Annotated in this window: 47 protein-coding genes (2 of these 47 running past the window's edge); 15 read left to right on the top strand and 32 right to left on the bottom strand. The window is 61.1% G+C overall.

The features are described 5' to 3' along the window. From ACQK2L_RS07780 to ACQK2L_RS07770, 3 genes are all read left to right on the top strand, one after another. Positions 1-176: the 3' portion of a DUF4350 domain-containing protein gene (locus tag ACQK2L_RS07780; protein WP_425396373.1), read on the top strand. Its footprint begins 1,045 nt before the window's first position; only the last 176 of its 1,221 coding nucleotides appear in the window; its start codon lies off the left edge, out of view; it ends in the stop codon at positions 174-176. Then, on the top strand, positions 173-1,252 hold the full coding sequence (locus tag ACQK2L_RS07775) for an AAA family ATPase (RefSeq protein WP_425396372.1): 1,080 nt from the start codon (positions 173-175) through the stop codon (positions 1,250-1,252). The genes ACQK2L_RS07780 and ACQK2L_RS07775 overlap by 4 nt, the downstream gene beginning before the upstream one ends. Positions 1,253-1,350: 98 nt before the next feature. Beyond that, positions 1,351-2,802, top strand: coding sequence for a DUF58 domain-containing protein (locus ACQK2L_RS07770; RefSeq protein WP_425396371.1), 1,452 nt, complete (start codon positions 1,351-1,353; stop codon positions 2,800-2,802). A gap of 97 nt (positions 2,803-2,899) precedes the next feature. On the opposite strand, the gene ACQK2L_RS07765 is transcribed toward ACQK2L_RS07770, so the two are convergent. After that, positions 2,900-3,481 (bottom strand): NfeD family protein, encoded by a 582-nt coding sequence (locus ACQK2L_RS07765; protein WP_425396370.1) that lies wholly within the window; start codon positions 3,479-3,481, stop codon positions 2,900-2,902. 248 nt (positions 3,482-3,729) lie between these two features. On the opposite strand from ACQK2L_RS07765, the gene ACQK2L_RS07760 reads away from it, so the two are divergent. After that, the gene (locus tag ACQK2L_RS07760; RefSeq protein ID WP_425396369.1) at positions 3,730-4,779 is read left to right on the top strand and encodes a DUF4419 domain-containing protein; all 1,050 of its coding nucleotides are present in this window, start codon (positions 3,730-3,732) and stop codon (positions 4,777-4,779) included. A gap of 24 nt (positions 4,780-4,803) precedes the next feature. On the opposite strand, the gene ACQK2L_RS07755 is transcribed toward ACQK2L_RS07760, so the two are convergent. Next, positions 4,804-6,981, bottom strand: a complete 2,178-nt coding sequence (locus tag ACQK2L_RS07755; RefSeq protein ID WP_425396368.1) for an NfeD family protein — start codon at positions 6,979-6,981, stop codon at positions 4,804-4,806. Positions 6,982-7,335: 354 nt separating this feature from the next. Between ACQK2L_RS07755 and ACQK2L_RS07750 the strand changes: the two genes are divergently transcribed. Continuing rightward, positions 7,336-8,973, top strand: a complete 1,638-nt coding sequence (locus ACQK2L_RS07750; protein WP_425396367.1) for a prenyltransferase/squalene oxidase repeat-containing protein — start codon at positions 7,336-7,338, stop codon at positions 8,971-8,973. A gap of 27 nt (positions 8,974-9,000) precedes the next feature. Here the strand turns inward: ACQK2L_RS07750 and ACQK2L_RS07745 are convergent, their stop codons facing one another. Together ACQK2L_RS07745 and ACQK2L_RS07740 are read right to left on the bottom strand one after the other, a co-directional pair. Then, a complete protein-coding gene (locus ACQK2L_RS07745; protein WP_425396366.1) occupies positions 9,001-9,885 on the bottom strand; it encodes a hypothetical protein in 885 nt (294 codons plus the stop codon). 78 nt (positions 9,886-9,963) lie between these two features. After that, positions 9,964-10,857, bottom strand: coding sequence for a hypothetical protein (locus tag ACQK2L_RS07740; RefSeq protein WP_425396365.1), 894 nt, complete (start codon positions 10,855-10,857; stop codon positions 9,964-9,966). 142 nt (positions 10,858-10,999) lie between these two features. Here ACQK2L_RS07740 and ACQK2L_RS07735 point away from each other — a divergent pair, with 142 nt between their 5' ends. Together ACQK2L_RS07735 and ACQK2L_RS07730 are read left to right on the top strand one after the other, a co-directional pair. Further along, a complete protein-coding gene (locus ACQK2L_RS07735; protein WP_425396364.1) occupies positions 11,000-11,980 on the top strand; it encodes a hypothetical protein in 981 nt (326 codons plus the stop codon). Between the two features lie 57 nt (positions 11,981-12,037). Beyond that, positions 12,038-12,628, top strand: a complete 591-nt coding sequence (locus ACQK2L_RS07730) for a hypothetical protein (protein WP_425396363.1) — start codon at positions 12,038-12,040, stop codon at positions 12,626-12,628. 16 nt (positions 12,629-12,644) lie between these two features. Here the strand turns inward: ACQK2L_RS07730 and ACQK2L_RS07725 are convergent, their stop codons facing one another. Then, entirely contained in the window at positions 12,645-13,964 is a 1,320-nt protein-coding gene (locus ACQK2L_RS07725) for a GAF domain-containing protein (protein WP_425396362.1), read from the bottom strand. Between the two features lie 257 nt (positions 13,965-14,221). Between ACQK2L_RS07725 and ACQK2L_RS07720 the strand changes: the two genes are divergently transcribed. Next, positions 14,222-15,625, top strand: coding sequence for a dicarboxylate/amino acid:cation symporter (locus ACQK2L_RS07720; protein WP_425396361.1), 1,404 nt, complete (start codon positions 14,222-14,224; stop codon positions 15,623-15,625). Positions 15,626-15,628: 3 nt separating this feature from the next. On the opposite strand, the gene ACQK2L_RS07715 is transcribed toward ACQK2L_RS07720, so the two are convergent. The 14 genes from ACQK2L_RS07715 to ACQK2L_RS07650 form a co-directional block, all read right to left on the bottom strand. After that, entirely contained in the window at positions 15,629-16,381 is a 753-nt protein-coding gene (locus ACQK2L_RS07715) for a hypothetical protein (RefSeq protein ID WP_425396360.1), read from the bottom strand. Continuing rightward, entirely contained in the window at positions 16,381-16,923 is a 543-nt protein-coding gene (locus tag ACQK2L_RS07710) for a hypothetical protein (protein ID WP_425396359.1), read from the bottom strand. The genes ACQK2L_RS07715 and ACQK2L_RS07710 overlap by 1 nt, the downstream gene beginning before the upstream one ends. 217 nt (positions 16,924-17,140) lie before the next feature. Further along, complete coding sequence (accD, locus tag ACQK2L_RS07705) at positions 17,141-18,028, bottom strand: acetyl-CoA carboxylase, carboxyltransferase subunit beta (protein WP_425396358.1); 888 nt, start codon at positions 18,026-18,028, stop codon at positions 17,141-17,143. 88 nt (positions 18,029-18,116) lie between these two features. Then, positions 18,117-18,710 carry a histidine phosphatase family protein gene (locus ACQK2L_RS07700; RefSeq protein WP_425396357.1) on the bottom strand — a complete coding sequence of 198 codons (594 nt, stop codon included), beginning with the start codon at positions 18,708-18,710 and terminating at the stop codon, positions 18,117-18,119. Between the two features lie 60 nt (positions 18,711-18,770). Further along, positions 18,771-19,475, bottom strand: a complete 705-nt coding sequence (gene rpe / locus ACQK2L_RS07695; RefSeq protein ID WP_425396356.1) for a ribulose-phosphate 3-epimerase — start codon at positions 19,473-19,475, stop codon at positions 18,771-18,773. Positions 19,476-19,749: 274 nt separating this feature from the next. Further along, positions 19,750-20,397, bottom strand: coding sequence for an SMC-Scp complex subunit ScpB (gene scpB, locus ACQK2L_RS07690; protein ID WP_425396355.1), 648 nt, complete (start codon positions 20,395-20,397; stop codon positions 19,750-19,752). Positions 20,398-20,463: 66 nt separating this feature from the next. Then, entirely contained in the window at positions 20,464-21,729 is a 1,266-nt protein-coding gene (locus ACQK2L_RS07685) for a DUF1559 domain-containing protein (RefSeq protein WP_425396354.1), read from the bottom strand. A gap of 59 nt (positions 21,730-21,788) precedes the next feature. Next, complete coding sequence (locus ACQK2L_RS07680) at positions 21,789-22,172, bottom strand: hypothetical protein (RefSeq protein WP_425396353.1); 384 nt, start codon at positions 22,170-22,172, stop codon at positions 21,789-21,791. Next, positions 22,165-22,641, bottom strand: coding sequence for a prepilin-type N-terminal cleavage/methylation domain-containing protein (locus tag ACQK2L_RS07675; protein ID WP_425396352.1), 477 nt, complete (start codon positions 22,639-22,641; stop codon positions 22,165-22,167). Before ACQK2L_RS07675 ends, ACQK2L_RS07680 begins: the two co-directional genes overlap by 8 nt. Next, positions 22,638-23,057, bottom strand: a complete 420-nt coding sequence (locus tag ACQK2L_RS07670; RefSeq protein WP_425396351.1) for a type II secretion system protein — start codon at positions 23,055-23,057, stop codon at positions 22,638-22,640. Before ACQK2L_RS07670 ends, ACQK2L_RS07675 begins: the two co-directional genes overlap by 4 nt. After that, complete coding sequence (locus ACQK2L_RS07665) at positions 23,057-24,274, bottom strand: type II secretion system F family protein (protein WP_425396350.1); 1,218 nt, start codon at positions 24,272-24,274, stop codon at positions 23,057-23,059. Before ACQK2L_RS07665 ends, ACQK2L_RS07670 begins: the two co-directional genes overlap by 1 nt. A 77-nt stretch (positions 24,275-24,351) precedes the next feature. Continuing rightward, positions 24,352-25,371 carry a type II secretion system F family protein gene (locus ACQK2L_RS07660; protein WP_425396349.1) on the bottom strand — a complete coding sequence of 340 codons (1,020 nt, stop codon included), beginning with the start codon at positions 25,369-25,371 and terminating at the stop codon, positions 24,352-24,354. Positions 25,372-25,375: 4 nt separating this feature from the next. After that, complete coding sequence (locus ACQK2L_RS07655) at positions 25,376-26,452, bottom strand: type II secretion system F family protein (protein ID WP_425396348.1); 1,077 nt, start codon at positions 26,450-26,452, stop codon at positions 25,376-25,378. A gap of 110 nt (positions 26,453-26,562) precedes the next feature. Then, positions 26,563-27,747, bottom strand: coding sequence for a GspE/PulE family protein (locus tag ACQK2L_RS07650; protein WP_425396347.1), 1,185 nt, complete (start codon positions 27,745-27,747; stop codon positions 26,563-26,565). 183 nt (positions 27,748-27,930) lie between these two features. Here ACQK2L_RS07650 and ACQK2L_RS07645 point away from each other — a divergent pair, with 183 nt between their 5' ends. Continuing rightward, positions 27,931-30,174 carry a penicillin acylase family protein gene (locus ACQK2L_RS07645; protein ID WP_425396346.1) on the top strand — a complete coding sequence of 748 codons (2,244 nt, stop codon included), beginning with the start codon at positions 27,931-27,933 and terminating at the stop codon, positions 30,172-30,174. Between the two features lie 16 nt (positions 30,175-30,190). On the opposite strand, the gene ACQK2L_RS07640 is transcribed toward ACQK2L_RS07645, so the two are convergent. The 9 genes from ACQK2L_RS07640 to ACQK2L_RS07600 form a co-directional block, all read right to left on the bottom strand. Next, a complete protein-coding gene (locus tag ACQK2L_RS07640) occupies positions 30,191-30,442 on the bottom strand; it encodes a hypothetical protein (RefSeq protein ID WP_425396345.1) in 252 nt (83 codons plus the stop codon). 394 nt (positions 30,443-30,836) lie between these two features. Continuing rightward, positions 30,837-31,394 (bottom strand): DUF1579 domain-containing protein, encoded by a 558-nt coding sequence (locus tag ACQK2L_RS07635; RefSeq protein ID WP_425396344.1) that lies wholly within the window; start codon positions 31,392-31,394, stop codon positions 30,837-30,839. 372 nt (positions 31,395-31,766) lie between these two features. Beyond that, positions 31,767-32,723, bottom strand: coding sequence for a mannonate dehydratase (locus ACQK2L_RS07630; RefSeq protein WP_425396343.1), 957 nt, complete (start codon positions 32,721-32,723; stop codon positions 31,767-31,769). Positions 32,724-32,975: 252 nt separating this feature from the next. Continuing rightward, positions 32,976-34,544, bottom strand: coding sequence for an aldehyde dehydrogenase (NADP(+)) (locus ACQK2L_RS07625; protein WP_425396342.1), 1,569 nt, complete (start codon positions 34,542-34,544; stop codon positions 32,976-32,978). A gap of 7 nt (positions 34,545-34,551) precedes the next feature. After that, positions 34,552-35,376, bottom strand: coding sequence for a fumarylacetoacetate hydrolase family protein (locus ACQK2L_RS07620; RefSeq protein WP_425396341.1), 825 nt, complete (start codon positions 35,374-35,376; stop codon positions 34,552-34,554). Positions 35,377-35,468: 92 nt separating this feature from the next. Next, complete coding sequence (locus tag ACQK2L_RS07615) at positions 35,469-37,211, bottom strand: sodium:solute symporter family protein (protein ID WP_425396340.1); 1,743 nt, start codon at positions 37,209-37,211, stop codon at positions 35,469-35,471. Positions 37,212-37,253: 42 nt separating this feature from the next. Continuing rightward, positions 37,254-37,979, bottom strand: a complete 726-nt coding sequence (locus ACQK2L_RS07610) for an SDR family oxidoreductase (RefSeq protein WP_425396339.1) — start codon at positions 37,977-37,979, stop codon at positions 37,254-37,256. A 159-nt stretch (positions 37,980-38,138) separates the two neighbouring features. Further along, entirely contained in the window at positions 38,139-38,837 is a 699-nt protein-coding gene (locus ACQK2L_RS07605; protein ID WP_425396338.1) for a pirin family protein, read from the bottom strand. Between the two features lie 71 nt (positions 38,838-38,908). After that, positions 38,909-39,382, bottom strand: coding sequence for a MarR family winged helix-turn-helix transcriptional regulator (locus ACQK2L_RS07600; protein ID WP_425396337.1), 474 nt, complete (start codon positions 39,380-39,382; stop codon positions 38,909-38,911). 205 nt (positions 39,383-39,587) lie between these two features. Between ACQK2L_RS07600 and ACQK2L_RS07595 the strand changes: the two genes are divergently transcribed. Next, entirely contained in the window at positions 39,588-40,349 is a 762-nt protein-coding gene (locus ACQK2L_RS07595; protein WP_425396336.1) for a hypothetical protein, read from the top strand. A 31-nt stretch (positions 40,350-40,380) separates the two neighbouring features. Here the strand turns inward: ACQK2L_RS07595 and ACQK2L_RS07590 are convergent, their stop codons facing one another. The 3 genes from ACQK2L_RS07590 to ACQK2L_RS07580 all read right to left on the bottom strand — a co-directional run bounded on the left by ACQK2L_RS07590 (position 40,381) and on the right by ACQK2L_RS07580 (position 44,615). Continuing rightward, the gene (locus ACQK2L_RS07590) at positions 40,381-40,923 is read right to left on the bottom strand and encodes a hypothetical protein (RefSeq protein ID WP_425396335.1); all 543 of its coding nucleotides are present in this window, start codon (positions 40,921-40,923) and stop codon (positions 40,381-40,383) included. 895 nt (positions 40,924-41,818) lie between these two features. After that, positions 41,819-43,207: a sigma-54-dependent transcriptional regulator gene (locus tag ACQK2L_RS07585; protein ID WP_425396334.1), complete on the bottom strand. Its 1,389-nt coding sequence runs from the start codon at positions 43,205-43,207 to the stop codon at positions 41,819-41,821. After that, entirely contained in the window at positions 43,200-44,615 is a 1,416-nt protein-coding gene (locus tag ACQK2L_RS07580) for an ATP-binding protein (RefSeq protein WP_425396333.1), read from the bottom strand. Before ACQK2L_RS07580 ends, ACQK2L_RS07585 begins: the two co-directional genes overlap by 8 nt. A 141-nt stretch (positions 44,616-44,756) precedes the next feature. On the opposite strand from ACQK2L_RS07580, the gene ACQK2L_RS07575 reads away from it, so the two are divergent. Continuing rightward, entirely contained in the window at positions 44,757-46,466 is a 1,710-nt protein-coding gene (locus ACQK2L_RS07575) for a hypothetical protein (protein ID WP_425396332.1), read from the top strand. A 26-nt stretch (positions 46,467-46,492) separates the two neighbouring features. Here the strand turns inward: ACQK2L_RS07575 and ACQK2L_RS07570 are convergent, their stop codons facing one another. Beyond that, positions 46,493-48,199 (bottom strand): L-lactate permease, encoded by a 1,707-nt coding sequence (locus ACQK2L_RS07570; protein WP_425396331.1) that lies wholly within the window; start codon positions 48,197-48,199, stop codon positions 46,493-46,495. A gap of 477 nt (positions 48,200-48,676) precedes the next feature. Here ACQK2L_RS07570 and ACQK2L_RS07565 point away from each other — a divergent pair, with 477 nt between their 5' ends. From ACQK2L_RS07565 to ACQK2L_RS07550, 4 genes are all read left to right on the top strand, one after another. Then, positions 48,677-49,873 carry an HDOD domain-containing protein gene (locus ACQK2L_RS07565; protein WP_425396330.1) on the top strand — a complete coding sequence of 399 codons (1,197 nt, stop codon included), beginning with the start codon at positions 48,677-48,679 and terminating at the stop codon, positions 49,871-49,873. Between the two features lie 116 nt (positions 49,874-49,989). Then, positions 49,990-50,484 carry a DUF6790 family protein gene (locus tag ACQK2L_RS07560; RefSeq protein ID WP_425396329.1) on the top strand — a complete coding sequence of 165 codons (495 nt, stop codon included), beginning with the start codon at positions 49,990-49,992 and terminating at the stop codon, positions 50,482-50,484. A gap of 639 nt (positions 50,485-51,123) precedes the next feature. After that, entirely contained in the window at positions 51,124-55,134 is a 4,011-nt protein-coding gene (locus ACQK2L_RS07555; RefSeq protein ID WP_425396328.1) for an NACHT domain-containing protein, read from the top strand. Between the two features lie 378 nt (positions 55,135-55,512). Then, positions 55,513-57,671, top strand: partial view of a fibronectin type III domain-containing protein gene (locus ACQK2L_RS07550; RefSeq protein WP_425396327.1) — the 5' portion only. Its footprint extends 736 nt past the window's final position; only the first 2,159 of its 2,895 coding nucleotides appear in the window; its start codon is at positions 55,513-55,515; the stop codon falls past the right edge of the window.

Here is a 57,671-nt window from a genome sequence, read left to right as displayed (position 1 = left end):
GCAGCCACGTCGCCGCGGTCGGTCGCATGTTGGCCAACGCCCGCAACCGCGCACACGCCATTGGCCTGTTAATGTTGTATCGTCAATCGCTCCGCCATGAATCGGGCGGAACCGAAATCAGTCAACCTTCAACACCTCTCCCACCCCCCGAACCCCCAGCCAGCGACTCGGAATGAATCAGCCTCACCATTTCAATCAGCCCAATTTTGGGTCCCCCGAACCGACACCACCGCTGAACGAGCCAGAGGTCGCGGGCGACGTCCATCAGCCCCAGCCCACGCCCATGCAGCCGGCGCGAACGGCTGGAGTGCAGTCGTTGTACCAGCGGCTCTCTGCTGAAGTCGGCAAGGTGTACGTCGGGCAGGACGAACTGGTCCTCTCCACGCTGGTCGCCCTGTTTTCCGGCGGGCACGTGTTGATCGAAAGCGTGCCGGGCCTCGGCAAGACGCTGTTCGTTCGCACCTTGGCCAAGGCATTGGGCGCCAAGTTCGGACGCATCCAGTTCACCGCCGACCTGATGCCCTCGGACATCACTGGCGCGCCGATCTTCAACATGAAGACGCAAGAGTTCGTCTTCCGCCCGGGTCCGGTGTTCACGCAGTTGCTGCTGGCCGACGAAATCAACCGCTCGCCCGCCAAGACCCACGCCGCGCTGCTGGAGATCATGCAGGAACGCCACGTGACCGTCGAACGGACCACGCACCCGCTGGAACCGCCGTTCCTGGTCATGGCCACGCAGAACCCCATCGAGAGCGAAGGCACCTACAACCTACCTGAAGCACAACTCGATCGCTTCATGTTCAAGGTGCTGGTCGACTATCCCACCGCGGGCGAAGAAGCTCGCGTGCTGAAGGAGCACAGCCGCCAGGTGGCGGTGGAGAAGCGATTGGAAGAGGAAGTGGCCACGGTCACTGGGCCCGAGCAGATCGTCCAGGCCACCAAACTGTGTGGCGAAGTGCTGGTGGCCGACGAGTTGATCAACTACATCAACAACATCGTCCGCCAAACCCGCGCGTGGCCACAGTTCCACCTCGGCGCATCGCCGCGGGCGGGTATCGCCCTGGTGCAGGGCGCGCGAACACTGGCCGCGTTCAACGGCCGCGACTTCGCCATCCCCGACGACGTAAACGAAATCGCCCTGCCCGCCCTCCGCCACCGCGTGGTGCTCACCGCCGAAGCCGAAGTGGAAGGCCACCAGGTCGACCAGGCCTTGCGCGAAATGATCCGCACCGTCGAAGTACCAAGGATGTAACCCACAAGTCCCCTCCCCCGGGCGATTTGGCGCGGGGGCAAGACTCACCAGCCAACGCCCTGCACCGCAACTCCAAGAACCACACGCAACCCAACTCCATGCAACTCGTCTTCTGGTCACTTGTCGCATTGCTTGTCGCGCTGGTCGCCCTGGCGCGGTGGGGCGGGGTGTATCCGCATCGGCCGCTCGTGTTGCTGATGATCGTGCCATCGTTCATGGCCATTTGGATCGCATTCCTGCCTTCGGTGTGGCCCATGGTCGCGGTGGTGGATCTGTTGGTGCTGCTCGTAGCGGTGGTGGACCTCGAGAGCCTGAGAGGAGCGGGGCGCATCCAGATCGAACGCCAAGTGGCCCTGATCGCTTCGCTCGGCCAACTGCACAAGGTAACGCTCACCGCCACCAACCGCGGTAAAAAAGAGTGGCCCGTCTGGATTCGCGACGGCGTGCCCGAACACCTGGAGGCCGAGCCGGAGGATTTCAACGTGGTGCTGCCGGCCGAACGGCGTGCGACGCTGGAATACCATCTCCGCCCCAAGCGACGCGGCGGGTTCGACTTCGAGCATGCTTACGTGCGCGTGCGAAGCCGCTGGGGTTTGTGGAACCGCTATGTGCAGCTCGATTGCCACTCGCGCATCAACGTTTATCCCGACATGAAGCAGCTGGGCGAGTACGCCCTGTTGGCGCGGACCAACCGACTGAGCCTGATGGGGCTGCGGAAGACGCGCCGCGTGGGCCAGGACAATGAATTCGAGCGGCTCCGCGACTACACCATCGACGACAACTACCGCCACATCGAATGGCGGAGCACCGCGCGACGGAACAAGCTGACCGTCAAGGACTTTCAAGCCAACCAAAGCCAACGCGTGGTATTCATGGTGGACTGCGGCCGCATGATGACCGGCACCAGCGGCGGCGTGAGCCTGTTGGACCACGCTCTGAACGCGATGCTGATGCTCAGCTACGTGGCGCTCGCGCGCAAAGACCAAGTGGGCCTGCTGTGCTTTTCGAACGAGGTGCACACGTTCGTCCCGCCCAAGGGAGGCAGCAAGCAGATGAACCACCTGCTGCACGCTGCTTACGACCGCTTCCCGGAGATGGTCGAGTCGCGGTACGACGACGCCTTCCTGCACCTGGCGTCGCACATTCGCAAGCGGGCGCTGGTGGTGCTGATCACCAACGTGATCGACGACGTGAACGCGCACCAGATCGAAAAGCACCTCACCGCGTTTGGCGGCCGCCACCTGCCGATGGCCGTCCTGTTGCGCGATCACGAGTTGTACAACGCCGTGGATGCGGTGGAGGACGAGATGCACGTGGCCGAGCGGCTGCAAACCGTCGACGGCAGCTACCAGGACACCACCGCCTTCGACGACGTGCCCGACGACAAGCTATTCCAAGCAGCCGGCGCCGCCGACATCCTCACCTGGCGACGCCACGTGCTGGCCGACCTCGAGATGAAGGGCGTGCTGATGGTCGACACGTTCCCCGAGAACCTCACCGGGCAACTAGTGAACCGCTACCTGGAAGTCAAAGCGCGGCACTTGCTGTAGGTACGTGGCTACTGGCTGTCGGCTTTCAGCTTTTAGCAAGAAGGGAGAAGCCTAAGCAACACGTCCGATAGGAGCTTACAGCCAATAGCCTATAGCCCTAAGCCAACGGATCATCCAGCGAATCGATGCCCAGCTCTTCGATGCTGCGGTTCAACAGGTCGCCTGCATTCGATGTGCCGGGGTGCATCCCGTCGGGGGCGAGGCGGACCACCACGCGGTTGCCGCGGACTTCGATTACTTGGACATTCTGACCAGGCTCGATGGCCTGGCCTTTCGACACTGCGTCGAGCATCTGGCCGTCGATCTCCACCGAACCGCTCGGCAACATCTTGCTCCGCGCTACGCCCACCTTGCCGATGAGCTGGCGTCGTGGATCGGTCGGCGCTACGTCCTCGTCCTTCGGAGGTTCGCCCAACAGCGCGCGGCCGATCGGCGTGTAGGGAAGATATCGAAACGCCGCGGTAAGGATGGCCGGCGCAAGGACCATCACGATGGTAACGAAGGTGAAACCGGTCGTGGGTCCACCAACGCGGAATGCGATGACGATGCTGGCCACCAGGGCCGATCCCGCCAGGATGCTCAAGATACCGCCCGAAGGGAGCAGCACTTCCAGCACTAGTAGCGCAAACCCAGCCACGACCAGTAGCGCACACCAGACTAAGGGATCGATGGTTTCCATGGCTCGGCATCTCCAACCTACGAACACCTATTCGCCCGTATGCTTCAATTATAGCGAATTTTCCAGAAAACGACCCGTGAAATGCCACAGGAGGTTCGGCGAAAAATGCCGCAGGTATTGCCGTCGCGGGAAATGCCGCAATTGCAGCTAGCAGGCGACCCCCTTGGGTGGCCTTACGAAACGCTTCTAGAATGAGGCTTGCTGGCCAGTTGGATTGTCTACCCCAAAACTCATTCCGGAGCAGAGCCATGCCCACCGCAACCACCAGCACAACCTTTGAAGTCTCGTCGGTGACGCCAAACACCGAACAGCTGGCCAAGGTCGACTACCATCAGGCTGTTCGTGAGTTTCTTGGCAGTCCGATTGAGGCTTGTTCGCGATACCACGGACAACTCCTCCAATCTCCCAACATGCATCCACTTGTGGCGGCAGTCCACTGCTCCTTTTGCCACCACTACCCTTTGGTGCTGTCTCCCGACATCGTATGGCTGACGATCGTACAGGGCTTCGCGGTCCACGTGAACGAAAATCCCGAAGAGCTGCGGCACAAGTTCGTTTCTCACGAGGGTAAGGACGAAATCACCGTGCGGCGCGACGACTTTGTCAAAGGATCGCCCGAGAACCCTTGGCCCGAATTGTTTTCGGAGTTCTCGGCGCAGATCAAGCCGCTCATCTCCGATGCTTACGATTTGGTCGTCGGCGACTTCTCCACTACCGGCCCAGTGGAGAAGGCGGCTTACGAGGTGGCACTGCTAGACACGATGCAATCCTACTTCAATTACTCATTCATCACTCTTTGTGGGATTCCTACGATCACCCTGGAGGGAACCTCCGACGACTGGCAAGCAGTGGCCTCGCGCGCGGAGTCGCTCCGACATTATGATCTGAATTGGTGGATCGATCCGCTTGGCGAAGTGCTGCAGCAGTTTGTCGAAGCCTCACAGGGCAAAGTCGATCGGTCGTTCTGGGACTCCATCTACAAGTTTCATGGTCCCAAAGGTAGCGGGACTCCTTTCATCTCCGGGTGGTTACGAAAACTGTTTCCGTACATCAGGCGCCATAAAAAAGCCATGCACAATGACTATCTGGAGCGTGACGACGAGAGAAGCGGACCCGATCCGATAGACATCCCTAGAGGTCCCTCCAGGGCCCCCTTCGTCTGGAACTACCTTACCGACGAGTACGCGATGGAGTTGTTCGGTGGCCTGATCGGCGTTGCGCAAGATCCCGATACGCTGGCGTTGCGACCAGAAATTGGCTGGGCGGTGCGCGAAGCGCCGACGCAGGCAGAAGAGTAGCCAGAGTCCTTATGGTGGCTGAGTTTACGCTTTGACTTCGCGGACCTCGACGCGGCTGCCGCGGGCGCTGACGACTTCGACCGTGGCGCCGCGGTCGATCAGGCCGTCGGCGATCACGTCAACCAGTTCGCCATCGATCTCGGCCCTACCCGACGGCATGAGCGGCGTGGTTGTCACGCCTTGCTTGCCGACCAGGTGCGAGTACTCGGCCAGGCTCTCGCGGTAGTTCAGCTCGGCCAGTTCTTCCCCTTCGGGTCCCGCCAGCATCATGTCGTTGAGAATCGGTATCGACGGTAAGTACCGGCGCAGCAGTAGCGCCGCTACCACCATTAACGCCCCGGCAGTCGCCACCACGGCCAGCGATGTCTGCAGTTCGGCGAACTCCGCAGGGCTGCGCGGGATGAGCCGATGTTGACCGGCCAAAACCAGCGAGGCCACCACCATCAGCGCGCCGCCGAGACCGAAGATGCCCACGCCTGGCAGCACGAAGATCTCCATCAGGATGGCGACCACACCGCCGACGAACAGTAGCACCTCGAGCCAGTCGGCCGTGCCGTTGAGGGCTTTGCTCCAGAAGAACAGCAACAGCGCCACCGCAGCCACGAACCCGCCGATGCCCAGCCCGGGCGTGTGCAACTCGAAATAGATGCCGGCAAACGCAATCACCAGCAGCAGCACGGTCACGCCCGGCGAGGCGAGTGCTTCGGCCAGTTCGAGCGACCAGGTGGTTTGCACTTCACGCGGCGTTGATTCGAAACCGTAAATCTGGTTCAGCTCTTCCACGTTGTCCACCACGTGCGTGGCGACGCCCAGCGACATGGCCTCGTCGCCGTCGAGCCGCAGCACTTCGCCCGGAATGGTCACCTGGTCGCCTTGCCGCCAGTCGTCGGCGTCGGCTTGCTCGGCGGCTTCGTCTTCGCAGAACAACTGCTCGGCGCCGGTCTGGGTGTTCGTGTAGCGATAGACTTCCAGGTTGGGGTCGACCATCGCCATTAACAATGACCAGGTGTGGGGCGTGTTGGGAGCGAGCGACTCGCGAATCGAATCGCGCAGCGAGAGCATCATGCCTTCGTCGAGTTGCTCCGGCTCGCCGCCGCCCAGCGTGGCGCCGTGGCCCATCACCAATTGGTCGGCCGACAGAGCCACCAGGGCTGAAACGCCGCTGGCTTCTTCCGACACGTAGGACACGCTGCGCCGCTGGTCGTTGCCCAAGCTGGCGACGTACGAAGCCAAGTCGACAGCGTAGGTGCTGCTGCCGCCGCTGCTTTTGATTCGCAGGCCGATCCAGTTTGCGCCTTGGTCGTCGATAGCCCCATCCACGAGCCTTCGCACGCGGCCGGGCGTCTTGGCAGTGATGGGTCCTTCGATGGTGTAGAACATGGGTCGCCAGTCGGCCACCAGCCCGGCGTCTTCGGCCAGGGCGTCGGAGTCGAGTCGCAGCAGGTTCGCCAACGACTCGCGATCCTCCACCACGTACTTCACCGCGCCGAACATGCGGCCCTCGCGGGCGGTGAAGATGCCCATCGAGCCGCTGGCAAACAGCGGCGTGGTGCGAATCACCGTTTCGTCGCGTTCGATCTTCTCCAAGTCCTTCCGCTCGACGTACTCGATGTCCGCTTCGGTCTCCACCTCCAGCACTTCGGTGCTGCGATCCACCAGGCCGATGGCCACTGCTTCGGGCGCGGTGCGTCGCGCGCGGGCGATCTGGCGGTAGGCCTCGATCACCGCAGGCTCGATGGGTCGAGTTGGGTCCTCGTCGATGCCCGCCTCGCCCAGTTCGGCGGTCGGCGCCATGGCGATTTCTTCGCACGCCAAAGCGACCAGCACCCCGTGCCCTTTGATGGTGCGGGGGATGAACGCCACGGTCTTGATGCCCGATAGCTGGTCGCTGGTCAAATAACGCGCCAGCGAAAACGCCCGCTCGAAGTCGGTTCCTTGACCAAACCCGTCGCCATCGGCCAGCGGCGCAAACTCAATGACAATCACCGGGCGGTCCTCGCCATCGTAGTCGGCCAACAGGCGGGACTTGGTGCGCTGCACGATGCTACGGAACGACGCGTCGGCGCTGCCGGTGATTGGCAGCCGCAAGCGGAGCAGCCGCCCTGGGCGGCGGGCCTCATCGGCCTGGTCGGCCGGAGCGTCGGCGGCCTCTTCCTGAGCCTGTAGCGTCGCTGGGGCCAGCACCACGGATGCGGCCAGCATGGCGACTACCGCCAACCGTAGCTGGCGAACGGCGACTGGGCTGGGGACCCGTAAAGCTTGGCTAATCGGAACCATCCGAGCGAATCCTGCAAGGTCGGAGTAGTGTGGGGCGGCCGAATTATAGTTTTCCACCCGCCAGTAGGCAAAGTATCGCGCCTGAAACGGTTGGCAGGGCGACCTAGGGGTATTCGCCGTGGGAACGGTTTTCTCCGGGAATAATGGGCAATTTCTCCACCGTCTAGTAGTGGTCCCGTACCCCGGTATTTGTTACGATAACAGAAGGGACGATATGCATCGTCCTGTCCTCGGATTCCTTCTGCGCCGAGCCACCCACGAACAGAGAGCGACCGGTCTATGGCTAAGTCACACTCTTCTTCCGACCTCCCTTCCGACGCCCCCAACGTGGCGGTGGCGGACCCCCCTGCCGAGGCGAAGGACCCGGCGGGCAAGTCGGCGCGCCGACAGGTGAAAGAGAAGGAGAAGCAAGCCCAGTCCGAAGAGGAGTATCTGGATGACGACGACCAGGGCTTCTTTGGCCGCATGATGAGCAACAGCGCCAGCTGGATGATCAGTGTCGTGGTGCACATGATCGCCATCATCATCCTGGCGCTGTGTGTCATCGATGTTCCGAGCCAACTCGACTCCTTGTTGTCCGCCACCACTGCCGAAGAGATTTCGGACGAAGTGGTCGATGTTCCCGAAGTCGACTTCAACGACGTCGACGTCGAAATCGAACCCGAAGATCTCGACTTCCAACCCGACACCGAAGTGATCGAAGAGGTTGTGAGCGAATCCCCGTTCATGGACGAATTGGAAGCCGCAGCACCAGTGGATATTTCGGACTTCGGTCTAACCAGTGCCCCCGAAGCGATAACGGCTAACGCCAACGCATTCGCCGGTAACGCTCTGGAAGGTCGAGGACACGAGTCGCGGGCCGCGCTGGTTCGCGCCAAAGGTGGTAGCGCCGAGAGCGAAGAGGCGGTTGAGGCCGCTTTGAAGTGGCTCGCGTCGCACCAGAATCGCGACGGCACCTGGCACCTTGACCATCGCGGCGGTGGCGACTGCAATGGTCAATGTGGCGACCCCGGCGAAATCGAAAACTCATTGAAGAGCGGCACCGCCCTGGCGCTGCTGCCGTTCCTGGGTGCGGGACAAACCCGCTACGAGGGCAAGTACAAAGCGGTGGTCGGCCGCGGACTCGACGCCTTGGTGCGTCTGGGAGAGAAGCCTCGCAAGGGAGCCGGCGTCGCCTGGACCGACGGCGGCACCATGTACGCCCATGGCCTGAGCGCCATCGCCATGACCGAAGCCTACGGCATGACCGGCGAAAGCCAGCTCGCGCTGCCTGCGCAGGCGGCCATCGACTACATCGTCTCGTCCCAGAACCCCAACGACGGCGGCTGGCGGTACAGCTTCCAGCAGCCGGGCGACACTTCAGTGGTGGGCTGGCAGATCATGGCCCTCAAAAGTGCCCACCTCGCGCACCTGAACGTGCCGCACTCCACGGTGGAAGGCTCGTCGCGATTCCTCGACTTCGTGCAGGTCGACGACTACGGCACCGGCTATTCCTACACCCCCGAGGCGAAGAACTACCGCCCCAGCACCAGCGCCGTAGGCCTATTGTGCCGCATGTACTTGGGCTGGAAACGTGATCACCAGGCGATCATCGAAGGCACCGAGAAAATCGCCAAGATCGGCCCGTCGCGAAACGACTTCTACTACAACTACTACGCTGCTCAGCTCGTGTTCCAATACACCAACGGCACCGGACCGATGTGGCGTGAATGGAACACCAAGCTACGCGACTTCCTGGTCAATTCGCAGGAAAAAGAGGGACACCTCAAAGGCAGTTGGCACGTGAACCACGGTCACGACACCCAAAAAGGCGGCCGGCTGTACTGCACCGCCCTGGCGTGCATGACGCTGGAAGTCTACTACCGCCACATGCCCATCTACCAGACCGACGCGGTCGAGTCCGAGTTCCCCGAGTGAGCCGCCAATAGCTGGAACGCGGGCTGCTCATTTGTCGCGGTAGCTGGCGGTCATTTCCATCTTCAGATTGCCACTCACGAACGTGGTCTTCTGCGAGCTGTAGCTACCCACGGTGGTCGCCATTCCCAGCGGGCCACTGAACGCAAGCTTCCGCGTGCGGCAGGTGTCGGTCTCGACCTGCAGCGTGCCGTTCACCATGAGCCGCATCTGCGTGGTCTCCGCGCCTTCGGATTGAAGCTCGATGTCGAAACTGGCGACCTTGGTTGCCGGATCGACACTCTTGAGCACCAGCTGAAACTTCGACACGCGGCCCAAAGCACCATCGCCCGATAGCAGCGCGCTTCCCAACTCCTTTGGCACCTCCAAAGCCTCTCCGGTGCGAATCGTTTTGCCGTCCAGGTAATCGGCCAGCGGATTGGAGCGTCCCAACGCGTGCATGCTTTCACTCACCAGGGCGAACTCGTCGGGCGTGGGCAAGCTGCCATCGGCGCGGTTCACCACCAGCGTGTCGTCGTCTTTTCGCTCGCAAAGGTAAGTCTGCCCGACGATCGGCGGCTCGTGCGTCTGGCCATCGGCAGTGCGCTGGCACTCGCCGAACCGCACGGTCGCGGCGACGGTCTTTCCATCGACCACGCGTTCGACGAGGAGCGTTCGTTGCTGCTTGCGAGCAATGCTGCTGGAGGACTTTTGAATCTCTTGGTTGGGCTGGCGGGTAGTCGATTGCATGCTAAGCGAGACCGCCAACTGCTGATCCACCCGGTCGCCCCGCTGGGTGACCTGCTTGGCAAACGTGACGCTCGCGCCGCGATTGGGAACACTCAACGTTTCGTAAGCCGCCAACCGAGGACCATTGTCCTGGGCCAGAGTCAGCGAGCTACACAACATAGCGGCGATAGCCAAGTGAAATCGCATTACTATCATCCAAGAGAGGAACGGAGCGGTTCGCGGCGGATGATGGTAGGTTCCACGCTACGGGTCAAGGTCGGCTGACTACCGTGCGAGCATCGCCTCGAGCGCCGCGGCGGCCGCAGGCCAGGTGATGTCGCTCGCCAGGTACGTGCCCCACCACTGCGTAAGGACATCCGCCAGCTGGTCGGCTTCCGCCGGAGTGCTAGCGACCCGCCACAAGCCGAGCGCGTGGCTCAAGCTGGCCGGCGTGTACTCTGCCAGTTCGACCGACTCGGCGGCCGAGAGCGCTGGCGGCAGCATGGCGAGTACCGCGATCCGCGGCGCACCGCCGGGCGAGAGTTGCTCGGCCACTGCCGGCAGATCGAACTGCAACTGCCCGGCGAGCCACGCCAGGCGGACGACTTCGGGCAGTTGGGGATCGGTGTTCGCCAGCAGCGCTTCGATGGTCACGATGTTCGTCGGCAGATGCGCCGTGCCACCGCCTCCGACCACCGGCAGCACCATCACCACGTCGGCCCGCTCGGCCACCAAACACGGCTCGGTGAGCCGCCCGATCTGCCGCATCATGCCGGGCCCACGGGCGTCCCAGTGATCGCGAAGCGGCGCGGTGCGAGTGGCGATTTCGTCGACCAATTGCCGATCGGTTTGCCAGCGATGCCAACCAAAAAACGCCTGTTCGACGCTGCTTACCCAGGCGGCGAGCGCCGAGACATCCGCATCGCCCACGTTGCCACGCCCCCACCGCTTGTCGAGTGTTTGCCGGGCCAGTTCGCGATTCTCGAAGCCAGCGGCCGCGTACTGCAACAGCCCAGCGGTGAGCCCCGCCAGGTCGCCGCGAGCGGCCGTGGGTGGCTCGCTAACCAACGGCTCGAGCACTTCGGTAAGTCCCGGCGGCAACAGCGTAAGACCACGCGCTTGTGCATGCACTGCATGCAGGGCGCTGGCCGACTCCGAGGCCTTCCATGTGAGATTCATCCGCACCGCCCATGGCCTATGTTTTCGCTGCAAACTCACCTCTGCCAATCGCTCTAGGTGGCCTGGGGATTGCTTGCTACACTCCCGGCCCCCCAATTGTTCCCCCCAGCCTACGCCACCTCGCGTCGGAGAGAAACGGTCCATGCCTCGCACACTCTTCCTCGTTGCCATCGGTTGCCTCGCGGCAGCGTCCACCGCCCCCGCACAGCAACCAGCCGCCACGGCCCCGCCGGCCGCCCAGCCAAATCAGCCCACGCAGCCAGCGGTGCACCCGCAGGTGCCGACCGTCGCGCAGCATGACCCGTTTAACTTGTCTCCGAAGGAACAAGCCTACATCAACCAAGTGCTGGATACCTGGGAGAAGAAGAGCGACGAGATCAACAACATCTACGTGGAGTTCTCGCGGGAACGTCACACAATCATCGGCCCCGCGGGAATCAACGGCCCCCCGGCCGTAAAGGAAAAGGGCAAGCTGGCCTACCACCAACCCGACCGCGGTAGTTTCCAAATCACCGAGGCGCACGAGTGGAAAGCCGCCGCGCAGCCGCTCCCTCAGCCAAACCAGCTCCCCCAGCAGCCTCAACAAGCGCCAGCTGCTCAGGGCAAGTACGAACTGAGCGAAGAGCCCGGCGAGCACTGGGTCTGCAGTGGCGACAAGATCTTCCAGTTCCGCCACCTCAAGAAGCAACTGGTAGTAACGCCCATTCCCAAAGAGATGCAGGGCAAGGAGATCGTCAACGGTCCGCTGCCTTTCCTGTTCGGTGCTGAAGCCGACAAGCTGAAAAAGCGGTTCTTCATGAAGCTGGACAAGGATACCACGCGTGGCACCTTGATCGGTATTCATGCCAAGCCAAAGTTCATGGCTGACGCCTCTGAATACTCCGACATCTACGTGGTGCTGCAAAACGCGGCGGGCAAGCCGTTCATGCCGATTGGCATCCGTGTGGTGCACCCCAACCGCAGTTGGGACGAATACGTGTTCAATCTCGAAGACGCCCAGGTAAACCCCACCATCGCCGGTTGGTTCTCTGCCATGTTCCAGGAACCTCGCGCGCCGTTTGGTTGGAAAAAGGTGATTGAACCGTTGCGTCAAGCGCAGCAGCCGCAGACCGCCCCCAAGTAGCATTTTGACGCCAGTTGTGACTTCCCCGCCACGAGCATGATGGCGCCGAGAGTAGCAATGCTGCAGATTCGCCTCCAAACGCCCATACTGCTGGTGACCGCAGTTGCCGGCGTCGCCTGCTGCTTCCGGCCCATGCCCATTGTGGCCGAGTACAACTGCATCGTGCCGTTTGATCTTCCCCAGAAGGTCCTCGTGTCAGATGGCCCGGGTGGTGAGCCCGTCGAAAAGGATGCGGAAAAACTCTACCGGGCGTGGCATCGCGCAGGCTGGCAGGAATACGCGCGCCGATTCTTGTGGACCCCCGACGCTCTGCGGGCGCACCTGGACGTCGATCTCGCCAGCGACAACGATCTGCCAACCTGGAAGTACTGGCTCGCGGACTTTGAAGCCGAGGCCGAACGAGACGGCTTCTACGCCTGCCGCGATACGCTGCGACGACTGGTTCTCTCGCACGGCGTCGAGCACACTCGCGAGAGACTGGAGGTTCGATGGCCCATCGAGGACGATGCGCTCTGGGCCGAGTTTGCCTGGGAGATGGGCTTCACCGACCAACCGCCCTTCACAGGCGAGGTAGTCACGCTCGATACACTGCTTCCGAACGAAACATACGGCCCCTTCGTTTCGCTCCGCTACAGCGGCGAGCTGTGATCCAGCCGTGCTACTCTTAGCGCCGACGCACTAGCGCCAGCCCTGCAGGTCGCTTGCCGACACTATGAGCGGCCTCGGCGAACAGTCGCAAAGCGCGCTTGCCCGGCATCGCCCGCAGTTCGTCGGGCGAGTTGTGGCGAAGGCGGCTCGACAGGCGGCTGGCCTCGCGCTTTTCGCTGATCGGCGTGACCGCGGATGTAAGCACGAGTCGCTCGCGAACCATCAGTTCCACGCGACTCTGCGAGTAGACGGCTCGCTCCGACCAACCCAGCGGTGGGCAACTGGTGCTGCTCCAATCGCATGACGAGGCTCGCCAGCGGGCGAACCCGGCCGCGCCGGCCATGGCCACCGAAGCGTGCGTGCCGTCGACATCGAGCATGGCGACAGACACCGCCAGCCCTTCGCCGCCGGGCGAAGCGAGCCACAACGTATGGTTCGCGCTGGTGAGCAACTCACCTGCGTCGGTCGCGTCACCGGCATGGGCTCGCAAAGCGATCCGCGCCGCCTGCAACCAACCTTCGGCCATGGGGTCCGCACAGTCGATCGAACCGGTAACCACCAGCGTGCGACCGTCGGGCAGCGTTTGCCAATCGTAGAACGCCTGCGGCGCGAGGCCATCAGTTGTCCACCCGGCAAGCTCCCACTCGTCGACCAACGGATTCGACGCGGGTCGGGCGATGCGCGCTGTGGTAGTGGGACTGGCTGCCGGGCGGGAGGACGGGGCTTCGTCGGTGGCGGGCTGCGGGGCGGGCGCCGGATCGTTACCCCCATTACCCGCGGCACGCCACGCGTTTAGTTCAAGTTCGACGGCCAATCGACCGGCCACCACTTCGGCCAGCTCGATTTCGGCGTCGGCGAACGACCGCGGCTGACTGCTGTAGAGCCACAGCGTTCCGTGAATTGTCTCGTCGCTGGCCACCGGCAGGCAAATCGCCGCGCCGCACCACACCGGCACCGGCCAACCAGCCACCTGCACATCGTCTTCCAGCACGATGGCGCTGCCCGACATGGCAGCGATGTCCGCACGAGCGTCGGCCAACTTCCGCCGCGCCGCACCCGGCTCACCCTCTTCGGCGTGATAGTGCGACCGCAGCGCCAGCTCGTTGCTGGCCGCGTTGAGCGTATAAAAGTCGGCCGCGTCGCAGGCGAAACCGGAAACCAGGCCCCGCAGCACCGCCGTGAGGCGTTGATCGAGTTTCTCTTGCCGCGCCACGCCCGCAGCCTGGCCGGCGGCCGCTGACGGGCTGGTGACGACCTGAGGCTCGCGAACTTTCGGCACCACGACACCCAGGAGTTCGCCCGGCAACGCGGCGTGCTGGTTGATTCCTGATTGCATGGCGACTCGGCTCCTACTTCGCGGCAAATCCTGCTAGCAAGGGCCGCTTTTGGCCCATTGCATATTCACTGTCTTACGCAAATTAACATCGGATGGATAAAACAGGATGTTTGAGTTATTTTTGTCGCTTACGGAATTTGTGCGGCGAGTTGCCCGCCCATCCACACCAAAAGCTGCCAAAGCTTGGCTGCCCGCGAGCCTGGCGATGCGTTACGTTAGGGACTTTCTGTCACCCCCGAACCTGGAAAAGAGCCCCGATGAAGAAGCTCGCGCTGCATTGGAAGATCATCATTGGCATGGTTTTGGGGATTGTCGTGGGCCTGGTGGCGGTGTGGCTTGGCAACGACAAGCTGGACGAACTCGGCAATGTGATCGTGGACAAGCAAGGCAACCCCATTAACACGGGAGCTGAGTTTGTCATCGATTGGATCAAGCCGTTCGGTTCGATCTTCATCAACGCTCTGAAGTTGATCGCGGTGCCGCTGATCATCGCATCGCTACTCAAGGGCGTTTCCGACCTGCAAGATTTGACGCGACTTTCGTCGCTCGGCGGACGAACGATCGTGCTCTACCTGATCACCACCGCCGTGGCGGTGACGCTGGGCCTGACAATTGCCACGATGGCTGGACCGGGCAGAGGTATCAACAAGCAGGACCGCGATCAGTTGATCGAGGCGTTTGCCGACGACGCGGCCTCGAAGATAGCCGAGGCCGAGAAACAAAAGGAAAAGGGGCCGCTGCAACCGCTGGAAGACTTGGTTGCCGATAATCTATTCGCCGCTTCAAGCAACAACAAAGCAATGTTGCAGGTCATTGTGTTCGTGTTGTTCTTCGGCGTCGGCATGCTGCTGGTGCCACCGGACAAGTCGAAGCCTGTTAAGGACTTCTTCGATGGCCTCAACGAAGTGATTCTCAAGCTGATCGATTTGATTATGCTGGCTGCGCCGATCGGCGTGTTTGCCCTAATGGCATCGCTAATTGCCCAGACACCTTCGTGGGACATCTTCTGGGCGCTCATCAAGTACTGCGGCTGCGTCGTGGGCGGACTCGCGGCAATGACCTTTCTGTTCTACCCACTGCTGGTCGTCACTTTTACTGGGCGAGGTTATACGTGGTTCTTCCGCGGACTCTCACCCGCTCAGTTCTTGGCCTTTAGCACAAGCAGCAGCGCGGCAACGCTGCCCGTGACGATGGAGCGGGTAGAAGAACACCTGGGTGTCGACGAAGAGGTGGCGAGCTTCGTCCTACCGATCGGCGCCACGGTGAACATGGACGGCACCAGTTTGTATCAGGCGGTGGCCGCGGTGTTCATCTGCCAGGCGTTCGACCACACACTTACATTCGTGCAACTGGCCGGCATCGCATTCACGTGCATCCTGGCCTCCATCGGCACCGCCGCAGTGCCGAGCGCCGGGGTGGTAATGCTGGTGGTGGTGCTGGGCCAAATCGAGGCGGCAGTCGACCTCGTCCCGGCCATTGCCCTGATCCTTGGCGTCGACCGCATCCTCGACATGCTCCGCACAGTCGCGAACGTCACCAGCGATGCGACGGTCTCGATGCTGGTGGCCAAGAGTGTCGGCAAGCTGGGCGAACCGCACGAGAAGACCTGGGACGAGTACTATCATCACAAAGACGAAAGTAACGAGGGGGGAGAGAGCTAAGCCTCACCGCCGGTCATCGACTTTTCGCACGCGCATCACAAGGATCGTGAGCAGATAGCCCAGCATCGAGGTGACGAAACACACCACGAGGACAAACAAGAGGCCGCGGACGGTCGTGAATAGGTGATAGAGAGAGTAGCCCAACGTGTTGGACTGCACGATCGCGAAGTCGTCGAGACGCACCGTGGTGGTCGAGCCATTGTCCCAAATCACCTTTGCGTGTTGCCAGTTCGCGTCGAGCTGGTAGTCTTCCATGTATCGCCCAGGACTGTTGGCAATCGTGTTCAAAGCGAACGGCACGTAACCTATCATGTCGAGATCTGTGAGAGTTCGCTTCGGTGTTGGGCCATCGCAAACGCTGATACTAAAGAAGTAGTTGAAACTAGACGAGAACAGCATTCTGCCATTGGGACTTGGAATCCCACCGTATATGCGTCCACCGGTCGTCCACAGAGGTGTGGTGGATCCATCGTTGCGATACATACCAGAGCATGGATAAGTATCGTAAAGCCGTTGTACTTCGTCGACTTCGTCCTCAACGATTAAGTAAGGCGGATCATTGCCGCAGCTACGAATGCGAGCGACTTGCTCATCGATGGGATTCGGATGCAAGCTAACGAAGACGTACTCACCATTCTCGGAAGTCGAGGATGCCGACCACTCGTACCAACCGCCGCCAGATAGACCAGCGTGAGTCGGGAACGCGGGACAAGCCAACAAGGCAAGTACGATCCCCCAACGAACTCGGTGGTACATCACCCCTCCAACCACTTCCGCGCATCGCCCCATGCGTCGACAACATCAAGCCTGGCCACCCACTGTTCGAGATACTCCCGGTCGATTATTTCGCCACTCGCGGCGAAGATTCCGCGGATGTCTCGCAGGTGCTTCTCAGATTGGCCATCGCGGTAGTAGAGCAGTTTACCCAGGACGACGTCTTCTGGTGCAGCGACGTATCCTTCAACGCCTTCGATCAACTCTACCAGCCGGCGCCTCCATAGCTGGCTTTGCGACCATGGCGAGTCGGCGATTGTCATCACATCGATCTTTTGGCTCGACAAGTTGTCGATAACATTGAACTGGCTCCCGCGACGAACAGCCTCCTCGGCAGCGGGAACACTGACGTAGAACTGATCGTCGGGAAACAGCTCGCAGAACCTGTCGACGTTGTTTCCAAAGCGCGCAACGACGTCGATGTCGAGTGTCATGCGTGGCTCGCCCCATACACCACTGGCCATCGAACCGACGATGGCGTAGGGAACTTTCAGAAGTTCGAATGCATCAATCGTGTGACGCATCAACTCGCATTGCTGCACGCAAGAACCTCCTACCGACTTCGGCCTCGATTTGCTCGTGGGACCAGTTCGGGTGGAGGTGTCGAATTCCAGCCGCGGACAACTGACGAGCTGTTTCGTTCGCTTCGAACATGGTGGCGAGCTTTTGCAGCGGTGTCATTCGCCGCCAGCAGGCAACAACGCGCGGATCCAGAGGTTCGTCCACCATGACGCGCCCCCCTCACTTCCCGCAGTAGTCAATCGCTCGGGCGATCTCGCTCTTCATGTCCGCGCGTTTGACGATGCGGTCGATGTAGCCGTGTTCGAGCAGGAATTCGCTCGTTTGGAATCCCTCGGGCAGTTCCAGGCGGATCGTGGCTTTGATGGTGCGGGGGCCGGCGAAGCCGATTAGGGCTTTGGGTTCGGCGAACACCAGGTCGCCCAGCGAGGCGAAGCTGGCTGCCACGCCGCCCATGGTGGGATTGGTCAGCACCGAGATGAACAGTCCGCCCGCTTCGTCGTATCGAGCGAGGGCTGCAGAGACTTTGGCCATCTGCATCAGCGACAGGATGCCTTCGTGCATGCGTGCCCCGCCGCCCGAGCCGCTCACGATCACTAGCGGCAGGTTCTGCTCGGTGGCTCGCTCGATGAGTCGCGCCAGGCGTTCGCCCACCACCGAGCCCATGCTGCCCATGATGAACGCCGAGTCGGTCACGCCTACGGCCACGCGTCGAGCGCGGATCATGCCGGTGCCCGTGATCGCTGCATCGCGCAGGCCGGTTCGTTTCTGTTCGGCCACCACGCGCTCGGCGTAGGCTTTCTTGTCGAAGAACTCCAGCGGGTCGGCCGGAATTAGGTTGCCGTCCCACTCTTCGAACGTTCCCTCGTCCAGCAGGTAATGGATGCGATCGGCCGCGCTCAGGTACATGTGGTACCCGCACACGGGGCAGACGCTCATGTTTTCGGCGACTGTCTTGCGGAAAACCGTCTCGCCGCAATCGTCGCAACGCAGCCACAATCCGCTCGGCACGCCGCGTTTGGCGCGGTGCTTCTTCGGCTCGTCGCCCACCAAGGGGTCGTCCGAGTTGTCAGGCTGATCGCGGTTTTCCTTCAATTCGCCGGTGGCCATGCGAGAGCTAGGGGGAATAGTGGTTCCGTGGGGCAGTCAATGATACCAGTTTGCCGGAATGGATGGGAGACGGATGCGTGCCGCCTGGCTAGCTATTTACCTCGGCAATCACTTCGGCAGGCTTGTCGAGTTCGAACTTCTCCCACCGGCCCGCGTGGTTGCCCGCATGCCACAGGTCGCCCAGGTCGGCGCCGGAGAGCACTTGGCGGATGATGCACGCCAGCGGGTACGGCGCCACCAGCACCAGTGTGGTGTCGGCCTTCTGCTTTTTGCCCAATTTGGTGAGCACCTCGGCGGCTCGTTCGCGGGCGTGGGCGATGGTCTCGCCTTCGGGCGGGCAAACCGACTCAGGGTGCTCGATCCACTTGCGGAAAACCTTAGGTTGCTTGGTCTTTACGTCGTCGACCAACATGCCCTGCCACAGGCCCTGGTCGACATTGCTCAGCTTGTCGAGGACCCGCCGCTTGAGCGACAGTCGCCCGGCCAGTACCTCGGCTGTCTGCTGCGACGCTTGTCCCGGCGCCGAGTAAAGGGCAGATGGATTGAGCGCACTCAGCTCCTCGGCAATGTCGGCCGCTTGCTGCTTGCCGTCCTCGCTCAGGGGAACATCCAACGTGCCTTGAATACGGCCTTGCTTGTCGTATTCGGTGGTGCCAGTGTGTACAAGAACCAGATGTCTCATGATTGTCGTTCCAGATTCGACAGTATTTCGTGTGTGGACGAGTCGCAGTGCCTGTTTGGGTTACTTAATGAGCCTCTCGAGCTCGACAAATCGCTGGCGATAGTCGTCGCTGGCTGAAATGGCCGAACCAATCACCAGCAGATTCGCGCCAGCGGCGGTGCAATCGGCAATGGTCTCGAGATTCACGCCGCCATCGACTTCCAGGAAGGCGTCGACGTCCGGGCGGTCCCGCAGCACGGCGAGCTTCTCCAAGGCCACCGGATCAAGCTCCTGCCCGCCGAAGCCTGGCATCACGCTCATGCACAGGATCAGGTCGCAGTTGGCAGCCACCTGGTCGATTTTCTCAAGCGGCGTCGGTGGATTGATAGCAATGCCAGCTAGCGCATCCAACTCGCGAATCTCCGCCACCAAGTCGGCAAGCTCCGATTGGTCGCGGCAAACTTCCTCGTGCACCGTGATCACGTCGGCGCCCGCTTCGCGGAACTGGCGGATGTAGCGTCCAGGGTTCTCCATCATCAGGTGCACGTCCAGCGGCAACTCAGTGCACCGCCGAGCGGCCTCGACGATGGTCATGCCGAAGGTGAAGTTCGGCACGAAGTGGCCGTCCATCACGTCCAGGTGCAGCACCTTGGCACCGGCCTGCTCCATGTCGGCAATCTCCCGCCCCAGGTGCGCGTAGTCGCAACCCAGGATAGACGGATTGATCGCCGGCGTGGCGGAGGCCAGCCGGGCGCGGATTTGGTCGCGATGGGTATGCGCAGTCACCAACAAGTGCTTCTCTTCGCGATGGACAGGGGGAACCAAGTGACGCAGGAGGGAGGATTTCGCGCGATCGTGCGGGGGTCCTTGGTTTTGTGGCACGCCGCCACGCTGGCGGGCTGCCTGGCACAAACGTGCAGTTTTGGCAAAAGCAGGATTTTACTCCTCGGGTGGGCGGGCCCGCTACCGCTAATCGGCGGGTTTTCGGTCCTCCGTTAACTCCCGGATTCGCCTGCATTTGCAACACAAACCAAAGCCACCAAAGCACTTACAGCACTCGTCACGCCGCCTCGAACTCAGCCGATTGTGGTAATTGCTCGATACTCGAGAGCCCAAATACCTGAAGGAATCGCCCCGTAGTGGCGTACTGCACCTTCCGTGGGCTCTTCTCCGGCCGGCGGATCTCCACCAAACCGCGGCGCACCAGACTGCTGGCCAGCGACTGACTCTTCTGCGCGCGCATCGCGTCGATGGTCTTCAGGTCGACCGGTTGGCGGTAGGCGACGATGCTCAGCACCTCCATGGCCGCCGGCGTGAGCGTGGCCTGCTGCACCTTGCCATAGAACTTGTCGCGCACGCGGGAAAGGTCTTCCCGCAGGGTCAGCCGGTACCCGGCCGCCGATTCGACGATCGTCATCGCCGAGTCGTCTTCGGCGTACTCGGCGTTGAGCTGCTCGACGACCGCTGACACCTCGTCGGGTGTAATGTCGCGCATCGTGGCGGCGATCGATTCGGCCGATAGCGGTTGGTTGTCGGGCCGGCCCACGAACAACAGCGCCTCGGTGATACTCCGTGTGTCGACCGCCGCCTCGCGTGGCGCGGCCTCTTCGGCAGCGGTCGACTTGCGACCGAGCATCGCTGCAAACGCATTGGTGAGCCGCTTGATCGACAGGGGCGACTCGTCGGTTTTGTCTTCACCATCAGCCATGTGGCGGATGGTAGGACGAACCGCTGGCTGTAAGCAAGGTCAACGCACGGGTGCTAGCACCGCAGGTTACCATATGTCGTTGGGAATCTCGCCATCGTGACGGTTAGTCATTTGGCGAAACGTTCTCACGTCGACATCCTCGGAGATGCTCCGCACCGAGCCGTCTCCGAAACCAAAGGTAACGATGCCGGAGTGACTGCCCTGGAATCCACCTACACGCAGTGGCGAACTCCAGTTTCCGCCCAGCAGACCCCGCAGGTAGAACCCAGGTCGCACTTCGTCTTCGTAGCCAGTGTCGTCTCCGACCTCGAAATCCTCGGGCTCGGCGGTAAGCACATCGTTATTGAACCGCTTGTTCAGGTCCATAATGTACTTGGTACCGACGTCGTAGATGCTCATATCCTCTGGCTTCTTGTCGTCCTTTGGTTTCTCCTCGGTTGGTTCGCCCTCGGTGGCTTCTTTCACGTCCTCAGCGGCAGCCTCCGGCTTGGGTGCTGCTGACTCGGGCGATTTCACCTCTCCTTCTAGTTCCTCCAAGTCGGCGAATGGCTCGTCCACTTCCCCATCCATGCCGAAGTCCTGCGACTCCAATACGGCGTCGTCCCATTGCTCGGCGTCGGGATCTTCCTCGAATCCCCAGGGATCGTCGCTCGAGCCGGTTCCGGTCCATGGAAAATCGCCGCCCATTCCACCACCTCCACCGGCGGTGATGGCAAAGCCGCCGTTGCGGAGCGTGCTGGGCGTGCCGCTGAGCCAGCCAAGGTCGCCGTACTCCGGGAACTTCTCGCCGATGAAGATCGTGTAGCTCGCTCCGTCGCTAATGTCGTCGAGCGTGATCCGCTTATTGAGGACGAACGCACCGTTGTTGTCGACGTCGATCGGTGCTTCGCGGTCGTGATGGCAGGCGGCATACGTAGTGATCGGCCCCTCATCGCCGCCGTAGCTCGGGCACATCAGCAGATCAAAGTACGTTTGCCGCACCTGATCGTTCGCTTTGTGGTACGCGCTCTTCGTCAGATCGAGTTGGTTGGCGCGATTTTGCTCGCCAATGTAAGGCAGGGTCCTGGCGAGCCAGCTAATGTGGTGACCGTTGGGCACGTTGCGTATCGGACCTGTCTTGTTGGTCGTGCCGACCGGCAGGTATCCATACGCGAGTTCGTAGTTGTGGATGCCCAGCGTTGTCTGCCGAACGTTGTTCAGGCACGAACTACGCCGCGCGGCCTCGCGCGCGGCTTGCACCGCGGGCAGCAGCAGCGCCACCAGGATGCCGATAATGGCAATCACCACCAAGAGTTCGACGAGTGTAAAGGCTCTGCGATGCTTAACGTTCATGATATAGGTCCTTGTGAAAAGGCTGTTAGTGTATTCTCTCACGCAGAACTAGCGTGGCGTCATTCGTCTTCCATAGCGCGGTTTTGCGTGTGCGTGATTCGACTCTGGCCGGTGGCCGGGTAGTTGGTCGTGGCGGTGATCTGCGTACCGCTGTCGCTGGGTTTCACTTCAATCACCACCACTGCATCTTTCGCAAGGCCAGTCTCGCTGGCGGCGAGTTGCCAGCGCTCGCCGGTGTAGTCGGCATCGGCGGCCAACTGCGCTTCGGCGCGATCAACGCCCGACTCGCTCAGCAGTCGGCACTGGCGGTGCTCGTGGCGCAGGCGCCCCTGGCGGTGATGATCGACGATCGACCCCATGGCGTACGCCAGCAGCAGGCCGCTAGCGCCGATCACGGCCAGCACAATCAGCATTGTCACGCCGCGGCGGGTGTGCTTATTCATCACTCGCTCCTTCCCGTTCGCGGAGCGGCTCGACCACGCGCAATGGCATTCCTCGCTCGCCGGCTTCTATGTCGAGCACCACGATGGCCAGTCCCTCTTCGGTGGCGACTTGCCAATCGCTGTGGGGGCCGATGTCGAACCGCTCGTGGCGTGGCGAGTCGTCGCCGGCGGTCCACTTCACCTGGCAAGCGTCCTTGGCGAGTTGCCACTGACTCGTGCCGTGGTAGGTCGCAATCGCGAGTGTCGCGCCGGTCGCCTGCAGGTCGGTCGCTTGTTGCAACTCGCGACGGAGTGCTTGCTCCATCCGGTCGGCGGCGGCCGCCTGCGTGGCCGAGTCTTGGACCGAGCGGCCCCAAGCGCCTAGGTGGTGCAATAGCGCAATGGCCGCGGCGGCAATCACGGACGTGCAGAACACAACGACCATCAACTCGACCAGTGAAAATGCGCGACGGCGGCGGAGATTCCTCATGGTTGCTCCTCCTGCTCGCCCGGCACCCAGCGGGTAAGCACCAGCGGCTGGCCACGATTGGAAAGCTGCAGTTTCATCGTCACTCGCTTGGCGATGGGATCTTGCAGGTCGGCCACCGTGGTGGTGAGTCGAGAGCCCGGCAGTTGCTGGACGACTTCCGCGGGCAGTTGCCACTGATCGGCTGCTTCTTGGGTAATGTCGCTCGGCGGCTGGTTGATGAACTGCTTGAGACTGTTCTCCATTTCGCGACTGGCGTAGTCCACTTGGCCGCTGGCCTGGTGTGCGCGGTCGAGTCCCACCGTGGCTTGCACCACGCTGGTGGCCACGATGGCCAGCGCGGCGGCCGACAGCGTGACTTCCAGTAGGGTCATGCCGCGCCGGTGGAGACGGACCGAGTTGGGTGCGTGATGGCTCATTACGAAAGCCCCTCCACCAGTTTGACCAGCGGTATGAATAGCGAAACGACAATGAATGCTACGAGAAAAGCGATCGAAAGCACAACGAACGGATAGGCGATGCGAATCACTACATTCATGCGAGTAGCAAGCAAACTCTCGCGGCGAAAAGCGAGCTGCCGCAGCGCCCATGGCACGTTACCCACCCGTTCGGCCGTTTCGATCAAACCTAGCTCGTTGGTACTTAGCAACCGGTTGGTCTGCAGCACATTGGGCAGCGACTGCCCTGCATCGGCGGCGACGTAGGCCGCGGATAGTCGATTGCGCAGCGCGCGGACCGGGTAGGTGACCGACAGGGCGTAGAGCAGCCGAGGGAGTTCGACGCGATGCTCGACGCCGAGCGCTATCATGCGCTGCACCGTGGCGATATGTGATCGACGAAACAAGAAGTCGGTGGCGACGTGCAGAATCCGCACGTCGATCAAGTAGAGAAACGCCACGAAACCCAATGCCAACAAGGTAGCTACCGCGAAAACCGCAATCACAGCCCCTACAGGGTAGCTGGTGATGAATAGCTGAGTCATCACGGGGAGCGGCAATCCGAACTCGTAAAAGATCTCGCTAAACTGAGGAATAATAAACATTCCGTAGAACGCGAGGAGCAATCCCATCGTCAGCACCATCGCCACGAGATAGGCGACGTAGTCGCACCAACTCCTGGAAGCCGACGCAAGCGCCGGATCGACCGGCTGACTTAACTCGTCGAGCGCCTGGGGTTCTGCGCCGGCCAAAGAGCCGATGGCCGCGTAAGCTGGAGCGGTACGGGGGAGTGCGCGAGGGTGAATCCGTACCGATTCGTACAGCGGCGTGCCCGCTTGCAGGTCGTACCCCAGCGCCCTGGCGGGTCGGCCGACAAATGCCCCCTGCTGCAATCCCTCAAATAGCTCGCTGGTCTCTTTCAATTTCCCCTCGCGCTGCGCGATGGAGAGCAACTTGGCGTTGGTGCGGCGGTGGGAATCGCGCGAGGTGGTGACCCCATCCACCAGCGCGAAGACTGCCATGATCCACAACAGCACACAAATCACGAGCGAACCAACCGAACCAGCCAGCGGCAACAAGCACCAGGCGAAGATGCCCAACACGATGAAGGCCCAACTCACCCCTCGAAGCAGCCAGAAGAGGATATCGTCGGGTTCCGGTCCTCGCACACCATAGACCATCCCCAGCGCCATCCGCATGGCGAGTCCAACGAGGAGCACAATGAGTGGAGCGAGAAATATCACAGCACACTACAACAGGGAAACTAAGGAACAAGTCATCCGGTGAGACTTCCCATCAACTTTACCAACGGCATCATCAATGCAGCGGCCGCAGCGGCAATGCCGCTGGCCACAGCCACTAGCGCTATGGGCGGAACCAGTCGGCGGATGAGCACCAATCGCTGTTGGCGGCGGTTGGCGAACATGTCGGCGGCCAGCGCCAGACCGCTCGCCAATTGCGAACGGCGCTCGCCCCAGCCGGCGATGGTGGTGAGCGAGCGGTCGAACGCCCGCGACCCGGCCATCGCTTCCTCCAGCGAGATCCCACGCTCCACCTGTTCGGCAACACGATGGGTGGCCCGCCCCAGGCTGCGATCGTCGAGCAGGTCCCCCGTGTACTCCAGGGCCGCGGCGAGCGGTATCCGCAGCCCGACAAAGCTGGACAGCGTTGCGGCAAGTTGCTGCTGCGAAATGCTGCTGAACATCCGCCCCAACAGCGGCAGCGAGTTTCTCATCGAGTAGCCCACCCCAAAGATGCCCGGCGCGAGAATCACCGCTAGCCACGCGGCCATCGCGACGATCATCGCCCACGGCATCACCGGTAGCCCGTTTAGAATACTCTCTGTAGCAGCCGGCAGCGGCAGATCGAATTCGGTGTACATCTCCTCGAAGTGCGGCAACAGCACATACGACAGCAACAACGAAACCGCCGTGAGCACAATCAGCATCACGAGTGGGTAGACCAGCAGGCTCCGCAAGGTTCTCCACGCACGTTCGGACGAATCGCGCAGTTGCGCGAACGAGTTACACACGGCCGAGAGTTGTTCGGACGTGGTGGCCGCGCGCAGCATGCCCACCAGGTATCGCGGCGCGAATCCTTGGATGCTCTCAAGCGCCGCATCGAGCGACTTACCCTTTGCCAGTTCCTGCTTGAGTCGATCGACCGCTTCGCGCAACTGTCGATCGTCCAGGTCCTCGGCCAAAGCCTCCAGCACGACTTCGATCGACATCCGCTCGTCGCTGGCAATCGCAGCGGCCGATGGTATCGCGTTCGATTTTTCTTGCTGGTGGTCCACGCGTCTATTGCCACAGGGAATCGGCCAAGGTGTGAAGCATCTCGGTGTAAGGCCACATCATACCAATACAGTAGGCCGCCACCACGGTGCCAGCGACGCCAACGGTGAGCACCGCCGGCACGAGATCGTTGAGCGACGTCTGCAGCAGGTCGGCCCGCGCTTGATACGATCGTCGCGCGCGATCGAGCGACGCGGTCATCAGCGGGCGGCGACCACTATAACGCAGTGCCACTTGCACCAAAGGCGGCAGGCGGTCCAAAGGCGAGCGCCCGGGGTGATCGTCGCTGTCGCCGGGCACGCCGCCAGCGGCGACCTGATCGGCTAGTTCCAACGCCGCTTTGCGATAACCGCGATGTCCTACCGCACCGGCGGCGATGCGGAGCGACCGATCGAGCGGAACTCCGGCCGCGGTGGTCATTCGCAACACTTCGGCCATCGTGCCGGACGCACTAAGCCGATGTAGCGCCCGCGCACCGGGAATCCATCCCAGCAGCGACCACCTTGGTGCAGCGAGGCTCGTCGCGCGGCGGCTGCGCCACCACCACACCAGCGGAATCACAATCGCCAGCACCGGCACCACGATGGTGAGTGTCTTGATGAGCCACGGATTGTCGGCAAACTTTGCGTAGGGAGTGAGCGTCTCCGGCGCGATCCAGGCGATGTTGCTGAACACACCTGTTAGCAAGAGCGCCAGGAGCAGGCTGGCCAGGATGATCACCGTGATCGGCACCAGCAGGGCCGCGCTGGTAGTCCGCTGTAGATTGGAAAGCCGGCGGGTGCTGCGAGCCATCTCCTCCAGCGCGCCCGCGGGGTCACCGCTGGCGATACCGGCCTCGACCACCGCTCGATACACCTCTGGCAGCTGGTCGCCTTCGGCGTCGAGCGCATCAATCAGCGAACTGCCCCGCTCGATGCGATTGGCCAGCCGAGTGGCCAGCGATCCAGCGCCCGGCGAGAGCTGCCTGGCCAAACGCCGTAGTTCCGGCTCGAGCGGCATCCGCGCTTTGGCTAGCGCCGCCAGCTCGGCGTTGAGCGCGGCCAAATCGTCGAGCGTCGTCGGTCGGGGGTCAGGTTCGGACATCAACGGTGCAACTCACGGGACGGGAGCAATCGCTGCGCAGCGCGGCTCGCCGGACCACAGAAACGTGCTCCGGCAGATCCTCTGCTCACGGTAGTTCCTACGTTCATCAACTAATCGCCTGCCGCGGGCCGCCAGCCCAGGGCGCGGACCAATTCGCCGGGACTCGTCACGCCGGAGTCGATCAGCTCCCGCGCCGCATCGGCGAATGGTATTTGCGTGTTCGTTTGGTGCGGGGTGATATTGGTCGATACTTCCGCCATCAGTACGCGGCCCCGATAGCCGGTGCCCGCGCAGCTCGCGCAGCCAGCCGGGCCCATGCACCGCGCGACGTCGAATCCCAGCGGCGCCGCATCGTGAGTGGGCTCGCCTTCGAGCGCGCAGTCGCACAGCTTGCGCACCAACCGCTGCGCGACCACCAGTCGCACCGCGTGCTGCACCGCGTCGGGCGGGATGCCCATATCGACCAACCGATCGACTGCCTCGTGCGTGCTGCCCGCGTGGAAGGTGGTAATCACCAAGCTGCCGGTGAGCGCCGCTTCGAGCGTGGTGGCGGCCGTCGCGCGGTCGCGTATCTCGCCCAGCATCAATACTTCGGGGTCTTGCCGCACCAGCGACTTGAGCGCCTCGGCCATGGTAAAGCCGGAGGAATGACTGACCTGCGACTGGGCAACGCCCGGCACGACGACTTCCACGGGGTCTTCGAGCGAGTGAATCGCGCGGCCGCCGCCCGACTGCTCGACCACTTCGCGCACCGCCGCATAGGCCGTGGTGGTTTTGCCACTACCGGCCGGGCCCACAATGACCACCGCGCCGGTGGTAGCGGCCAGTGCGTCGCGCATGGTGTTCAATACGCTTTGCCCAACGCCTAACTGTTCGAGCGTTTCGAGTCCCGAGTTGCTGGTGCCCAACGAGCGGAGCACCGCCCGTTCGCCGAACAGTGTGGGGAACGTGCTGACGCGAAACTCGCCGCCGGTTGCTTCGCTCACGAGTCGTCCTTCTTGCGGCAGCGCGGTCTCGTAAGTGAGCAGACCCGCGAGCACTTTGAGCCGCCCCACCACGCTGGTGGCCATCACCCGCGGCACGGTGCCTAGAGGGGCCAGCACTCCGTCGAGTCGCCAGCGGAGCATCAGATCGCCTTCGGTGGGATCGATGTGCACGTCGCTGGCCCGCGACTGGCTAACCAGCAGCAGGAGCCGATCGACCAAATCGACCGCCGAACCTGGCTCGGCGGTGAGCGACGCCAGGTATTCCTGCCAGGCGGCCAGGGTTTCGTCGGTCGAAGCGGGGGAGTTCATGCACGTGCCGATAAGGTATCGAAAAGGCGCAGCAAATACGGTCGTCCTCATCATAACCCGAGACCTGCTGCCAGCGAAACACTCAATGAATTCCGTTCGCTCGAAACCGGGCAAAGTATTGCAGGCGGAGTGCGTTTAGCGCTAACCTTGGAGCATTTCTCGCGGTACTCTAAACTGAGCTAGATGGAATCGATCAATATCCGAAAGGCGAGGTACCCCTTCACGGCCGTGCGCGACGACGCGGGGGTGCCGCACGTCAAGGCGGCGGACTGGCAGGCGGCGGTCTACGCCATGGGCTACCTGCATGCACTCGACCGGCCAACACAGATTTACTTCGCCCGCTCCATCGCCGCGGGCCGCGCGGCCGAACGCATTGCCGCCAAGCCCGAGTTGGTGGAGATGGACACCTTCCTCCGCCGCGCCAACCTCGCGGAGCGCATCGACGAAGAAGTCGAGTCGCTCGAGCCGCACATCCTCGAGCAACTGCTCTGGTACTGCGAAGGCGTGAACGACGGGTTGGCCGACAGTCGCCGGTCGCTGCCGATGTGGGTGGTCGGTTTCGAGCCGGGGCCATGGGATCCTTCGGCCGTGTTGCTGCTGGGCAACCTGTTGTCGTTCGCCGGACTGGCGGTGGGAGAGCAGGAGGCAGAGCTCACGCTGCTGGAACTCATCCAACTGGGTGTGGAAGACGATCGCATCCGCGAGCTGTTCGCGCCGTACCTGGATGGAATCGACTTCGCGCCGCTGCGCAACATTCACATCACCAAGCGGCTGAGCGACGAAGCGCTGGAACTGCTTGCCGACTTACCACGACTGGCCGGCAGCAACGCCTGGGCGGTGAGCCCCGCGCGTAGCGCCACGGGCAGCGCGCTACTCGCCAGCGATCCGCACCTGGAAGTCAACCGCTTGCCGGCCATCTGGTACGAAGTGGTGCTCGACTGGTCCAACGGATCCGGCGAGAAGCAATACGCCATGGGCGCGACGCTGCCGGGCTGTCCGTTGATGGCCGTGGGACGGACGCCGAAACTCTCGTGGGGCGTCACTTACCTGGCAGCCGACACCAGCGATTACTTCATCGAAGACTGCCGCCCCGGCGGCGCAACCGGTTGGCAGTATCGCCGCGACGAATCGTGGCACGACTTTCAGTTGCGCAAAGAGCAGATCAAGCGCAAGGGACAGTCGCCGCTCGAGTTGGAAGTGTTGGAGAACGACCTCGGCACACTCACCCGCACGCCCGACGACGCTGGCACCTACATGAGTGTCGCCTGGATCGGCTCGCACCGTGGAAGCGGACGGGCGATTGGCACGTGGCTCGAACTACTGGCCGCCGGGAACACTCGCGAAGCGATGGACACAGTGCGCGACTCGCCGCACCCGTCGCTGGTGTGGGTGTTCGCCGATAGCGAGGGGCACATCGGCATGCAGGCCAGCGGCTGGCTGCCACAACGGCCGCCGCACGCGTCGGGCATTACGCCGCTGCCGGCGTGGAACATGGCCAACCACTGGCGCGGCGTGGTGCCGTCGGAACTGTTGCCGCACGTGTACGATCCGCCCATCGGCTTTGTGGCCACAGCCAACGAAGAGCAATACCGCACCGACGGGCCACCGCTGCACGCCAGCCACCTGGCCGACTATCGATTGCGGCGGATTGTCGAGCGTTTGACCGAAATGCCGAAAGCGACCATCGAGGACATGCAGGCTTTGCAGTACGACGTACTGAGCACGCACGCACGCGACCTGCTGCCAGTGCTCCTGTCGCACTTGGAAGACTGCCCGCTGAAGCGCCGACTCACCGCATGGGACTGCCGCTACAACCCCGAGAGCATCGACGCCTCGCTGTTTCACAGTTTCTATCGCCATGTGCTCTTGGAGATATTCGGGCACGAGGCGGGCATTGGCTGGCGGCGGATGTTGTACCTCTCCACGCGGATGGGCTACTCGAAGTTCTTGCTCACCGCGTGCGACCGTGCGCTGCGCAAAGTGACTAGCAGTTGGTGGCGCGAACGTGACAAAGGCGCGATGATCCGCCTCGCCGCCGAGCGTGCGCAAGCCGAGCCCGATAAGCCGTGGTCGCAGGTGAATGAATTCCACTTCGTGAATCGCTTCATCAACCTGGGACGCGTGGGGCGGCTGTTGGGCCTCAAGTCGCCGCCGATCGCCATGCCCGGCTGTCATGCCACCCCGTTTCAGGGGCATTTGCTGACAACCAAGACCCGCGAGAGCACCTTCGCGCCCAGCTATCACTTCGTCACCGACATGGGCAGCGACCAGGCGTGGACCAACCTGCCGGGCGGGCCGAGCGAAAGCGCGTTCAGCTGGTGGTACCAGTCGGACCTCGAACGGTGGAAGACCGGCGAATACAAATGCCTGTCGATCGACGACGAGTGCGAGCCGGAACAGAGCGTGGACGCCGACTTGTTAGGCTAAGCTCTGTCTAACCCTGCTACCGCGCGTCGCGAACCATGTTCGGGTAGAAGGTCTTCAGATAGCGATACCGCGCGGGGCTCACGTGCATCGGTATGGGCGAAGCACCGCGAACCACGTAGCCGCCTCGGCGCGGTGTGGAGCGATACGTCTTGGATGGCGACGAATACGAACTCCGAGTGCGCCGCCCAAACAACCGCGCGTCGGCTGAGTCCATAGTCACTGCCATCGTGCCCGCCAACAGTCCCAGACAAACTATCCATCGCAACATATCGGTAGCCTTTCTCAAAGAACACAACTTGGAGCACCCCCTATTTTGTAGGGCGGTCGCCGCGCTAAGCAAAGCAAGTTGCGACGTTTTCCAGGCAACCGGCGGCCCCGCCACCGGGACACTTTGCTGGCATTCTCCGCGAGGCTTGTCGCTCTACCCGATAATGGGGTGGTGGGAGCATTGCCCGCGCCGATGGTCGCATCGATTGGATATTACACCAACTTATGGCGCCGGTTTGTTTGAGTCCGTTTGCTCATAATGCAAGTGATAGCCTCGTGAAAGCGGGGCGTCTTGTTTTATCTGTGGCGTGACGCACCACCTGGAGTTCGAGCGGCTGGAGCAAGCGGAGAAGTGGCGCACATCGGCAGACTGACCGCTCGCCTACTTCCAGCGTTCAATCTTTCTCTTTCACGCGTTGCATATCGCCGCGCATCATTTCGACCCATTTGCCGTCGTCGCTCATGATCTCCGCCCGAACGATGATGTGGTCGGGGCCGTCGAACTCGTACGAGTCGCGGAACTTGGCCGTCTTGCCGGCGTCCATCGGGTTGGGTCCCTCGGCTTCGAGCAGTAGCTTGTTGCCGCTCTCGTCGACCTTGCCCTTGTACTGCCACAGGTGATTCCACATCGAGTCGACCCAGGTTCCGACGTAGACCTTCGACTTGGGGTCGTAGCCAATGGTCTGGACTGCTTGAAACTGACTGCCCGCCACGTCGCCCGTGACATCGCAAACCACCCACAAGTCTCCGATCTTGCGATAGTTGGCGGTGCCGGTGCACTCGATCGCTTCGCCGTCGGGTCCAGCCGGCGCGGAGCTTTTGCTCTCCCAGTTTCCGACAAACTTCTCGAGCCACTTGTGCTCGGGCGTTGCAGCCGGCGGTTCCTGGCTGTGCGCCAAGCCGCTAGTGCACAACAGAACGACTGGTACGAAGGTTGCTAACACGAACTTCATGGGGACCTCCAAGCAATGTGGCCACGGGAATCGACAGCCGTTGATGATACACCAAAACGACCTGGGCCAGATGCTCCGAGGCAATGTCGGCAAAAAAGCGACCGACCGACAGGGACCCAGGATTCGTCAGGCCTGCCCGGGCCCCCGTCAGTCGGCATGGGAACGATTGGAAGCTCGGACCACCCATCGTTCGTAGAGGTCGCACGATCGGTGTGGGATCGAGCGAAGTCACGACACTTATGAAAATCTTGTGCCGAACGGCGCGAATACTAGAACTCCGTAGATTGCGCGCATTCTCGCGCATAGCTCCTGCATGCCGTGTCGCGCCGCTCGACACTTGTGTCGCGCTGCGCGACAAGCGGGTGATAAGCGCTACGCGTTGCGATACCCCGCAGCCGCCTGCATCAGCCCCTTCATGTAGCCGGCGGCGTACAAGCGGCCCATGATTTCGTACCCTGGCGTCTCATTGGTTTCGCCGGCGAGCGACGGAGCGTGGTCGGGCCGAATGGCGCCGGTGTAGCCGATGTCGTGATACGCCTGCATCGCGGCGACCATGTCGATGTCGCCGTTGTCGTGGAACGATTCGCGGAATCGCTCGCCCTGCCCCACCGTGTTGCGGAAATGGGCAAAGAAGATGTGCGGGCCGAGTTGCTTGATGCCCTCCACCGGATCCAAGCCGGCGGGAGCGAACGAGCCCTGGCAATAGCAAACACCGTTCATGGGGCTCGGCACGAGGTCCACGACCTTCTGCATGGCATCGTGGTTAATGATGATCCGCGGTTGGCCGCGGAGCACCGGCAGCGGTGGATCGTCCGGGTGGATCGCCAGGCGGATGTTGGCGTCCTCGGCCGTTGGTAGCACTTGTTCGAGAAAGTACTTCAGGTGGTCCCACAAGGCGTCGGCCGGCGTGGGATCGTGCTCGGCGGGCGTGGCGTCGGTAACATTGCTGTTGATCTGGTCGATGTCGAATGCGGTGACCTTCGCGCCGGCCCGCTCCGGCGCGGCGCCGGTGGTCCGCTGCCAGTCCTCGTCCGGCATCCAGTTGTAGCAGAGCACCTCCATCTCGGCCTCGGCCATGTTGCGAATGAGCGTCTTAAAGTCCTCGATCTGCTCGTCCCGCCCTGGCAGGTTGTGCACGAACTTCAAGTGCGGAATCTTCCGCTCGACGTGCGTCAATCGCATGCCGAACGACTCGACGCGCGACTTGAGTTCCAGCAGCGGCTTAAGCTCCAAGCCGGGATAGATGGCCACGATGTCGGTCACACCCACCTGCGCGGCAAGTTGCAGATTGCGGTCCGACTCGGGAGTAACGAGCATCGCCAGTCGCATGGAAGGTAGGCCTTTGTTGGTTGGATGTTTATTAAGGTTGCCGTGATGTGTTGCGATGGCAGGGATAGCCACGAAAAGGATGAAAAGGCACGAAAAGGTTTCGTTGTTCGGTTGAACGTGCTTTCCTCTTCGTGGCTTTTTGTCCTCTTTGTGGCGAACCTCGGCTTGGTTGCGTCAACGCACCAACCCGGCGTAAACGCCGGGCCTAGTATTCTCTATTCGCGACCATTTGCGTGGATTCGTGGGCCGTCATCACTCAGGCTTGCCATCGACCAATCGGCGGATGCCAAGTGGATTGCTGGCTTGTAGTTCCGGTGGCAGCGCGGCGTCGGGGACGTTTTGGTAACACACGGGGCGGGCGAAGCGATAAATGGCCGTGGCGCCGACCGACGTGGTGCGGCTGTCGGTCGTAGCTGGGTAGGGGCCGCCGTGTACCATGGCGTGATTCACTTCGACGCCGGTGGGAAACTGGTTGTAACACAAACGCCCGAGGCGCATTTCAACCGTCGCGGCAAGCTTCGCGGCCAGTTCCGCGTCGGCGTCGTCGCAGTGGATCGATGCGGTGAGTTGCCCTTCGAGCGCGGCGGCGACCTGCATCAACTCCTCTTCGCTGCCGTAGTTCACGAGCACGGTCGTTGGTCCGAAGCACTCCTCTAGCAGCGCCGGATTGGCGAGCACCGCGGCGGCCGTGGTTTCGAACAGCGTCGCGGTAACCGCTTCGCCGCTATGTTGCTGCGGCGCGACAAGCACCTCGACCGACGAGTCGCCCGCCAGTCGATTGGCACCCTCGGTGTATGCTCCGGCGATGCCGGGATTGAGCATGCACGTTGGCGGCGAGTCGCCGAGCAGTGCGGCCAGCTTGTCGCGGAACGCGGTGTCGCCATTGGTAAGCACGATGCCTGGCTTGGTGCAGAACTGGCCCCAACCGAGCGTGACTGAACCATGCAGCGCGGTGGCGATCTCTTCTCCCCGCGCGGCCAAAGCCGCGGGCAGCATGAACTGTGGATTGACGCTGCCCATTTCGGCGTAAACGGGAATCGGCTGCTGGCGCGCGGCAGCCAAATCGAACAACGCCCGACCGCCCTTCAGCGAACCGGTGAACCCCACTGCCTGGATGCTCGGGTGTTGGACGAGCGCCTGGCCGACGTCGCGGGCGGAGTCGAGCAGCAACGAAAACACGCCGGGCGGCATGTCGGTTTCTTTTGCGGCGGCGGCGACCGCCTGGCCGACGAGTTGGCTCGTACCGGGGTGTGCGGGATGGGCCTTGACCACCACGGGACAACCAGCCGCCAGGGCCGAAGCGGTGTCGCCGCCGGCCACGGAGAACGCCAATGGAAAATTGCTCGCGCCGAACACGGCTACCGGGCCGAGCGGGCGGAGCATCGAACGCACGTCGGCGCGCGGCAGCGGCTGGCGGTCGGGCATCGCCGGATCGATTCGCGCGTCGACCCACGAGCCTTCGTCGATGAGATCGGCGAACATGCGTAGCTGCCCGACTGTACGACCGGTTTCGCCCCGCACGCGGCCTTCGGGTAGCGCGGTTTCGAGGCCGATGCGCTCGACCAGTTGGTCGACGATGCCCTCGATCTGCGTGGCGATCGCGCGGAGGAACTCGGCCCGCCGCGCGCCGTTGAGGCTGCGATACACGGTGAACGCTTCGGTGGCGGCGGCCACCGCTGCGTTCAAGTCGTCGGGTGTGGCGTTGTGGAACGCGGGCTCGAGGTCTTCGCCGGTCGAAGCGTTCACGCCGTGGAACGTGCCGCCGGCGCCCGGGCTCGCCAGTTCGCCGGCGATGATCGATGTGTTGGGGATTTGCGTCATGACTGCTTTACTGCATGGTGTTGACCAAGGTTCCCGCAGGCTCAATCGTAATGGCGACTTCGTCGCCCGCCTGCAGGGTGAATTCGTCGGGCGGCACCAGCCCGGTGCCAGTCATCAGGAAGGTGCCGGTGGGGAACGAGCACTCGCGGAACAAATGCTCCACCAGATTCGGCAATGTCTGCTTCATCTGCGAAAGTTCCATCTGGCCGCCGAACACTTCACTGCCGCCACGCTTGATGGAAAGGGCGATCGTGGTGTCGGGCGAAGGCCATTCGCTGGTGAGCCAGATCGCCGGGCCGAGTCCCGCACAGCGGTCGAACACCTTGGCCTGCGGCAGATAGAGTGGGTTCTCGCCTTCGATGTCGCGGCTCGAGAGGTCGTTGCCGACGGTGAATCCCAATAGCGAACCGTCCGACTTCAGCGCCAGCGTGACTTCCGGCTCGGGCACCATCCAGGTCGAGTCCTTGCGAAGTTGCAAGTTGCCGCCGGATCCGATCACGCGATGCGGCGTGGCTTTGAAGAACAACTCGGGGCGATGGGCGTTGTACACTTTGTCGTAAAAGTCGCTCGCGCCCGCCTTGGCCGACTCTTCCATCCGCGCGGTGCGGCTGCGTTGGTAGGTGACGCCGGCCGCCCACACTTCCTGCGTGCCAATCGGCGGCAAGAGCTCACCGGCGGGGAGCGAATTGAGCGGCTCGCCACCCTCAGCAAGCTCATTCGGAGCCAACTCGCCGGTAAACAACTGATCGATCGTAGCGCCCGAGAACAGTCGCAGCGGCCCACCGGACTGCTCGGCGACCGCAAGGCCCTCGGAGACTCTGTAAACAAGCATCACCCGCTCCCCTGTTATTGAAAAACGTCACCGCACGAAAGGATAACCGATCACCATCCGCACCAACAGTATCGCGTCCTGCGAGGTACTACTCACGTCCACACAAACAACAATCGCGTCGCCAGCCAGGTCAGCACCACCAACAACACACAGCCCGCAGTGACCGCGACGAATCCGCGGGCGTACCACGGCAAGCGTTCGCGTCGCACTTCGATCACGCTCTCGGGGCCAAACATCTTTTGTTGCGCGTCGGCTTCGTAAAGCTCGTCGAGAACCTGCTGGTTGATGTGCTCGGCGCCGGGCTCCGCGAGTCCTGCATCGACCAGCGCCGGCAGATTGATACCGGCGTCGACGAGTCGCTGCTCCTGCCCGATCGGCGTGTTCATGATCACAAAGAACCGGCGAAGCTTGCGCTCGTCGGTCTCGGGCCAGACGAGGCTGCCAATCCACATTCCCACGACGGCCAGCGCCGTGGGAATGAACACTTTGGCAATGAACCGCGTGTCGTCGTCGGCGAACCATTGGTCCTCGCCCACCGGCATGAAGTGCAGCGTGGCATAAACGCTAATCGCCAGCAGGAACGACAGCCACGTGGCCTTCTCGCTCGCCTTGCGCCACACGACGCCGAAGTAAATGGGAATGCCGAGGAACGACAGCAGCGACAGCGACAGTTTGACGTACCCCTCGATGGACGAAATGAAAATCGTCGACAATGCAGCGACAACGATCGACGCGGCGGCCCACACGCGCGCGATCGTCAGGTAGCGGCCCAGCGGCAACCCGGGACACGCCACGCGGCGGAAGAAGTAGTCGACGTACATGGCCGACGACGTTGCCGCGTAAGTGTCGGCCGACGACATGGCCGCGGCGAAGAAGCTCGCGATCATTAGTCCCACGACGCCAAAGCCCACTGGCAGCACTTCCTTCATCACCGTGCCCCAGGCGAGTTCGGAGTCTTCCAACCCTGGCTGCAGCACGGCGAAGAAGATGCCATAGAGCGCGAAAATGAGCGTTACCAGACGCTTCCAAAGGTGGCCCCACGCGCACTGCGTGGCCGCCTTTTCGTCGGCGGAGATAGACATCCAGTTATAGATCCAAGGCGCCGCGATTCCTCCGGCGAGCGCCGAGAGGTTAAGCGCGACGACCTTCCACAGCGACATTCCCTTGGCAGTGAAGTCCCAGGTCTCGATGGGCAACTCGCGAAGTGCCTCAAACCCGCCAGCATGGCTCCACAGGAACGGCAGCATGATGAACGCCAGGATCACCAGGCACATCACGCCCTGTAGCAGGTCGGTCAACAGTGCGGACATCATTCCGCCCGAACAAACGTAGGCTGCCACGATCAGCGTGATGCCTCCGATGCACCACTCGAGTGGCACGTCGGCGAAGCCGGATAGAATCTTGCCAATCGCCAACACAAACATGCCGATGAACAACAGGCAAATCAGCCCCGCCACCAGCGAGTAGAACGCCGCGACGCCGCGGCCGAAACGCATCTCCAAAAACTCCGCCAGGTTGTACACCCGGGCGCGACGGTAGTAGGTGGCGAACAGAAAGTACACCGGCGTGGCGAACAGAAAACTCCACCAGTACCACACGCCGCTCAGGCCGCCGTGGTAAGCCTCGCCGCTCACCACTACCGCTTCGTTGCCGGCGATGGCCGAGGCGAACACAAAGATGAACGACACCAGCGGTCCCCATTTGCCGCCGGCCACGAAGAAGTCGCCCAGCGTCTTGGTCTTGCTCGCCCCGAGGAACACCCCCAGGTACAAGACCAGGCCGAAATAGACCACCAGCACCAGCAAGTCGAGAACGTGGATGCCTAGTACCGTCACACCAACCGCCTGATGGTTAGGGAAGCGAAAAAGCGAGCGCGCCTACATGGCCTGTTCGCCGGGCAGGATCATCATCACTGGAATGCGAACGTGCGCCGGTTGCTCGAGAACGAAGCGAACACAGCGAGCGATGTCCGCCGGCACGAGCGGCTGCGTAATGCCCAGTACATCGCGCGGGTGGACGGGAAAATGATCCTGCAGCTCCGTCTGCACCACCCCTGGCTCGATCACGCTCACGCGAATGTTGGTCTTGGCGACTTCCATTCGCAGCGATTCGCTGAGCGCCTCGATGGCGTGCTTGGTGCCCGCGTACACTCCGGTGCCCGGTCGGACCTTGGTGCCGAGGATGCTGGAGACGTTCACCAGGTGCCCGCCGCCCGCTTGCTTGAAGTGCGCGAGCGCCATGTAAGCCATCCGCGTGGCCGCTTCGACATTCACCCGCACCATCCGGCACATCTGGTCGACGTCCACTTCATCGTAAGGCCCCGCGTGCATGATGCCCGCGCTGTTGAACACCACGTCGCAGCGTCCGAAACTCTCGATGGCCGTATCGATCAACCGCTGCGGCATCGATTCATCGGCAATGTCGCCCGCCACCACCGTGCACTCGCCAAGCCGTTCGGCCAGCTCGTTCAAACGATCCTCGCGACGAGCGGTAAGCACTAGTCGCATGCCCGCGGTGCGGAGTTCCTCCGCCAGTCCCACCCCGAGCCCGCTGGAGGCTCCGGTGATGATGGCAACTTGATCGGTCAGGTCGGTATTTGACATGATGCTGTGGCTTGAGTGTAGAAACACCAAAACCATGCATCATACCGCCTCGATGACCGGATCGAAATCTGCGGATGGGGTCCACGAACTCCAAAAACGCGCAGCCTGATTCGTGAAAACGCGCGTAGTTGCAGCACGGCCGATGGGGCCATTCGTGCTTCAGGCCAGGTCGAACAGCATGACTTCCGCGTCGGAGGTTGCCTGCACGGTGAGATGGGGCTCGTCGCTGACCGCGAGCCCGTCGCCGGCATCGAACGTCTGGTCAGCAGCGGTGACCGATCCGCGGAGCACCTGTAGCCAGGCGTGGCGGCCGCTGGGGATCTCGTGTTTCACCTGCGCGTCGGCGTCGAGCTTCGCCAGGTAGATCTGCGCATCCTGGTGAATAGCCAAAGCTCCGCCGACGCCGGCGGGCGAGGCAACCAGTTTTAGTTGGTTGCGCATCGCCTGATCGTCGAATCGCTTCTGCTCGTAGCTCGGCTCCAAGTCGCGGGCCTCGGGCAACAGCCAGATCTGATAGAGGTGCGTCGCTTCGGTGGCCGACGGATTGAACTCGCTGTGCGTGATACCTGTGCCGGCCGTGATGCGTTGAAACTCACCCGGGCGCAGCACTTCGCCGTAACCCATGGAGTCCTTATGTTCGAGCGCACCTTCGAGCACGTAAGTGACGATCTCCATGTTGTCGTGCGGATGGGTGCCGAACCCCTTGCCGGGAGCAACCCAGTCCTCGTTCATCACGCGCAGCGATCGGAAACCCATGTGCTCCGGATCGTAGTAGCTGGAGAACGAGAAGGTGTGATACGTATCGAGCCATCCATGATTGGCGTGCCCGCGATCGCTCGCTTTTCTTACCCTTAACATGACTTGCCTCCACTTTTTACACTTCGCGACAATAGTTTACATATCAACTAAATGACGAAAAAAACACCTTGCTATTCCCCCTCAGTATCGCGCGCCTTCTCCAGCAGCGAACTAAGCTGCTTTAGATCGCTTCGGGAAAGATGCCCCAACAACTGCTTGTGCATTTTTTCCAGTGGCTTGTCGATCCGCGCCAGCAGCTTCTTTGCCGGCGAGGTGATCTCCACGTACACGACTCGTCGATCCTGCTCGCAACGTCGGCGTTCGACCAGCCCCAGCTTCTCAAGTCGATCAATCAAACCGGTAATGGCCGGCACGACCTGGATCATCCGCTCGGCAATCTCCAGCGACGGCATCGGCTGACCCTCGCCACGCAGGATTCGAAGCACGTTGTACTGCGAGGCGGTCAATCCGTACTCGCGGAAGAAACGCCCCATCCGATTGTGCAGCAAGTCGCTGGTCCGCATCAGGTTGAGGTACGCTTCTTGCTCCGCACTGCGAAACGGCGTGCGTTTTTTGATTTCGTGTTGCAGTTTGCTGGACGCCATGTGCTGATTACCGTCTCCCTGTAATTACCTTACGTGTAAACTATCTTTGCGTCAATAGTTGTCGGCGTTTTTTTCTCAAAGCTGCAGAAGTTTCGTCCCAGCGGGTGAAAAAGAGGTCGATTTCCAGAGCAAACTCCAGGCCTTCCGTGAGCTATCCTTCCTAGACACCCTGTACTCCCTCCCGTCCGTCCCAGGAAACCTGGACATGCTCCGCAAACTGATCCTTCGATTCTTTCTGGCCTGTTTCGCCATGGTTGGGCTGGTTATCACCACCGTGGTGGTCGCCGGGTATTTCGCGCTGCAGCAACCGAGCTACTACGCCCAGCTGCGGGCGGTGGCGTACTCGCCGGCCGAGCAGTCAGCGGCGGAACTTTCGATGCGACAGACCGAGGCCAATGTCAAGCGGTGGCTGCAGAGTTCCATCGCGCGGCAACAAGCCGCATCCGCCGACGAGCCCTCCGTCATGCAACTGCTGGCTGGCGCCGGGGCGCCCTACGACCCGACGACCGACACCCACGAGGTTCATCTCACCCAGGCGCAGTTCAACGCGCACCTGGCATCGAACAAAGCATCCCGCTCGGGCGACTGGCGCAACCCGCGCATTCGTTTTGGCGAGGATCGTATCGACCTGGCGTTCGAGGTAGCAAGCGACGAGTTCTCGTGCGTCCCTTCGATCTCCCTCGAACCCTCGCTCACCGACGATGGCAAGCTGCGGCTGGGAATCGTGTCGGCCCACATCGGCCAGCTTCCCTTGCCGATGAAAACCATTCTAACGAACCTGCCAAGCGAAATGACCCGCCCCGCCGCGTCCGGCGACGTAGAGCTCGACCTCTCCGCCGAGACGCCCTGCGTGATCGTCAACCTGCCAACCGCCGATAGCAAATCGCCCACAGTGAGCGCGCTCACCTGCCGCGAGGGCGAGCTGGTAGTGGAGCTGCTTCCGCCGGTGGTGGGTGAGAGTTTGTAGCCGGGGGCGAAATTGGCTACCCGCCCCCACACTACTTTGGCTTTGAAGCTTCTTCCTCGTCTCTCAGATCCATCCGAATCCAGACTTCATCCACCTTGAATCGGAATTCAGCGGGAACCTGATCACCCTGCTTGTAATCTGTCCCGCGACTGGCCATCAACATTCCTTTGCGATCGGGTTCTTGGTACTCGTACGAAGTCTGATAGTAGAGCCGACCCACCGCGACTACCTTGGGCAGTTTGCCTCCGGCTTCGAATATCTCGCCCGACCAGCTTCGAAAAAGCGAAAAGGAATACCAGTCGGTGCTCAATTCATCGGGCGCCTTCGTCCGATATCCTGGCACGCGACCACGAACGACGTAACGCCCAGGGATAGAATACAGCCGCGGTCCATCATGTTTCGCTCCTACGCTCGGCTCGCTTGCTTTGAGTTCCCTAAGGAGCCGTTGCAGTTGCTGCTTTGAAGTCAATTCCTGGACTTTTTCCGCTTCCCCTTCCACGTCGGTGAAAGCTTTCGCAGGAACCTCTTGAACATCTGACTTATCTTGCGCCGTCACGGATGGGACAACAAACAAGCAGAGCACCGTGGTCCATGCAACAAACGGCGGGAGAACTCTGGTGGACATTCGACTTCTACTAGGGGTTCCAGAGGATGTTTCAAGCGATTTGTTTTCGCGTACCCACTCCGAACATACCGTGCCGCAATGGCGCTGTCATCCATCGATAGCAGCACGCCCCGCGCGAGCGCGCGGCACCACGAAAGTAGAGCCTATCGAATCCACATACCTCTGGCAGCGTCTGCTAGCTTGCGACCGAAGCGGCTTGGTCGTTTTGCGGTTTTAGAGACGCCCAGCCTACTTTTCTTACAACGGGCTGGGACAATGGAGCGTGGTGGATTTTGCGCTGCGTGCGCTTGGTACTCCAAATAGGCCCCCACCCTAGCCCTCCCCCAAACGATTTGGCGAGAGCGGTGGCTGGTTGTTTGAAGTCCCCGCGCCAAATCGTTCGGGGGAGGGAACCTAGACGGCGCTCGTTCGGCGGAGCGAACGGCGACTATCGGGTTTTGGTCCACCTGCGGTTAACCCTGGGGCAAAACTCCCTGTGGGACAGCCTTGCCGATGTGCCGTAAGTTCTTTGACAACTTAGTCTTACGAAGTTGTGCCTCGCGCCTCGTCGGCGGAGTTTTGGGCCAGTGGTTCGATAACCCGCTTTGGGCCAGGTGGGGCAAAACTCTAACTGCAAGTGGTGTAACGAGTTGCGCGGAACGACCTGAGGCCGTTTTGGTCCAGTGGTGGACCAAAACTCCAAGTGCTTGTGGACTAAGGAGTTACGCGCGTGGGAGAAGTGGAGCAACTGTGGCTACAGGATTCTTACTAGCCGGAGGGTCCGTGAAGTTGTGAAAGATTGGGGGGGGCGAGGTTCCCTCTTGTGCGACCCTCACCCACGTCGGGGAGAGGGAACTTAGATGGGTCACTCCGGCGAGTCGTAGTCGTCGAGTTTTTTCTTGAGCGTTGTGCGGTGTAGGCCCAATGCTCGGGCGGCGGGGGCGTATTCGCCGCTGAAGCGGTCGAGGGCGCGGGTTAAGAGTGGGCGTTCCACTTCGTTCAGGAATCGATTGTAGACGTCGCCGGCAAGTTGAGGGTCGCTCAGCAGTTCGTCGGCGCGGGCGCGGGAGACTTCGGTCAGCTGCTGCTCGTGGTTGCCATCGCCGGTGGATTGGAACGATGGTTGCGGCGGTGGCAGGTGCTCGGGCATCACCAAGCCGCTGCGGGCGACTACGTGGGCGTGTTCGATCGCGTTGCGGAGCTCGCGAACGTTGCCGTGCCAGGGGCGACGGGCCAGTTCGGCCAGGGTTTCCTCGGCGAACGCCCGCGGCGTGGATGAAAGTTGCGAAACGAAGTGCTGCACCAACAGCGGTATGTCGTCGGCGCGGTCGCGGAGCGGTGGAATCACGATTTCGAACGCACACAAACGGAAGTACAAATCGTGACGGAACTCGCCTTCCTGCACTCGTTGTTTGAGGTTTTGATGCGAAGCACCAATGATGCGGAACCGTGTCTTCACCGGCTGGTCGGCGCCGACGGGGAGCACTTCGCCCTGCTCGAGCGCCCGCAGCAGCTTCACTTGGATGGGCAGCGGGATGTCGGCAACTTCGTCGAGGAACAGCGTACCACCGCCCGCTTGAACCAACAGCCCGTCGCGAGCGCGCTGCGCACCGGTGTACGCGCCGGCGACGTGGCCGAACAGTTCCGACTCGGCGACCGTGGGGCTGAGCGCGGCCACGTTCACCGCGACGAACGGCCGGTCGGCGCTCGCGCTGTGCTGGTGGATCGCCCGGGCAACGAGTTCCTTGCCCGATCCGCTTTCGCCGCGCAAGAGCACGCTGGTGTCGGTGGCGGCCACCAAAGCGATCTGCTTGAACAGCTCCTGCATGGTGGGCGTTTGGCCGACGAGTTGCGGTTCGTTGCTCGTGGCCGGAGCGATGGTCGCGGCCGCGGGTGTGGTTCGCAGCGCACGTTCGATGGCCGCGCGGATCTCTGGCACGTCAAATGGTTTGAGCAGGTACTCGAACGCTCCGCTGCGGACGGCGCGCACGGCGGTTTGCATGTCGCCGAACGCGGTGATGATGATGATCGGCACGTCGCCCAGTACTTCGCGGAACTGCTCGACCGCAGTGATGCCGTCGATGCCGGGCAGGCGGACGTCGAGCACCAGCACGTCGGGCTTCGCGCTCTGTGCCAGGCGCAGGCCTTCTTCGGCCGAGGCAGCCACCTCCGCTTCGTGCCCCAGCATCGTGGCCACCTTGGTGATGCCCCAGCAAATCGCTTGTTCGTCGTCGACAACCAGAATCTTAGACATTCGTTACTCTCTCTGTTACGGATGGAAGACGAAGCACGAACTGCGTTTCGTCTGCCGAGCGACTCCACTCCAGCAAGCCACCACTATTCTTTGCAACCTGCCGAGCAACCGCCAGCCCGAGCCCCACGCCTTCGGGTTTGTCGGACACAAACGGTTCGAACAGCGTGTCGGCCAACTTCTCGGGCGGACCCTCGCCGGAGTCGGCCACGGTCAGCACCAGGAATCCATCGCTGGTGTCGAGCGCGACGCGCACTCGCGCCGAGCCACCTTTCACGGCCGACTGATGGGCGGCTGCGTCCACGGCGTTCAGCAGTAGATTCATCACCGCTTGGCTCAATTGTTCCGCATCGGCGTGCACGGTGGTGTCGTCGGCCAGCACTTGCCAATCGAGCGCAACGCCTGCATGCTTGGCCGACGGTCGGACCAGCGCGACCAGCTCGCCCACCAGTTCGGCCAGATCGAGATCGACCTCCGCTCCGTCGACCGATTGCTTGCCGAGTTGCAGGAACTTCTGCAGTCGCCGCTCCATCAAGCTCAACTGATGGCGGGCCATCTCCATGCTGTCGTCGTCCGCGGTCGAGCCGCTACAAACTTCGCTGTGCAAGTCGACCGCCATGCGGCAACCGGTGGCCGCGTTTCGCATTTCGTGGGCGAGCCCCGAGCCGAGGATCGCCAGGGTGCGCATCTGTTCGGTGCGTCGCGTCTCGGCTTCGTACTCGGCCAGTCGCGTGGCGGTTTGGTTCACGGCCACCGCCAGGTCTTTGGTTTCGTCGTCGACGCTCGGGACTTCGACCGCAGAGAAGTCGCCTTCGGCCAACCGGTGGACGTCGCGCCCGAGCCGCTGCAGCACTCGATTGATTCGCGCAGCGACGAGCCCCGTAGTGAGTATCACCGCGATGATGGCCGCCAGGCCGATCAACAGCGGCGGAAGGAACATGGCACGCCAGGCGGTGTTGAACTCGTCCTGCGGAAACAGGATGTGCAGCACCTGAGGCGAGAGCCCGCCGCGACGGTCGGCCAGCTCGAGACTGGAGTGGAAGTACTTGTTGTCGTTGAGCTTGAGCACCGAGCCGAGCGACACTTCGGTAGCGTGCTCGGCCGCCGGCGTGGTGGTGGGCCAATCGATGGAGTCGTCGGAGAGTGCGAAGCTCGATGCCACGGTGTCGCCCGACTCGGTAGTGAGTACAAACTCGGCGCTGGCCAGATCGCTCATCTGCTGCAGCACGGCCTCGGTGAGCGGAAAGCCACTACCGGTGAGCACGGCCGCCACGCCTTGCAATTGCCGCTCGACACGGTCGCGCGTCCGCACGGTCGATAGATGCGCATGAACCACCGAAATAGCCGCGAGACTCGCCAGAGCCACGACCACCAAGGGGACCATGAATTGATAACGAATGGGAATACGCAACGCGGGGGCTCGCGTGGGAGGGAAGCTGCCATGGGCCTTTCCATTATAGACGGAGCAACGAACGCCCCACAAACGGCGAACCGCAGACCGCCGAATGACGTATCCCGTAGAAGCCCCGCTCTGCCCGCACGCCGAACCGCCATGCCCCAACTCACGCCGCCACTACTGCTGACGCTGTTGGAAATCACCTCGCTGGCCATGGGTGGACTCCTGGGCCTGTGGGCGGCCACGTCGCGGTGGCACTGGTTCGCCCGCTGCACGGTAGTGCTTGGTCTACTGGCTCCGCTGTTGTGTCGGCCGATCTACGAGCCGTTCGTCACGCTGCTGGTGGAAGTGGCGACTGTGGTGCTGGGAGTCGCGATCTACCGCCGTCGCTGGCCGCGCTGGCAGTTCTCGCTGTCGGGTGTGATGATGTTTACGGTCGTGGTGGCGGTGGTGATGGCGGGACTGGCCCGCGCGCCGGAGATGGATTTCTATTTGTGGCGGGCGGTGTTCGGCATGGGGGTAGTAAGTGGAAGCTGTACGCTACTTGCGACTTGGCTGGTAACAACGAATCGCTGGTTGGGTGCGAGCCGTGCGATCGCTGTGTGCCTCGCAGTGCCAGCGATGGGGCTTGCATGGAGCATGTTCGAGTACACGTCGGACGTCTTCGACGTGTGCGAGCGACAATGCAACGCACCCCTGTGGTACTGGACGGGGTTTGAACTGTGGTGGTTCGAATTGGTTGGCGAGGGGACTCGGGCTGTAGCTCTCCTCATCTCGCTACTCGCCTTGCCGGTACTGCTTTGGCGAATCGCTCACCCTCTGCGGCTAGGGGTTCGCAAGGGTATCCTCGGCGTATGTATCGCAATCCTGGGAGCGTGGCCAGCATTCGTAGCCATTGAGTTGCTTACCCCTATCCCCGTTCCACAACCAGCGCGCGGTGACAACGCTTATGATGACTTGGTGGCTCTGGGTAACCGACTTGTCGAGACTGAAGCTCCTAAGTTGACGGACGGTGACGTGAGCCTAGTTCAGCAGTGCCTGGCGAGGCCGATTGCGGTGATTAAACAATACGACAGGAATCTCTGGGAAGTCGATGACAACAATCGCGAAGCGCTGGTGACCGTCGCCCAAGCGATCTCGCTTCGTGCCGAATATGCTCGAGAAAATGGACAATCGGAGTTGGCGTTCGAATCGACTCTGTTGTTGTTCGAATTCGCGCGGAAGCTCGAAGGACAAGGGCGTCGCAATGAGTTGGGAATGTCCGTGCGGATCGAATTCGCAGCCGTGAACAGTGCGTATCACACGCTACCGCTGCTTGACAGAAGTCAAACACGCCAACTTCTGAAGTTCTTGATAAAGTATGTCGAGGATCGTCCTTCTCTGGCCCCCGTGCTTTTGAACGAGCACTGCTACGAACAGCATGCGACGGGTTGGGGAGGTCACTTGGGTCAGTATCTGTCCCAGCTTTCGATGAGACAGGACAATCACAGCATCGATTACCTGGTTGGAATCGTTCGTCCTCCTGAGCAGAACGAAGGGTATCTAAAAGCCCGAACGTTTACATCGCTTCTCACAACCGAGCTACTTCTCAATGAACACGTGCTCGCCCAAGACAGTTTGCCAGAGACTTTAGAGCAACTAGCTGACCTTGGATCCCCCAGCATTTGGGGCGACCCGTTCAGCGAGTCGAACGCGACATTCGTCTATAAGCCAAATGGTTCGCAATTCAAGCTCTACAGCCGCTGGGAAGACCACCAGGACAATGGAGGAGTGCTAGTGCAAACAAAGAACTCCGCGTTTGGCAATATCTACACTGACTATGAGGGTGACCTGTCGCTCGAAGACTATTTTGGGCACTTCAAATGATCGATCATTCCAAGGCTCGCCTTCCCTCAATACAACAACACCTTGGCCAACGCCAAAAACACCACGCCCGGCACCAGGGCGTAGTACAGGAATACCAGCAGCGTCTTGCGGAGGATGACTCCTTCGCGGCCGATCAGGCCTACCACGGCCGAGGCGGCTACCACGTTGTGCACGCAGATGGTGTTGCCGGCTGCGCCGCCGATGGCTTGCAGGGCGACGATCCATACCGGGTCGGCGCCGATGCGTTGCGCGACGTCGAACTGGAACAGCGAAAACATCATGTTGCTCACCGTGTTGCTGCCTGCGACCGCTGCGCCGACGCCGCCGATGGTGGGCGCCAGGAGCGGCCACGCTTTGTTGACCAACTTTTCGGCGCCGGTCGCCAGGGCGATGGGCATCTCCTTGTAGCCTTCGACGCCGTCGCCGGAGTTCAAGAACACTTGCACCATCATCACGGCAAACAACAGCGCGGGAAACGCATGCAGCATCGTCCGACCGGCATCCCTCCAAGCCTGCTTGTAACCGGCGGCGGTGAAACCGGCGGTCGCGCGGAAGAACAGGTAACTCAGCACCGACACCGACACGAAGATCATGCCGGGTGTGTAGAGCGGGTACAGCTTCACTTCGATCGAGGTCCCCAACATGTCGCTCCAAACCAGCGCTGCCTGCTTGGCCCACTTACCCAGCGGCAGCTGCGGCAACCGCGTCAGCACCAACAACGCGGCCACCGTGAGGTACGGCAGCCACGCCTGCAGGACGGGAATGGGCCGCTCGAGTTCGACGTCGCTGTGCGGCACGATGCTGCCGGTCCAGGTGGGATCCCACTGGTCTTCCGGCGCGAAGTCCCACGCCTCGTTGGTCTTGGGCACGAGGAAGCCTCGCTTCGCGGCGGTGATGACAATCGCCATGCCGAACAGTCCGCCGGCGAGCGACGGAAACTCCGGCCCCAGCACGAACGCAGCGGTGACGTACGGCACGATCATTGCCGCGGCCGAGAACAGCGCGAATGGCCAGATGGCGAAGCCTTCTCTCCACGAGCGATTCGCGCCGAAGAACCGTGTCATCAGCGAAACCATGATCAGCGGAATCAACATCCCGAGGCAACCGTGGATCGTGGCGACCCGCGTGCCGATCAGCGCCAGGAAACCGTGCCAACCCGCTTCGCCCACGTATCCCAAGCTGGCGGCGTACTCCCTGACGACCGGCGAGTCGCTCAGGCCGGTGTTCACGCCGATCAGGATGGGCGTGCCGGCCGCGCCGAACGACACCGGCGTGCTTTGAATCACCATGCCGCAGAACACCGCGGCCATCGGCGGGAAGCCCAGCCCCACCAGCAGCGGCACCGCCAGCGCCGCTGGAGTGCCAAACCCGGCCGAGCCTTCGATGAACGAACCGAACAACCACGCCACGATGATCGCTTGCACCCGGCGGTCGGGCGAGATGCCGCGGAAGCTGGCCCTCAGGCTGTTCATCGCTCCGCATTGTTCGAGCGTGTTCATCAGCAGGATCGCGCCGAACACGATGAACAACAACTCGGCCGCCACGATGGCGCCTTTGAGCGTGGCCGCGGTGATCTGGGTCGAATCGACACGCCACACGAAGAACGCCAGCACTAGCGCCACCGCGTAGCAGATCGGCATGGCGTAGCTCGCTGGCCAGCGCAGCACCAACAACAACAGTCCCACCGAGGCAATGGGCAACAGCGCCAGAATCGCGAGCACTTCAATCGACATTTCACAAGCACGGGGTTCGAGGCGAAGAGAAGCGGGTGACAGCCAAGCGACTCTGTTTTCCCCGCTCATTCTCATTCAAACAACCCCTGTTTGCTGCGCAAACTCCCTTCGTTTTTGTGAGAAACTCGTAATCCCGTCCACAAGGAGGCCCTGATCGAGAGCGCAAAGTCCAGTTTGCACAACACGTACCGCCCGCCGAACGCGGTGCCAGTTGTGTGGGTTGTGACGGATTGGCGAACCTCCCGTGGTCGCTCTGGAGCGAAAGCGGCCCGGCGTCCGCCGCAGAGTCGTTTGTGACATAAGATTGTCTGGGGGTGTATCCACGCCCGGTTGGACGGTACGCCGCCAGCTTTGGGGCTCAACGCCCTCTCGTCTTACCACCTGCATCATGTTCGCCACCACGCCACCACCACGTGACGGTGGGGCACAGCCACGGCAACTTGCCGGCTGACAACCGTCCGCGAAGGAAAGCCTCTGATGATTGAGATTCTGTTTGTCGACGACCGACCGGAAGAACTGGCCGAACTCGAACAGTCGCTTCGCAAATTCCGCCAGGAGTGGTGCATGGACTTTGCCCTCGGCGGCCAGGAGGCGCTCCGCCGGTTGGAGTCGACCGAGTACGACGTGGTGGTTTGCGATTTGAACATGCCGGAGGTCTCCGGCACCGACGTGCTGCGACGAGTGCTCGAGCAATGGCCCAAGGCGACGCGCATCCTCCTTTCCAAGCGGGGCGAGCAGGAACAAGCCATCGAGTCGACCGGCGTGGCCCACCAGCACCTGGTGAAACCGTGCGACGCCGACCTGTTGGAAATGACCATCAGCGATACCTTCGCGCTGCGGTACCATTTGGAAAACGATGCCATCCGCGACCTGGTGGGACGACTCGACCACCTGCCGACGCTGCCCGACACGTACACCTCCCTGGTGGAAGAACTCAACTCGCCCCATTCCAGCCTCGCGCGGGTGGGCGACATCATTCGTCGGGATGTATCCATCTCGGCCAAGATCCTGCAACTTGTAAACTCCAGCTTCTTCGGACTGCCGGTGCACGTGACCGACGTGTCGCACGCCACCGCGCTGTTGGGCATGAACGTGGTGAAACCTCTGGTGCTCTCCAGTGGTTTGTTCGAACAGTTCTCGCCCGGCTCGCTCGGCGAGTACTCGCTGGCGCACCTGGTGGACCACAGTGCCGAAGTGGCCCTGGCCGCGCGGTGCATCGCCCAACTCGAAGGCGCCGCGCCCGAGGACTGCGACCACGCGTTCATGGCGGGCATGCTGCACGACATGGGACAACTGGTGCTGGCCAAGAACTACCCGGCCCAGTACGACCAGATGCGCGCCCACGCGATCGAGTCGGAAACTCCGCTACACGAGTTGGAGCGGGCCGAGTTCCAAGCCAACCACGCCGACCTCGGCGCGTACCTGCTCGGCCTGTGGGGCCTTCCGTCGCCGATCGTCGAGGCAATCGTCTGGCACCACACGCCGTTCGAGTCGACCCACGACCGCCTGACACCACTGGCCGCCGTGCACGCCGCCGAAGCGATCCTGACTTCGAGCAAGAACCCGATGGGCGAAGCCTCCGGCATCTCGCACGAGTTCCTCTCCCGACTGCGCCGCAACGACCGCGTAAGCGTCTGGTCGGTCGCCCTGGGGATCGAATCCCAACCCGCGTAGCCAAGTAAGTTCCCTCTCCCCGTCGCGGGTGAGGGACGCACGAGAGGGAACTAGCGCAAGCAAGTGCACTTAGCCAATCTCTCTCCACCGAGCGAATACTCAACCCCATTGAAACCGTGATCAAGTTCGTACTCAGCAATTTCACGCTCACCTTTTTGGTGTTGGGTGTGGTGGCTGCGGCGGTTTCGTTGTGGGTGCAGCCTGCCGATTCGCGGCCGGCGGTTGTGCGGCGATTCTTGGCGGGATACTTGTTCTTCGCGATCGGGATCTGCTTTGCTTACAACTTCGCAATGCATGTGTTCTTTCCCGACATGGCCGCCGAGTTCATCGGTTGGAAGAACAGCCCATTTCAAGCCGAAGTGGGATACGCCAGTTTGGGGTTCGCGGCCGTGGCCTTTCAGGCGTTTCGCGGAGCGCGCGAGACACAACTCGCGGCCATCCTGGGACCGGCCATCTTTCAATGGGGCGCCGCGGTGGGGCACGTGCTGCAAATCGTCCACGAACATAACTACGCCCCTGGAAACGCCGGCATCATGCTATGGACCGACATTCTGATGCCAGTGGTCGGGTTTGCACTGTGGTACTTCGCGTACCCGCGAGCCAAGACCTAATCTCTCTCCTCTCCTACTGGAAAACTTGTAGTTTCTGTTTTGTCGCCCCTGCGACAAAACCCAATCTGCGCAACTCCTTGCCCCACAAGCACTTCGAGTTTTGTCGCAGCGCGCCCCTCGCGACACATCGATTGGGTGCGACAAAACTCCCTCCACAGCTCCTCCGCGCGATCGTCGTAAGCCCAGTGTTAAAAGCAACTTGCGACATCCACCGAAGCTCCGACCCAGAGAGTTGTTGCGCTCGGATCGCCGCAGGTGCGACAAAACCCCATCGCGCTGACTAACCACCGCGGCCGCCGAGTGCCAACGACGCAGCCCGGCGACACTCCACGCCACACTCCATTGTCCGGTGTGGGTGTAAGATTACTACTCGTGAGGGGAGAGAAAGTGGAATAAAGGTGCGGCAACAAGGCCAACAGAGCTATCACGGCGTTGCATCGACCACTTCTGGTGCTCCTTCTCTGTCGCGTTGATTCTGAAATTCTGGTGAAAGTTGAAGCTATGATGCCTTTCACTTATCACAGTACAATCGGCATAGTGTAGGAGGCTGAGTCATATGCGTGGTAAGCTGATCGCATGAGTACACTTGTTGTTCTGACAGCTCCAATGTCTAACCACTAGCGTTGCGGAAGGTAAGACGTGCCAGACTACGATCTATATGGTTTAGAAACCAGAACGTTTCAGCAACTATGCCAAGCATTGGCGGTTGCCGAAATGGGGCCGGGTGTCGTTGTCTTCGGAGACGGCCGAGATGGCAATCGCGATGCCGCTTTCGCTGGCAAGGTTCCGTATCCCAGTGACTCGGACCCATGGAACGGGTCCATAGTAATTCAAGCCAAATTCAGAAAAGACAGGTTTGACGACACCCAAAAAGCGGGAACCTGGGTTATTCGCCAACTAAGGCAAGACCTAAACAAGTTTGAAGGCGCACCGAGAGCCAAGGGGACGAAGAAGCGCAGCAGACCGAAGCCCCCAGACTATTATCTCGCGATCACAAATGTCGGACTCACCCCAGTACCGGAGACCGGATCAGATGCAAAGGTGCGTGCGCTTCTCAATGACTACGCGCAACATTTAGACTTGAAGGGCCACGATGTTTGGGATGGGCGAAAAATATGTGCGTTGCTGGACAAGCATCGTGACATAGCAGTCAGTTATGCCGGTTTCATACTCACTGGCGATGTACTGTCGGAAATGCACGCATACTTACAGCAACTCAAGCCTGACTTTGTGGAAGTGATGTATGACTTCCTGCAAGCGGAACTCATTGGTTCCGACCAGTATGCTCGGCTGAGTGAAGCCGGAAGCACAGTTCCTCGCAAGCCACTTGCTCATGTGTTTGTTGACCTACCCGTTGTAAATCGTCCCTCGGATATGGACGGCCAAAGTCAAGATGAACCAGTTGGCTTTCTTAGTGAGGTCCTGGAGATTTCCAAACTCCGATTTGACCGATCAAGCGTACTTGATAGACGCGAGCAAAGTGACCCCAATGACTCTCATGAGTTGGTAGTTACCTCGGGGCACTTGGTCCTGATTGGCGGCCCCGGTCAAGGAAAGAGTACATTAGGCCAGTTCATCTGTCAGCTTTTTCGAGCAGCGCTGCTGCAAGACCTCGATTACTCTCAATTATCTGCTGGAGCCGAGTCGACTCTTCATATGATCCACGCGTGGTGCAAACGCGACAATTTTGCGCTGCCAACTGCGAGACGATTTCCCATTCGGGTGGAGCTTAAGACCTTTGCAGATGAGATCGCAAAAGACCATTGCAATTCATTGCTCGACTTCATTGCGCAGCGTGTAGATCTCCGTTCGGGACGTCACATTGATCGAAGTGACCTTGGCACATGGCTCCAAGACTATCCTTGGCTGTTGATCCTGGACGGCCTCGATGAGGTTCCAGCAGCCGGGAACCGAAACGCCATCCTTGACGAAATTGGAAGTTTCAACGCGATATGCGCATCGCGCGGCGCAGATGTAATGATCATTGCCACATCACGTCCTCAAGGGTATGGAGAAGCATTTCGGTCTGACTTGTACTGGCACCGCTATTTAGCTCCTCTCAGCGCCTCTCGAGCACTATCTTACGCCGAAAGACTTGTGGAAGTCTGCCACGCCGATGACCATGACAAACAAGAAGAAGTGTTGCGTCGACTTGAGAACGCAGCGGCTCACGAGAACACGCGTCGACTGATGTTAAGCCCACTACAAGTGACGATTCTCGCCGTCTTGGCTGAGCTGCAGGGTGAACTGCCGGACGATCGATGGGAACTGTTTCAAGAGTACTATCAGACGATATACAAGCGCGAAACTCAGAGAAATCAGGCGCTATCCCCGATACTTAGCGAGTATCGTGTTGAGATCAGTCGAGCCCACGAACGCGTGGGCATCGAACTACACATGATGAACGAAATCGTTGGCGAGAATGATGCGTACCTCAATCGCTCGCAACTAGCATCGATCTTACACCAAGCGCTGAGCGAACGATTTGAGCATGGCGACCCCAAATTGGATGATGTTGCCAAACAGATTGAGACGGCAGCACTGGAGCGCCTTGTATTCCTAGTATCCCCAGAAGGTGAGGATGTAGGTTTTGAAATCCGATCTCTTCAAGAGTTCATGGCTGCCAAGGCGCTGACGGACGGCAAGGACGAACAGATTTGCAACAGGCTGGCGGCCATTGCACCTTATCCTTTCTGGCGCAACGTATTCCTTTTCGCCGCAGGACGATGTGTCAACGACCGCAGCCATTTGACAGAGCTAATTATTGGCATTTGCACAACATTAAACAACGACTCTGACAACCCAGCTTGCATACACACGCATGCAGGGTCGTTGCTCGCTTTGGAACTCCTAGAGGATGGTACGTTCCGGCGTTCTGTCAAGCATACACTCGCACTCCAAGAGTTGGCGCTTGCATTATTAGACTCACCCTCGGAGTCTGTCCATGGTCGCTTGGCTAGAGCTTGCTCACGCAACGGTCACACCACCAGTCTAGTACAAAAATCGATACGCAGGAGTATCGAAACAAGGCGCGTCGACGGGTATCACGGTGGTTGGCGGACTCTGTTGGATCTTATCGAACAGGGTGAAGATTGGGCAAAGCCAATAGCAGTTGAATTGTGGCCCACCGAGACTAAAGAACGAACCGCTGTACTTGATACATTGCCGACATGGGTCCCGGTCAACGACAGTTGGTTAGTAGAACAGAAGATGAAACTCGCGGCGAACAGCCATCCACTTTCTCTGATCGATTCAATTGCAAAAGAACACAGGCCCAAATGGCTTGCAGCAGTAGAGAAACTAATGGGCGTTCGTCGAGAGATTCACGTCGCTCTACAGGTACCCAGCCGTCAGAAATCGTGTTTAGCAATTCGAATTGCACGGCTCGGCGAGATGGACAGTACCTGGAAGGCGCTGGCGGACACTCCAATTACTCATGGCACCTGGGCAATCCTCAAATCCACAGCTCACTTCGTCGCGCAACCAAATCAGAAAACCTTGGCAACAGAATTGAGCATTCTCGCACAAAATGAGACTTTTGAGTTGCGAGACGTAACACCATGGTGGATCACGCGGTGCCCTTGGCCCCTAGCAGCATGCCTCGCAATTGCCGACAACAGCGAGGAACTTCTCGCAATTGCACAGTCAGTTAGCAGGGGGAAGTTTGGAGATACTCAAGACTGGAAGGAACATGAAGAGGAGTGGCGAGAAGAAGGAATCGACCTGGAAGCATTCGTCAGAAACCCAAGTAACGATTGCACGGAATGCCTCGATTCGCGAATGGCATGTATGTACCTAGGACGCTATATATCTATTTCGAACTCTCTGAGGATGCATCGATGTGAGCATCTTGAGCACCTCATCGCCAAATACTCGAAAATGCCGGAATCCAAGCAAAAGTCGGCTCTTCGAATGATTATTGTTTCGGGGCTGTCCATACGGCAATCAGCTGATCCCGAAGTAGAGTTTATGTTGGAACAGTTACCTAATCCAACAGTTTTTCAATCATTTTTTGAGCCTTCGGACAGCCGCTTCTTGCCATTGCATTTAGTCAGGACGATGCCGTGGCCACACCCCTTGCCGACAGAGTGGATTGACACTCTAGATGAGATGGGTCTCAGTTTTCAGCTGCTTTCTCGAGTAAGACGTGTGACACGGACGGAAGAACCACACCATTTCCGATTTCTCGAAAACTGCATAGATGCGTTTTTGCGGTCTCCGCAACGCACAGGCCTTCTGAAGTGGATTGCTGGCTTGGTGCCATACTACCCGGAATCGACACCGATTCCCAAAACCACGCTCAGAGCAGTGTTGGACCAACAGAACGTCTTTGTGAATGAAGTCCTGTTCCTCCTGTTCTGGCAAGGCGAGTTGACGTCAGAAGAAGTCGATTGGGTCGCAACAACAATTCTAGACAATCTTGACGACATGCAGCCTACATACCGCTTGTTCACGCGTGCATTGCTAAAGCACCGCGGCGAACGTTGGGCATTGGATCTAGTATCACAACTGCTTGAGAAACTGCCCATCACCGAGCACACGATTCGCGACGACTGCCACGATTGGCTCGAATTCTATCTCTCAGCGTGCCCAAGCCCCTTACAGCAAAGTGATGTGGCGATCGAGCTAGGATTAAAGCAGATTTTCTAGGGCCGTGTGATAGCAGTCAGACTCTATAGATTCATCTCCACTGGACAGCGGCAAGCCGTCCGCGTCCCGCTTCATCTCACCCACCCCCACAATCGCAATGCGCAGAACGCCGTGCGCAACGCGTAGCTTCCTAGCCGACAAATCGATCAGGAAGCCGCACTTTGAGTCGAAAGTGCCGGTGATCTTAGGGCGAAGTGCAAGACAAGCATTCGCAGGGTGGGTAGAATTGAGTTCTAGTGCTTCGTCGACTTGGAAGGTCGAAGCGCTCTGGCAACCTCCGACAGACTCTTGTCGCGCAGCGATACTCGGTAGTCGCCCCGCTTGGCCAAGACGCTGATGCTTGGCTGTCACCGGAACATAGAAATCAACAGAGCAACGATGGAAATCCAGCGCCAACGCAAACTGTGCTACGAACACTTGGAAGTTCGTGATCTTCTCGACGCAGCGGGACTTGTGGAAGTCGGTACGCAGCCCGAAGGTGGGCTGTCGGACAAGATCGTGTACGTGCACGGTGGTCATGGCTACACGGCCGACAACTTGGACGACGGCGATTGGTCGTTTCAGCGCCCGCTGCTGCTGGACATGATCGAAGACCTGGGCAACCAGGATCAGATGAGTTTTTTGGTCAACTACCTGTTTAACGCTGGCGCTACGGTGGTGCCGCTCCGCCCTGTGGGGCACCAGCCCAACGAGATCGTGCTGGACAACGACGATGTCGGTGTGACGTTTACCGGCGCGTGGAGCAACAGCTCGGCGGGCATCTACTTCGGCGACGCGGGCGACGTGCCGTACCGCTTTGCCAGCACCTCGGCGACCGAAACGGCCACCGCCGAGTACCGCCCGAACGTGCAAGAAGCCGGCTACTATCCCGTGTACGCGTGGACGCGTTACGGATCGGACCGCGCGAGCGACCAGTTGTACCGCGTTCACCACAGCGGCGGAGCGACCGAGGTCACCATCAACCATCGCCGCGTCGGCAACGGGCTGGTGTACCTGGGCACCTACTACTTCGAGGAGGGAACCGAAGGCTATGTCGAGATCAGCAACAAGTCGAGCGAGTCGGGCCGCGTGGTAATCGCCGACATGATTCGCTTCGGCAACGGCGTCGGCGACATCGATCGTGGCGGCGGTGTCTCCGGGCGCAACCGAGAGGACGAGGCCGGGCTGTACTGGGTGAAGTGGCATGTCGATCGTTCGCAAGGCATTCCCGACTCGGAGTATCGCGCAAGCAGCGACGACCGCAGCGCCACGGTGTCGCTGGCGCCTCGCTATGCGGAATACATGAACCGCTCGACCGATGGCTCGCTTTCGGATCGCGTGTTCGTAAGCTTCCATTCCAACGCGGGAGGCGGTGGCGCCCGCGGCGTACTCGCTCTGTACAACGGCAACAACGACCCCAACACGGCCACGCCGAATCAGTTCTTGCTGGCCAACGAGTTGGGCCGCGAGGTCAATGACGATCTGATCGCCCAGGTGGGGCAGTTCGAGCACGATTGGCAGCATCGCTCGACGGTCACGCTGGATCGCAGCGACATCGAGTTCGGCGAGATCAACAACTATCGGATCAACGACGAGTTCGACGCGACCATCGTCGAGACCGGCTTCCACGACAACATGGAAGACGCCGAGATGCTTCGCGACCCGAAGGTGCGCGATGCGATAGCGCGGGCGACCTATCAGGGGCTGGTGGACTACTTCGGCGCGGTCGACGGTGGAGCCACCCCAGCGACCGACCTGCCTGGCGCTCCGGAGGACGTGCGCGTCGAGTCGACCGGCGCGGGCGAGGTCACGGTGCACTGGGAACCGCCAGCGGTCAACTCCTACAACGGCGGCACGCCCACCGGCTATCGGGTCTACACGTCGGCCAATGGATATGGCTTCGATGGTGGGCGCTACGTACCCGGTGGTGCTTCCAATTCGCTCTCGATCACCGGACTCGACACGGGCGCGGCCTATTACTTCAAGGTCGTGGCGGTAAACCAAGGGGGCGAGTCGCCCAGTTCGCAGGTGATGGCGGCCATCGCCAACGATTCGTCCGGCGACGTGCTGATCGTGTCGGGCTTCAATCGGTTCGATCGACCACTGAATCCCACGCAACCTGCCGTGGGTGGTGAGGTCGAGCGGGTGCGCCCCCGCCAAAGCAACTCGTTCGACTACCCGGTGCAAGTGGCCGAGGCAATCGAAGCCTCTCACCCGGAGTTGACCGTTCACACCACGTCCAACCAGTTGATCATCGATGGTGAGGTGCAACTCGGCGACTACTCCACGGTTATTTGGATTCTCGGCGAAGAGTCTTCGGTCGACGACACGTTCAACGCCACGGAACAGACACTTGTTTCTCAATACCTGGCCGATGGCGGTAGCTTGTTTGTCTCCGGCGCCGAGATCGGGTGGGACCTCGACAACCTGAACAACGGCCGCTCGTTCTACAACAACACGCTCCGCGCCGACTACGTGTCGGACGACGCCAACACGTACAACGTGACCGGAACCGCAGGAACCCTCTTCGAGGGCCTGACCTTCTCCTTCGACGATGG

The organism is Aeoliella sp. (assembly GCF_965227375.1).
GTDB lineage: Bacteria > Planctomycetota > Planctomycetia > Pirellulales > Lacipirellulaceae > Aeoliella.
This window is presented reverse-complemented; position numbering and strand designations above follow the sequence as displayed.

Bases quoted from the DNA above. Each gene is read 5' to 3' on its own strand.
- ACQK2L_RS07775 (WP_425396372.1), top strand. From the start codon at position 173: ATGAATCAGCCTCACCATTTCAATCAGCCCAATTTTGGGTCCCCCGAA.
- ACQK2L_RS07770 (WP_425396371.1), top strand. From the start codon at position 1,351: ATGCAACTCGTCTTCTGGTCACTTGTCGCATTGCTTGTCGCGCTGGTC.
- ACQK2L_RS07765 (WP_425396370.1), bottom strand. From the start codon at position 3,481: ATGGAAACCATCGATCCCTTAGTCTGGTGTGCGCTACTGGTCGTGGCT.
- ACQK2L_RS07760 (WP_425396369.1), top strand. From the start codon at position 3,730: ATGCCCACCGCAACCACCAGCACAACCTTTGAAGTCTCGTCGGTGACG.
- ACQK2L_RS07755 (WP_425396368.1), bottom strand. From the start codon at position 6,981: ATGCTGGCCGCATCCGTGGTGCTGGCCCCAGCGACGCTACAGGCTCAG.
- ACQK2L_RS07750 (WP_425396367.1), top strand. From the start codon at position 7,336: ATGGCTAAGTCACACTCTTCTTCCGACCTCCCTTCCGACGCCCCCAAC.
- ACQK2L_RS07745 (WP_425396366.1), bottom strand. From the start codon at position 9,885: ATGCGATTTCACTTGGCTATCGCCGCTATGTTGTGTAGCTCGCTGACT.
- ACQK2L_RS07740 (WP_425396365.1), bottom strand. From the start codon at position 10,857: ATGAATCTCACATGGAAGGCCTCGGAGTCGGCCAGCGCCCTGCATGCA.
- ACQK2L_RS07735 (WP_425396364.1), top strand. From the start codon at position 11,000: ATGCCTCGCACACTCTTCCTCGTTGCCATCGGTTGCCTCGCGGCAGCG.
- ACQK2L_RS07730 (WP_425396363.1), top strand. From the start codon at position 12,038: ATGCTGCAGATTCGCCTCCAAACGCCCATACTGCTGGTGACCGCAGTT.
- ACQK2L_RS07725 (WP_425396362.1), bottom strand. From the start codon at position 13,964: ATGCAATCAGGAATCAACCAGCACGCCGCGTTGCCGGGCGAACTCCTG.
- ACQK2L_RS07720 (WP_425396361.1), top strand. From the start codon at position 14,222: ATGAAGAAGCTCGCGCTGCATTGGAAGATCATCATTGGCATGGTTTTG.
- ACQK2L_RS07715 (WP_425396360.1), bottom strand. From the start codon at position 16,381: ATGTACCACCGAGTTCGTTGGGGGATCGTACTTGCCTTGTTGGCTTGT.
- ACQK2L_RS07710 (WP_425396359.1), bottom strand. From the start codon at position 16,923: ATGCGTCACACGATTGATGCATTCGAACTTCTGAAAGTTCCCTACGCC.
- accD (WP_425396358.1), bottom strand. From the start codon at position 18,028: ATGGCCACCGGCGAATTGAAGGAAAACCGCGATCAGCCTGACAACTCG.
- ACQK2L_RS07700 (WP_425396357.1), bottom strand. From the start codon at position 18,710: ATGAGACATCTGGTTCTTGTACACACTGGCACCACCGAATACGACAAG.
- scpB (WP_425396355.1), bottom strand. From the start codon at position 20,397: ATGGCTGATGGTGAAGACAAAACCGACGAGTCGCCCCTGTCGATCAAG.
- ACQK2L_RS07685 (WP_425396354.1), bottom strand. From the start codon at position 21,729: ATGAACGTTAAGCATCGCAGAGCCTTTACACTCGTCGAACTCTTGGTG.
- ACQK2L_RS07680 (WP_425396353.1), bottom strand. From the start codon at position 22,172: ATGAATAAGCACACCCGCCGCGGCGTGACAATGCTGATTGTGCTGGCC.
- ACQK2L_RS07675 (WP_425396352.1), bottom strand. From the start codon at position 22,641: ATGAGGAATCTCCGCCGCCGTCGCGCATTTTCACTGGTCGAGTTGATG.
- ACQK2L_RS07670 (WP_425396351.1), bottom strand. From the start codon at position 23,057: ATGAGCCATCACGCACCCAACTCGGTCCGTCTCCACCGGCGCGGCATG.
- ACQK2L_RS07665 (WP_425396350.1), bottom strand. From the start codon at position 24,274: ATGCGGATGGCGCTGGGGATGGTCTATGGTGTGCGAGGACCGGAACCC.
- ACQK2L_RS07655 (WP_425396348.1), bottom strand. From the start codon at position 26,452: ATGTCCGAACCTGACCCCCGACCGACGACGCTCGACGATTTGGCCGCG.
- ACQK2L_RS07650 (WP_425396347.1), bottom strand. From the start codon at position 27,747: ATGAACTCCCCCGCTTCGACCGACGAAACCCTGGCCGCCTGGCAGGAA.
- ACQK2L_RS07645 (WP_425396346.1), top strand. From the start codon at position 27,931: ATGGAATCGATCAATATCCGAAAGGCGAGGTACCCCTTCACGGCCGTG.
- ACQK2L_RS07640 (WP_425396345.1), bottom strand. From the start codon at position 30,442: ATGTTGCGATGGATAGTTTGTCTGGGACTGTTGGCGGGCACGATGGCA.
- ACQK2L_RS07635 (WP_425396344.1), bottom strand. From the start codon at position 31,394: ATGAAGTTCGTGTTAGCAACCTTCGTACCAGTCGTTCTGTTGTGCACT.
- ACQK2L_RS07630 (WP_425396343.1), bottom strand. From the start codon at position 32,723: ATGCGACTGGCGATGCTCGTTACTCCCGAGTCGGACCGCAATCTGCAA.
- ACQK2L_RS07625 (WP_425396342.1), bottom strand. From the start codon at position 34,544: ATGACGCAAATCCCCAACACATCGATCATCGCCGGCGAACTGGCGAGC.
- ACQK2L_RS07620 (WP_425396341.1), bottom strand. From the start codon at position 35,376: ATGCTTGTTTACAGAGTCTCCGAGGGCCTTGCGGTCGCCGAGCAGTCC.
- ACQK2L_RS07610 (WP_425396339.1), bottom strand. From the start codon at position 37,979: ATGTCAAATACCGACCTGACCGATCAAGTTGCCATCATCACCGGAGCC.
- ACQK2L_RS07605 (WP_425396338.1), bottom strand. From the start codon at position 38,837: ATGTTAAGGGTAAGAAAAGCGAGCGATCGCGGGCACGCCAATCATGGA.
- ACQK2L_RS07600 (WP_425396337.1), bottom strand. From the start codon at position 39,382: ATGGCGTCCAGCAAACTGCAACACGAAATCAAAAAACGCACGCCGTTT.
- ACQK2L_RS07595 (WP_425396336.1), top strand. From the start codon at position 39,588: ATGCTCCGCAAACTGATCCTTCGATTCTTTCTGGCCTGTTTCGCCATG.
- ACQK2L_RS07585 (WP_425396334.1), bottom strand. From the start codon at position 43,207: ATGTCTAAGATTCTGGTTGTCGACGACGAACAAGCGATTTGCTGGGGC.
- ACQK2L_RS07575 (WP_425396332.1), top strand. From the start codon at position 44,757: ATGCCCCAACTCACGCCGCCACTACTGCTGACGCTGTTGGAAATCACC.
- ACQK2L_RS07570 (WP_425396331.1), bottom strand. From the start codon at position 48,199: ATGTCGATTGAAGTGCTCGCGATTCTGGCGCTGTTGCCCATTGCCTCG.
- ACQK2L_RS07565 (WP_425396330.1), top strand. From the start codon at position 48,677: ATGATTGAGATTCTGTTTGTCGACGACCGACCGGAAGAACTGGCCGAA.